This is a genomic window from Terriglobales bacterium, from assembly GCA_035487355.1.
GTDB lineage: Bacteria > Acidobacteriota > Terriglobia > Terriglobales > Acidobacteriaceae > QIAW01.
Genome location: DATHMF010000002.1, coordinates 1 through 57,671, shown reverse-complemented (window position 1 = coordinate 57,671; position 57,671 = coordinate 1). Strand labels below are relative to the sequence as shown.

Sequence of the window (57,671 nt, the reverse complement as noted above, 5' to 3'; positions counted from 1 at the left end):
ACCCTGTACGATCTGGTCTCTTACAATGGCAAACGAAACTGGGCCAACGGCCATGACAATCAGGATGGCGCCGATGAAAATTACAGTTGGAATTGCGGTCACGAAGGCGATGAAGGCGTGCCCGCAGATGTGCTGGCCTTGCGCCGCCGGCAGGTCAAAAATTTTTGCTCCCTGCTCATGCTCTCCAACGGCATCCCCATGTTCCGGGCAGGCGATGAGTTCTTAAACACTCAGTTGGGTAACAATAACCCCTACAACCAGGATAACGAGATTAGCTGGCTGAATTGGGACCAGTTACAAACAAACCAGGATATTTTTCGTTTCTTCAAAAAAATGATCGCCTTCCGCAAGGCGCACCCCTCGCTGTGCCGAAGCCGGTTCTGGCGCGAAGATATCTCGTGGTATGGAACCGGCCCGGCTGCCGACCTCTCCTACGATTCCCGCATCTTGGCATTCTGCCTTCATGGCATCTCACAAAACGATGATGATATTTACGTCATGATCAATGCCTATTGGGAAGAGCTGCCTTTTGTTGTTCAGGAGGGTACAGAAAAAGAGTGGCGACGAGTGGTGGATACAAGTTTAGCCAGTCCAGACGACTTTGCGGAAACCGGTGTACCGCTTCAGACGATGAAATATGTTGTGGCCCCTAGGTCGGTTGTTGTGTTAGTGCGAACGACCGGTTGATCGTAGTTGCATGTCCCTGTCATGTTGAGCGGAGCGCCACCATCCTGTCTCACACCGACAGAATCTGAAGCGCGGAGTCGAAACACCCCGAAGATGTCTCCTCCCGCCATACCACCTCAGGGAGTTCTCTCCATACCGCCGAGTACCCACACGTTGGCTGCGTGTGGCATTTGTGCTTCTCGTACATTTCCGCCCGGCAGCAGTGAAGGCTCTCTCCGTCAATCAATAGCGATAAAACCGCGATTGCACCGTTTGACCAGACTGCATCCTTACCCAATTCTTGCTCCCCTTTTTGCGAAAAACCCGCCGCGCATTAATATATGGGGTGAATTCCACGCTCATGCACCTTTATGGATAATCGCACCGAAGCGGACAAGGCTTGTGAAGCCGACAAAGAAGATCTGGAGCCGCCATCCTCTGTCCCCGAGGAACCACTCGAGCAAAATCCCGGCATCATAGCTGAAGGAACCTTTTCCCAAACGGCAACTGCACCATTCCCCAAACTATTTCCCATTCCCGCACTTATCATTACCGCGGCCGCATTCGCCGTGATCCTGCCAATGTTTTGGTTTGGCATTCCCTCCGGCCACGACTTTGAATTCCACATGAACTCGTGGATGGAGGTGCTGGGCCAGTGGAAGCAAGGGATCTTCTACCCACGATGGGCTTCGTTGGCGCACTACGGTTACGGCGAGGCACGCTTTATTTTTTATCCGCCGGCATCCTGGACGCTTGGGGCCTTATTGGGCGCGGCACTCCCCTGGAAGATTGTCCCGGGAGCTTACCTGTGGATTGTGCTGACGCTGGCAGGATTCTCCATGTTCCTGCTTGCGCGAAATTGGGTCTCGCGACGCGATGCTATCTTTGCTGCCGCACTGTATGCCGCGAACCCTTATCACATCGTAATCGTCTATTGGCGCAGTGCGTATGCCGAGCTTCTAGCCAGTGCTTTGCTGCCTTTGCTTGTGCTGTTGGTTGTGCGCGCTGAACAGAGGGCGTGGAAGAGCATTATTTCGCTTGCACTCATCGTGGCTGCTGCCTGGCTGACCAACGCACCTTCTGCGGTGATGGTGAACTATTCTCTCGCCTTGTTCGTGGTGATTGCGGCCATCGTTCAGCGTTCACCACGAATGCTTCTGCATGGGGCGGCCGGGGTGGTGTTAGGAGCTATGCTGGCCTGCTTTTATTTGCTTCCAGCCGTCTACGAAGAAAAGTGGGTAAACATCTGGCAGGTCCTCTCTCCGGGTCTAAATCCGCAGGAAAATTTTCTTTTCACAATGATCAACGACGCTGACCACAACCAGTTCAACCTTCTGGTTTCAACGGTGGCAGTAGCAGAGATTACCCTGCTCTTGGGAGCGTTCTTCTTTTCGCGCCGCAACCGTCGCGACAATCCAGAGCTTTGGTGGATCCTGGCTGCGTGGGGCAGCGCAGCAGCTCTTCTCATGCTTCCCTTCACCGTAATTTTCTGGCAATACCTGCCCAAATTGCGTTTTATACAGCTCCCCTGGCGATGGCTGCTATGCCTGAACGTGGCTTTTGTCTTGCTTATAACTTTGGGGTTACGTCGCTGGCTGCCAAGACTGCTGGTGTGTGCTCTCCTGCTGGGTACTCTGGCGGTAGTCTGGCACAAGCAGCCCCCATGGTGGGATAGGGCCGCTGACATTGCGGAAATGGTTGATAACCTGCAAACGGGCAAGGGTTACGAAGGCACGGACGAATACGTCCCGACCGATGCCGACCCTTATGAGATCAAACAAGACGCTCGCAAGGTCGCAGTCGAAGGCGGGGGGAAATTTCGACTTCATGTGCAGCAGTGGACTCCGGAATCAAAAATATTTACCGTCAGCGTCGCCCAGTCCGGCCATGCGGTCCTGCGCCTCTTTAACTATCCTGCGTGGAGCGTTGAGGTCAATGACCGGTTGACAGCCACTAAAACCCGCGAAGTCACGGGGCAAATGATGATTCCGCTTCAGCCTGGCGAAAACCACGTTCACATTGTTTTCATGCGGACGCGGGACCGAACCTTAGGAGCTGCAATATCAGGCGCGAGCCTTCTGTTGGTAATTTTATTAATCGTGTATGGAAAATGGCGGTCCTACAAGTCGGCCAAGAGCAGCGAGACTGGTGTGGCACAACGCGGCAAGCCGCAAGGAGGAGGAGCAGCGTTTTTGTAAAGCATCCACGCGCCATGTTCCTTCCCTCTGTCATGTTGAGCAGAGCGCCACGACTCCATGGGCAAGCTTACAGAATCTCAAGCGCGGAGTCGAAACACCCCGAGAAGGTTTCGGTCTACATTTCCGCATCAGGGAATTTTTCCGATGCCGCCGCCAGCGCAACGGGCTGGCGCGCGCAACCGCTTCCCGCCCTACATTCCAGGATTACGTGCAACGATCGCCGCGAGTGGAAGTCACAGCCTGACGTTGCGGGACACACTCTGGGGAGAATTCCCTACGGCAGCATTTCTTCCGTAAGCTTTGTCGGGTGTTTCGACTGCGCGCCCGTCGGTCTCAAGGCTACAGATTTTCTCCAGGCGCTCCGCTCAACATGACAATAAGGAGACGGTTTGGCAGGTACCTAAAAATTGTCGAAAGGCAAAGAATTTAAGACATAGTGGCACAACCGGGGTCCCGCCGCGCGCCGGTTTTGCGCGTGGTGGGGTGGAGGCGTCCCCGGCTGTGCCGTAGCGCGGCATGCCTCTCTTTCACCCCTGACCTCATGGTCCTATTGTGGTATCAAAATCTTCCCTTCTGACGAAACGCGGACTACCATCGTTTCCGGAAGTGTATCTGGCATTCTCAGGAATGCGGGCAAGAGGTTCTTTGAAAATTTGCAAAAGCAATACAGTACTCAGAAGCTGCCTGCGGATGATATCTACTCAGTAAACACTGAGTACTACCAGCAAGTGCCCCGCCTCGACAGCGACTTTCCCCAATAAATACGAGGTAATCAGGCTGTTTCAGCGAGGTTCAAACACTTGCTGCAAGTGGGTAATGTTCTGCCTGGAAGAGCAAAGCCGGAAATTTACTAAAGGGTAAAGTCGGCTCTAAGCTTTCCGCCGCTCTTCCAGCTCTTCAAGGGTTCGCGGCCAATCTTCGCGCAGCAAGCGGCTGAGGGCACGATCTGCGAGCAGCTTTCCTCCGGTCTGACAGTGCGCACAATAATTGGTCTCGTTGGATGCATAACGAATGCGCTGAATCTTCGTGCCGCATCGTGGACAGGGTTTGCCGTATCTGCCATGTACAGCCATTCGCTCCTGAAAGGCTGTGACCTTTTCGGGGAATTTCTCGCCCGCCTTGACGCGAAGGTTCTGGGTCCACTCCGCAAGCGTATGGCGGGTTGCTTCAAACAACCGGCTGATATCTTCCGGGGACATGCGCTGCGTCAGGGCAACCGGCGAAAGCTGGGCATGATAAAGGATCTCATCAGAATATGCGTTGCCGATTCCGCTGAATAATCGCGGATCGGTAAGCGCCCGCTTGAGTGTGTGATTTTCCGAGGTCAGGACCGCGCTGAACTGCTCTAGCGAAGCCGAGAAGACATCTATGCCTCCAGGATCAAGATTCGCCAGTCCAACTTCTCCCGCTACTACATGCAGCGACGCCCGCTTTCTGGTCCCGGCTTCGGTAAGAGTGAGCGTGCCGGAATCGAAATCAAGGGCCGCGAGCGTGCGCTTTCCGTCCGGCGTTTTTCGCTCCTGGCTCCAATGCAGCCGTCCGGCAATCATCAGATGGAACACCAGCCAGAGATCGTTGTCCAGGCCGATGGCGATCCGCTTTCCCACGCGGCGCAATGCAGTCACGCTGCGGCTGTGGGCCGCTTCAACCGGGGGCACAGCGGTCCGCAAAAGAAAAGGCCCGCGGACCTCGACCCGCTCGAGAACGTGCCCGAGGATGCGCTGTTCGAGGGCTTCAATATAAACTACGACGTCCGGCAGTTCGGGCACGCGACCAACATCCTTTCTCGTACTGCAGAGTGGAGTTTGATTATTATATGGCCCTCGGTAAAACATGTGTGGTCGTCATGGCAGGCCTGCCCGCTTCGGGAAAAAGCACGCTGTCGAGATTGCTTTCTGCTGAGCTGCACGGCGTGGTATTGGACAAAGACGTAATCCGAGCGGGTCTATTTCCCGAGCCCTGGATTGAATACTCGCAGGAGCAGGATGATTTCTGTTTAGAGATTCTTTTGCAGGCTGCAACTTATCTGATTAAGAAAGGCACACGACCGGCCTTTCTGTTCATCGATGGCCGGCCGTTCGCATTTCAATATCAAATTGAAAACGTTGTGAAGTGGGCAACCGGTCTGGGATGCGGAATAAAAATCATTCACACCACGTGCTCCGATGATAATGCCAGACGGAGACTCACGGACCCTCATCCCGCCAGGAACCGCAACTATGACTCTTATTTGAAGCTGAAAGCTGATTTCGAGGAGATCAGCCATCCCAAGCTGACGGTCAACACAGACGAGCCACTCAATTCCAGCCTGCAACAATGTTTATCGTATCTCAGCGGCGAGGCCAGTCAGTAACGCCCGATCATGATTATCGGGCGAGACGTGTCGGGGCTTCTGCTTCTCGATCCCTTATTTTGCAAACAGTTTCAGGTCAATCGTATCGCTCATGATTTGATAACCCTTATCGGCTGGGTGCAGATGGTCGCCGCTATCGGCGGTCGCAGAAAGACGTGAACGGTTTTGCGCATCGCGCGTGGCGGCATCGAAATCAATCACAGCATCAAATTTTCCACTGGTGCGAATCCATTGATTGATGACCTGGCGGTCGGCTTCACCATCAGGACTGAAGTAGAATGATGCTCCTTCATACGGCAGTATCGTTGCCCCATAAACGCGGATATTGTGGGCGTGGGCACGAAGAATGATCTGCTCATAGGCGCCAATCAATTCCTGTGCAGACGCGAACGGTTCGTTGCGCTTGCGGGCGGCGATGCGTGTCCCAATGTCGTTAATTCCCTCCAGCACAATCAGCCAACGCACGCCGGTTTGTGCAAGAACGTCGCGATCGAAGCGTGCCAGCGCGCTCTGACCCAGGCAATCATGCAACAGGCAATTGCCGCCAATCCCTTCATTCAATACTCCGACGCCTGCCGTGCTCTTGTTATTCTGCAAGCGGCGGGCCAGATCATCAGGCCAACGGCCGTTCTTGTTTGTCGTCGAATTTCTTCCATCAGTAATCGAGTCGCCAAGCGTAACCAGCGCTGCACCCGAACCTGCGGCCAGCACATCAACGCCGTTCAAAAAATACCAATGATCGGTCTGCGCGGCCGAAGGCAGATCCGCGGCGGAAACCGAATCACCCGCTTGTAAATATGACGTGGCCCTCGCGCCAGGGTGAGTTGTGATTTCATTCGGTACACCGTTCAAGTGAATTGTCACCGCAAGGTCAGAGAGAGCAGCCAGATCAAACTCAACAGGATCGGAGACTATCAGCGCCCTAGGCGAAATGGTCACTGATAACTGGCCGTGGAAGGTGACCGCCTTATCGCTTTCCGGCTTAATGGCGCTGCCACCGGCAGCCAAAGCCACATGGACTGAAGGAATGGTGAGCGCCGTAGAGCCAAAGGCATTGGAAAACCGTACGCGCAATCGTTTCCCGCCGATTGACACATGCACGATCTGCCGCAGCGTGCTATCTGTGAATCCCGGCGCTGGCGGAGCGTTGGCCGGGTCCCCAAGTTGAGGCGATGAGGCCCAGCTGCCCACCCAATGACCATCTTCGCTCGCCACTGTTGATTTGTTTTGCCTTGCAAATGCAAATCCCACGAATAGGTTGCTGAACACCCAGGCAACAACAATCCAATTCTTTCTCAAGAAGACCTCCGTTTACTGATTCACGCCGCTGGCCAGAAACCCACCATCCACGGCCAGTAGATGACCTGTCACGAAGCTGGCGGCATCAGAAGCCAGGAACACGGCAGCACCCACGAGCTCTTGAAGCTCTCCGAAGCGCCGCATTGGCGTCCGAAGAAGCACTTCCCGCGTTCGCGGCGTGCCATTGAGAAGTGTTGCATTCATATCTGTCTGAAAGACGCCAGGCACAATCGCGTTTACACATACGCCATGCGGGGCCCATTCGACGGCCAGAGATTTTGTTAGAGAAGCCACCGCCGCTTTGCTGGCCGAGTATGCGGCAACCTCGTAAAAGGCCACCAGCGAAGACAGAGACGCTATATTAATGATGCGTCCGTATTTCTGCTCCATCATCTTGCGCCCGAAGACCTGGCAGGCCCGCAATGTGCCACTGAGATTTGTATCGAGAATACTGTTCCAATTATCTTCAGAGACATCCACAGTTGCGCTGCGTTGGGTCGTACCGGCGCAGTTGACGAGAATCTCCACTCGGCCAAATTCCGCGCATGTTGCCTGAAGCAGCGTTTCAATACTTTTTCGGTCGGTTACATCGCAACTAACCGCCAGCGATCTGCGGCCGAACTTCCTGATTCTGTCTGCGGCAGATGCAACCAGCTCGGCACGCCGGCCGCTCGGCACTACATTAGCTCCCGCTAGTGCTAATCCTTCTGCGAGGGCCAAACCGATTCCCGAAGTGCCGCCGATCACTACAGCGGTCTTGGATGTAAGGTCAAACGCAGGATGGCCCATGAAACAGATTCTTCCTTGAAGATCAGGAAACGTTACATAACAAACAGCCGGCAGCAAGTCTTTGCTATACAACTCGCTGCCGGCCGGCCTGCTGCCTAATACAGAGACATTCCGAGGCTGGCTCGAGGACCCGCTTGTTAGAACGTCACGCGCGCCCCCATCCAGATTGTGCGGGCGCCGGAGTCCGGACCGAAGAAGCCGCCCGGTTGCAGAGTGCCGGTAATCACCCCGAAGTTGTTGTTGCTACCCGTGCTGCACAACTGTCCGCTGCCCGCAGCCGGACCAGCAATTGTCGCAGAGCCTGGGCATCCGGTGTTCGGGTTCGCAAAATGGGGTGTGTTGGTCAAGCTGAAAGCGTCGGCCCGCAGTTGCAGTGTGAACCGCTCCGTAAGTTTGAAGGCACGGCTCACGCTCAGGTCCATTTCGAAGTAGCCCGGACCGCGGAACTGATTGCGGCCGGTGTTTCCGTAATGAGCAGTGGCCGCGCTAGTAATCAACGGTGCCGCGAACGCGCTCGCGTCGAAGAAGTGGCACGTGGGATCGCTTTGAGCACAAGTCTGGCCGGTGGGCAGTGGCCTTCCGTTGGTCAGGTGAAATTGGCCAACAAGATCGGCTGTCTGGATGGAGCCATTCGCGTTCAGACTACCGCCCGAGGTCACTGTGAACGGCAGCCCGGTGAGGCGGCTGATGACAGGACTTATCTGCCAGCCTCCGAGTAGCCAATTGCCCACACCGCTCTGCGCCCACCGCTGTCCTTTGCCGAAGGGCGGCAGCAGCAGGCCGTAGATCTTGATGTTGTGGGTCCGGTCAAAATCTGCCACCGCGCGGTTCCTCCCCCAATACGTTGGGTAAGGGAACTTCAAAGCGGCAAGCTCCTCATTCCCCTGGTAGTCGGTCGTCTTCGACCACGTCCACACAAAGCCGGCCGTGGAGCCCTGTTTAAACCGGCGCGTGATCTTGGTCTGCATAGAGTCGTAATAGTTGTTCTTGAAAGGAACCTCCGCGTTGATGTTCCCCGTGTAATTTGCGCCTAACGCAACACTCAGCAGTCCGCCGGCGCTGCCGGTCCCCGGTGGTGACGCGTTGACATTCATGTTAACCAACGGCCGGATGGCGCGCGCACCGACGTAGCCGGTCTCGAGTACTAAGCCCTTCCACTCCTGCTGGACCATGAAATTGAAGGAGTTGATGTACCCACGCCGGAAGGGATTCCGAATGGTCGTCGTGCTGGCGTTGGTCGGTAGCGGGATGACGCCGCTGCTCAGGTCAGGAAGCGGCACCAGCACGATGCCGGTCGGGACGTTGTAGCTTCCGCTGCCCAGGCCGGCGCCGTTCAGGCCCGTCAGGCTGGCCACGGGGATGAAGTTGGCACTGTTCGCCACGGCGTTGTTCACAATGATATTTGCAGGATACGCGTTGCGGAAGTAGCGCCAGTTGTTGGGATCGGCGCTCTGCCCGTAGCCGGCACGAATCACCGTAGAAGATGTTAGACGATAGGCGATCCCGATCCGCGGCAAGAACTGCCCACTGCCCACATCCACACGGTCGTCGCGTGGAACGGTGCCGTATCCGCCGATCAGAACGTTACCGGTGTTCAAATCGAGATAGCGCAGACCCTTCCCGTTATCGGAATATCCGAACGGATAGCGCTCCCAGCGAACACCCAGAGTCAGCGTCAGCTTGGGAGTCACTTGCCATTGGTCACGCAGGTACCACGCCCATTGCGACCAGCGCAGCGCCGTCGGGTTGAACAGCGCAATCGATTTTCCGGTTGTGCTGGGCAGGCCGAGCAGAAAATCAGCCCAGGAGTTGAACCATGTGGGAGTCGTCCCCTGCAGAGCAGTAACATTGCCATTGAACTGGAACGCGCCTCGGGGTTCCTGAAATGTGCCGCCTTGCGGCTGGAAATGGTTCAGTTGACTATGATTCCACTCGATGCCGCCGCGCAAGGCATGCTTGCCCTTCATCCAGCTCAGGTTCGCGCCTGAGACAAACTGCTGGTCGCGGAACAGGAACGGGTTGGCGGGTTGCGCATTGCCAAAGCTCGCGCCGCCCGTGGGAAAGGAGAACCCAGGAAGACCGTAGTACAGGGATGGGTTACCAGGAGCGCCCGCGTTGTTGGTTCCAGGGATGTGCAAGTCGTTGAGTCCTTTGGGCGAGGTGAGGTCGAATGTCGAACCCAGCCGCTGGCGGGTGAAGCCGAAGTTCCAATCCAGCAACAAGCTAGGAGTGAACGTGTACGTAGCGCCGAGGCCGACGCTCTGAATCAGTCCGGGAGCGTCGCCGAGTTGGCCGCCGCCGGTGGCGTCGCCCACCGCAGCGCCCAGCAACGGCGGATCGAACACCAAAGTCTTGGAGAGGCTGTAGCGTCCGAATACGGTTGTTTTCGAGTCGGGCACGTAGTTGATCTTGACATCCGCAGTGTCGCGATTAAATAACGCGGTTGAGCTCCCGACGAAGTTGCTCAAGCCGTTAGCCGTCGAGAAAACCTGCGCGATCGACGGTTGCAGCAGCTTGATCATGGCTGCAGCCGCTGGATCAATGCGATTAGGACAGATCACATTCAACACGCCATTGCACGAAACCTGCGTTTTTCCCGCACCCTGCGCATTGCCGGTGGCCGGGTCGTAGATGATGGGATTGCCCGGCAAATTGCGGAAGTCGCCGCTCGCCATTGCCGCCGTCGGCAATGTCCGGGTATCAGGCCCAGCCTTTTGCCGCTGTGTTGTGCGTTCGTAATCAATGAAGAAGAACAGTTTATCTTTTTTGATCGGACCGCCGAAGGTCCCGCCAAACTGGTTCTGGTTGTTCCTGTTCTTTTTCGGGAAGATCGTGGGATTCGTCTGGAAGTAATTTCGTGCGGCGAAGTTCTGGTCGGTGTGGAACCAATCAGCGCTGCCGTGATACTGGTTCGTACCGGATTTGATCTGCACGTTGACGGCGGCGCCGCCAGCCATGCCCTGCTCGGCATCGAACGAGTTGGTCACGACATTGACCGTCTCAATCGCATCCGCCGGCGGGACATAGGCGACGTTCGCGGGCAGCCAGGGATACGCATCCTGCGCGCCGTCGATGCGGGTGTTGACCGTCTGATTGGACTGCCCGTTAACGTTGGCATTGATCGCCCGCTGTGGGTTGCCGGCGAGCGAGTTGGTCTCTGCCGTCAGCCCAACGCCGGGGACGAGGCGCAGCAGCGATTGGAAATTGCGCCCCTGAGAACCCATGGTCGGCAGATTCTCGACCTGTTGAGCCGTCAGGTCGGTATGCACATCGGCCTTGTCGGTCTGCAGCAACGCAGGGGCCGCAGTCACCTCGACGGTTTGCGTGGACGCCGCCACTTTGAGCTTGATATCCACGCGGCGCAATGTATTCACCTCCACGCGTACATTTTCAACTACAACTGTGGCGAAGTTCGATGCCGAAAATGAGATCTTGTAAACGCCGGGCACCAGCTCGGGAAAGCGGTAGATGCCATTGGAATCAGTCTCGGCATTCCGTATCACGCCCGTCCCCACACTGACCGCTTCCACTTTCGCTTGCGGCACGATGGCGCTGGTCTGATCGGTAACGTTACCGGTCAAGGAACCATAAAGAACTTGTGCGTGGACCGTAGTGCAGAACATCCATACCAGCAGCAGCATGAAACATACGATTGTGTGTTTGCAATTTGTACGTGCCTCAATTGCCCCATTTCTCTGAGTCTCTCTGAACATTGCAATTCCTCCTTTGTTTAGTTAACTTGGCCCGAATTACTGTCCCGGACCAGTTCCCCGTCTTGTCCTACCGCAGTACTAACGAACTACTCTTTGTCTTACCCAGGCTGGCCTCTCTTCTTCGACCGCATCAGCCGATGGACCGAAGTGCTTTTGCAGCACCAGCGCAACGGTTCCACGCAGACGTGCCATAACTCCTTCTGCCGGTCGCACGCGTGGCGGCTTTCCGACCAGGACCCCGGCTGCAACTTCGGCTTCGATCACGGGACCAAACCGTTGCCACTGACGCGTGAAATCGCCGACGAGCACGATCTCCTCCGGCGCCAGCCCGGCAACGATCATGCGCATCCCACTACCGATGGCGTGCGCCATCCGGTCCAGGGCCTTGATTGCCAGTGCGTCCCCCGCATCTGCGAGCGCCATCAAATCCTGAAAATTTGGGCCATCCGACGCTGAGCTTGATTCGTGGTAATACCGGAGCGCAGCCCGATTCGACGCATAGACCTCCCAGCAGCCTCGACCGCCGCAGGTGCACTGAGGGCCCTCTGGGTTCAGCGAGACATGGCCGAACTCACCCGCCATGCCGTTCAGGCCCCGCGTGAGTTGTCCATTCGTGAAGACCCCGGTGCCGAGACCTTCGGACACCGTCACCACGACCAGGTCACGAACCTTGCCCCCATGGCCAAACCAGACCTCCGCCAGAACACAAGCGTTGGCGGCGTTCTCAAGCTCGACCCGCATTTCCGTGGCCCGCTCGATGGAGGCTTTGAAGTCGAATTCGGGCCATTTTAGGTTCGGCGCGAAAATTACGCGCTGGGTCTTTTCGTCAAATCGTCCGGGCAGACTGATGCCAATCCCTTCAAAGATCCGGTCAGGATGCGCTTTCATCAAATAACGGAATTTCGCGACGAGATTTTCCGCCGTCGCTTGAGGATGAGAGGGTGTCTGCATTACCTCCTGGGAGAGGAAACGTCCGTTCACATCCGCAACGGCAACCGTTGTGCGATCAGGCCGGAGATCGGCCACAAGGATCGCCCGACCTTCATTCAGCCTTAGAAATGTTGGGCGCCTGCCACGGGGCAAGCGGCCTGTGGGTCCGTTAATAACCCACTTCTCGCGGATGAGCTGCTCGGTAATGAGCGAAACCGTGCTTCGCTGCAATCCGGATACGCGCGCCAGATCGGCCCGCGAGATGGGCTGCCGCCGCCGAATAAGGTTCAGCACGACACCGCGATTGATGTCCCGCGCGGTTTCACTCGATGCTACCTGCGTGTTGGTAAAATCAATTCTCTTCATGTTAGTTTGATGCTCGAACTATATATGAAAACAATCACTCAAAATGCCTTACGAGAAATATGATCCAGACGGATATTGCCGGATTTGTCTTGCAAACTGAGCTCTAGTGCATCTACATTAATTTGCGTCGTGAACTATATGTCGGGTGTGTCAGCTTGTCAAGCACGAAATTGTCTTAAATTTCAATAAATACGGAGATTCTGTTCAAACTCCCATACCAACTTTTATTTATTCGCCTGCGGATGAATCTCAACATAATCAAATGCCGCTCGCTCATCCAGGTCCGGAATTCCCTCAATGCGAACTTCATCTCCTGGGCGCAGCGCTATATTGACGATCCGATGCCGGGTAGAAGAGTCGCCGCCTACCTTTAGAGTAGGTAAATGATCATTGGCAACCCATTCATCCACTACCTGATCGCCTACCAGAACTCGGAACTTCGACTCTCCGTTGTTCTGATCGAAATATTGAACGTCTAAGTCGTACCATCCCGCTGCACCTTTGAATTGAAACACGGCAGAGCACATTTTTGCCGGCAACCTACACTCGACCGCTTTGCCGCCCGAGGCCGTTTCCTGTGGAGTTACATCCATCGGCTGGTAGCCTTGCAACTGCATGGCTTCGGCTTCAATGCGATCGGGATAATTTCCTACCCGCCCCTTTGCATCCGAAATACCTGAAACTCGCAGGAACCAATTGCAGATGGCATCACGCCAAACAATTGCGTGTCCTGCTTGATATTCCAGACGTGCCAGCGTTGCTGCATAGCGTTCTTCATCAATCCGGCCCTTCAGTGACTTCCACTGCTGAACGTACTGCTGGGCTCGTTCTGCTCCTTCATAGTGAGAATCGTAAATATGCTGGATTACTGTCTTTCCCGAATGCAACACATGTGTGTACGGCACATGATGGAAAAACAAAAGCAGTTCATCGGGAGTGCTCTCGACCGATTCATAGAGCCTGGCCACAGCCGGCGGATATTGCCCCACATAACCCGTACCTGTGCTTACCGTCCGGTCCATCCCGACACCTTCATGAGCCGCTCGATGCCACTGGCCCCAGCCGTTTCGCTCGGAGGAATCAACGCCCGGTCCGTAGTGGCTTCCGAGAATATCCGTCAACGTTCCACCACCCAGCGGTCCGGTATAGCTCTCATAAATATGCCAGGATACAAGTTGTATCGCCGTGATGGTTTGCACGATAACCGGATCATTACCAAAGGTGAGCTGTATCCACTCTTCTGCAATTGCGTTTGCGCTCACATCAGGGTTCCACGCCAGCCGGCCAAATGCATAGAGATTTGCCATAGCGAGCGGGTGTGCGAGCCAGTTTGCATCCAGTCCGACGTTCACGACACTAACAAAGCCGCCTGCAGGACGATGAAAGCTCTTGCCAGCCACCAGGTCTTTCACAGGAGTAGAGGTATCTCCCGCGTGCAGGTCGAAGTCGAGCACTTCTTTCCACATGGGTGCGAGGAAACATAGATGCCGCTGCTGGCCGGTATACTCCTGGGTCACCTGCAGCTCAATCGCTTCATTTGTGTTGTGTAAGCCGGCGAAAAGTGGAGACACGGGTTCACGCACCTGGAAATCTATCGGTCCGTACTTGATCTGGATGATGACGTTGTCGTCAAATTTGCCGTCGAGCGAGTGGAAGTTGTCGTAGGCAGCCTTGGCACGATCATTTTTCGGCTCACGCCAATCGAGATGACGGTCATAGACAAATGCCCTGTAGAAGACGATGCCACCGTGTGGCTTAAGCGCGCGAGCAATTACGTTGGCGGCATCGGCGGGCGTGCGGCCGTAGGTAGAGGGACCGAGCTGCCCTTCCGAATCCGCTTTGACGACGAACCCTCCGAAATCGGGAATCTGCCGGTAGATGTCGTCAACTTTTTTGCGCCACCATTCTTCAACTCGAGAATCCAACGGATCAAAGGTATCCAGGCCGCCCATCACTTTTGGGCTGCTTAGATTGATTGAAATCGCTAGCTGCACACCCCAGGGACGAAACGCATCGGCAACGCGAGCAAGCTGCGGAAGAAAACTATCTTCCAGCATTTTTGGATCGGCGTTCACGTTGTTGATGGTGCATCCGTTGATGCCGACGGAGGCCAGCAGCCGCGCGTAGTCTGAGGCCCGTGTCAAATCAGACCGGACACTTCCATTTTCAAAAAAGATGGAGCGCCCGGCGTATCCACGCTCAATGCGGCCGTCGAGGTTGTCCCATTGGTCCACCCAGCGTATCGGCGCATAGGGCTGCTGCACTTCGTTCAAGTTGGCTATGCTTTGGTTGCGTGCGATCTTGCTCAACAGCGCAAAGACCCCATACAACACACCTCGATCTGTGGTCGCTGTGATGATGAGGCAATCGAAGCCGTGCACCTGCCCTGTCGTCAGCCAAAAACCATCTGCGCTTGGTTCACTGTCGGAGTGTAATGCCGGATGCTCGGCGCGTATGGTTGCGATAGTTCCCAGCACAATGGCTCTCTCCCGAACTTCACTTCTACCAGCCCGCAGGGTTCTGCCCAGTATGCCCCTTAAGCCGCGAATGAGTTCTCTTTGCGCTGAATCGAGCACGACGGAATTTCCCAGCACAACTACACTCGCAGGCAACGATTCATATTTCGTACGGGCTGTCTCGTCAACCGGGGCATAGCGCAGCCAAGCTTCGTAACCCGTCTCTGCGCGCACGAGAACTGGTGTACTTCCTAACAACAGCGCTCCGAGAATTGCCATATAAAGGAAGCGCTTCACGAATTCACCTCACGCGGAGTAATCGTTGCGAGCGGAGTTACGTATGCCGGTTGCCTCATCTGACAATTCCCGCTGGTTTTGAACTGGCGGGCGCCGGCAGCCGTGAAGGCTCTACCACACCCCAATAGGCAGGCTTGGCCTGCAATTGCTCATCGAATAGTAGTGGCAGGTCAAGCCGTTGAATCGGGAACTTCTTCAACCAAGTGTGATCATCCGCCTCGCCCCAAAATGTAACTGCGCTGATTTTGCCTTTCAACTTGCGGAACGCCTGGAACAAGTCCCTATAGCGGTAGCCCTGCTGGACCAGAATTTCTTCCGGCACGTCTCTGTAGCTGCTGGTGGAATCTTTGTAAATGCTAATGTCCAGTTCTGTGATCTGGTTATCCATTCCCAATCCGGAAAACATGTTCACTGTTTCCACGATTGCATCGGCGGACGGATAACCTATATTGCTGTGCATCTGATGTCCGACGCCGTTGATGGGCACGCCCCGGCTTTTTAGATCGCGAACCAGGTTATAGAGAAATGTTCGCTTCGCCGGATCAGTCGTATCGTAGTCATTGATGTACAGCTTGGCATTGGGCGCAATCTTGTGGGCGGTACGGAATGCGGTATCAATGTAGTTGGTACCGGTGATCAGGAACCACCTGGTTCGACGAAAGCCATCGGGTTCTTTGGGATCAATGACCTCATTGACCACGTCCCAGGCATACACATCATCTTTGTAATGTGAAACTACGGCGCGGATGTGGTTCTCGAGACGTTTGAGCAGCAGCACCTTGTTCTCTGCTGTGGGCTGCATGTCGCGGCCGTTCGCATCCTTGAACAGCCAGGCAGGATTCTGCTTGTGCCACAACAATGTATGCCCTCTGATTCTCATGTGATCGGCCTTTGCGAAGGCAACCAGGGCATCGGCAGCCGCAAAGTCGAATGCGCCCTCGGCAGGCTCGATGGATTTCCATTTCATGTCGTTCTCGGTTGTGATGCTGTTGAAGTGCTTCTTCAACAAGTCGCTGTGCGGGCCGGTGATGTCACCGCGCCAGATGGCAGCACCAATGGGAAAGTAGTCTGTGAAAGTTTGATAGACCGATGGGATATTGTCCTGGATTTGAAGCGGTGTCAGTGCCGCTGTTTGACACGAACGTGACGGCAGCAGGAAACACATACAACCCATGAGCAGAGTCGACATCAAAATGCCCGGTTGGGCTGCGAAAACCAGGTTCGTCACACTCAAAAATCCTTTACCGTGTACGTTAACGGCGCTGGTATAGTACCACGGACCAGCCGGGTTGCAAATCTGCAGGCATGGAGAGCCACCAAAATAAATCGCGCGCACATTACGTGCGCGCGACCTCAAATCTGGATGCGATATTTCTCAGGTACTTTGTGTGACCTTATTTCTCCTCACCCCAGGCCCGCTGGGAATAGACAGCTAGAATACAAACCTCGCTCCAAACTGAAGCTGCCGCGGCCTGTTGGCCTGGGTGTTGATGATACCGAAGCTGGTGCTGGTCGCTTGCAGGTTCGGAGCACCAAACGTGGGATGGTTCAGGAGGTTGAAGGCCTCCAAGCGCAACTGTATGTATACCCGCTCGGTCATGGCGAATCTCTTGATAATCGAAGCATCCAGGTTGTTCGTTCCATCCTGCCTCAGATTACTGAAGGTTGTGGGCAAGGTACGGAGATGAAATTGGAACTGGTAGTTCGTCAGCGTCGCGAAATGAGACGTATCGAAGGCGGTCCCAACCGTTTGCCGGTTGTTCAGAAGTAAAGGAGCTGTAAAAAATGTGGCAGACGCTGGACAGCTCCCGACGGCAGTGACGGCTACGCTGCACAACGAATAGTCGCCCGGATTGGTGGTGCTGCCGTTCATGAAGACGATCGGCGCGCCCGTCTGGTAGGTGTAAATGCCGTTGATCCTCCAGCCGCCCAGGACCTTATCCATCCAACCGGAACCTAGATTCAACAATTTTCCGTTGCCGATCGGCAGGTCATAGTTCACCGCGGTGATGAAGCGGTGGCTGTGATCGAAGGGGGAAATCCGCCTCTCTGGCGCCGGGTCGGTGTTGTTAAGCCACTCGTCCCGCTCAATCAGCTTCGACCAGATATAAGTCGTTACCAATTGCAGTCCGTGTGACATCCGCTTTTCCACGCGCACGTTGAGACTATTGAAGGACGAACTGCCCAGACTGGCATTGTGCTCAACCACGCCTGAGCTGAAACTGGTTGAATCAGCGACGGGGTATTGTGGAAACGGGGCCAGCAACTGCCGCACTGCTATAGTCGCGCCATTGAAGCTCGCAACATTCGGGATCAATCCTGCAAACGGATTGGGGGTGTTTGCGGTCAACGAATTGATTAGCGCCTGGTCGCGGTATGGCAGTGTACTCAAGTAGGCGCGCGGAATGCCGTTGAGCTGCGTGAGTGCGATAGGAAGATGCACAGAGTGGTTGCCGATATAGGCAATCTCGAACAGCAGATTCGGCGTAACCGACTGTTGGATGCCAAATGTCCAACGCTCTGAATAGGGATTCTTAGCATTGGGGGCGAGAAAATCAATACTCTGGCCGTTGAAGGTCGCTAAGCCGGCCGCCGAACCCGCCGGCTGCACGATTACTGGAAACGGGTTGCTCAGCGTGGTAGTCGGCAACAAGAAGTTGCTGGGGACCGCTAGCTGTGTGGTTTGGCTGAAGCCCTCTTGCGTGAGAACCGGGCTGCTGGAGTAGGCGCCGGTGGGAGCCAGATTCGATAGGGCGATGGGCTGCACAAAGACTCCAAAACCGCCGCGAATAACAGTTTTTCCGTTAAATAAGTCTGGCGACCATGCGAAACCAACCCGAGGGCTCACCAGATGCGAGGTGTTGCTGTAGATCGAGCCATCGCTGGGACTGGCAAACGTTAACCCTCCCGGCACGTTGAAACTGCCCACTGGGATCTGAGGGATGGGCTTGCTGTTGTAAGCGGGAACAGCGGCGGCAGCAAGCGGGTTCGTCGCAGTGGAGGCAAAACCGTTTACTGTGCGCCCAAGCTTCTCCGAGTACGGGGTGTCATGATCGTAGCGCAGGCCTAAATTGATCGTCAGGTTCTTCCTGATACGCCAGTCATCTTGTACGAACAATCCATAATAGTAGCCGGTGTAAGTGCCCCGGCTGCTCAGGTTGTACGTGCCGCTGGTGGGCAAGCCCAGAAGGAACGCCGCGAAATCCTGGCCAAATCCCGGGGCCGTGGAAGCCGTGGGTCCGTTTGTCCATGAGTTCGTGGCACCTATCCCCGCGAAGCTGTAGCTTCCTGTGGCGGCGCCGAAACTCTGGGCATCCAGCTTGTACTGCCGGGCGTCAACCCCGAACCTCAGTGAATGCGAGCTCAACTGCTTCTGCACATCTCCAAACAATTGATAGGACTGTGAAGGTATCCGGTCTGAGCCGGTCCCGCTGAAACAGTCGAAGCTCGCTGCCTGCGTGGTATCGTTGCCGCAACTCGAGCCGAAGCTGATCGCCGGTAACTGCAGGTACTGGCTGGTGCTTGTAATGTTCGACGGGAAACCGAGTTTCGTCGGGTCGAAGCCGGCGCTGGGCGATGGATGGAACTCGTTCAACCGAGTGTAGTTCGCGCGCACATTCAGCACTGTGCTGGGATTAATAATGAAGACCTCGTCGGCGGTCGCGCCCCAGTTGTTGCGCTGCAGGTCGGAACCGGTCGTGTTGTTCAGAAAATAGTTGTTCTTCGATTGGAACTCGGAGTTGTGGCGGACGTTAAATGCCAGCCGGCTGCGCTCGCTCATGGTCCAATCCAAACGGCCCAACTCGTTGCTGTAATCGTCATTGGTGGTCGCGGTGTTAGCGTAATTCGAATACCCTGTCGCAGTTCCGGTAACATTGGGCTGCGGATAAAACTTCAGATACGCCAAAGCAACCGGGTTGAGCAGTTGCTGTGGGATCTTGTTGCATGGTATGCCACTGGCCTGTGTTCCGAAAGTCGGCCCCGGGGTCATATTAGGAGCTAATGGGTTACCACTCGCATCGCACATAAAGGGCTTGCGATTGACCTTTGTGCCGCTAAGCGTTCCACTGTACGGGTTGTAAATTTGAACGCTTTGGCTGCCGAGGGTCAGCAAAGATGAAAAGTCGCCTTGCCGCTCTGCGCTCGTCGGCACGGTCAGCAGCTTTGGGTTGGGCTGGCCGTCCTTGAGCACCTCCCACGCGAAAAACCAAAACAGCTTGTTGCGACCGTTGTACAGCTTGGGCACGATCACCGGGCCGCCGGCCGTCAGCCCATATTGATTGAAATTCGTGTTGGGCCGGGCGACGTTGTTTCGGTTATTAAAGAAACTGTTGGCTGATGCCCAGGAAGGCTGGGCAAATCCGTACGCCGAACCATGTAATTTGTTCGTGCCCGTCTTCATGACCTCATTGATGGTGCCGCTGCCGGTATGGCCAAAAGCGGCGTCAGTGTTGAAGGCCTTGACTTTCACTTCCTGCACCGCTTCCTGGGGCGGAGAGTAGGCGGCGCGATTGTCCCACGTGGCATTCGGCGCTCCATCCATAAGGATTTCAGCAGTCTGCGCAGGCGTTCCTCCCATGCTCCATCCCGAAGCTGCACCATTGTCGAATGGGTGCACCAGCGTAGGATTGCCGGTGGCGATGACGCCGATGGCCAGTTGTGTCACCATCATCGGGTTGCGGCCATTCAGCGGGAAATCTTCCACCTGCTGCGTGGTCATGCCCTGGCCAATCGAAGCATCGGCTGAATTGATCAGCGGGGTTTCCGCAGTTACGGTCACTGATTCGGTGTTGTTGCCAATCTGAAGCCGGATATCAATGACAGGATGGCTGCCCGATTCAATGTGCACTGCCCGGTGAACGAATTGCTTAAACCCCTGGGCCTCGGCGTTGATTTCATAATCGCCCGGGGGCAAAAAAGGAACGGTGTATTGCCCGGCATTGTCGGAAACCGTCGCCGTCTTCGTGCCGGTACGAATTTCTATGACGGTGATCTTTGCACCCACAACCGGCGCTGATGAAGGATCTGTTACCAGACCACTGAGTGTGGCACGCGTTTCCTGCGCGCTCGCTGCTCCTGTATACAGAATGACTGACAACAGGATGAAAAAGCTGATAAGTCTATTCACGATTAACCCTCCCCCACGTTGAAAAATACACACACCCGCCTCGAAGACCTCTCGCCCCCGAAGTTGCGGGCGCGGTCATGCGATCGCGGAAATTACTGCTCGGCTAGGACGGTAGGTTATTCGTTATGAACAGTCAATCCAGTAAAACTAAAGAAGTCGATTTAGTTTTTCTAAACGTTGCTCTACTCCCGTGTGTTGTCGCTCATCGTATTCCGGTGAGAATTTCGATTGTGAGTTGGTCGAGGTGTTCATAAGGCAATCGTTTCTTTGCCATTGCGTCTTTATCAAAATGATGTGCCAGCAAAGCTGCGGCCCCTTGCTTCGAGTAGCGCCCGGTCTGCGGAACGCTGTTGGGAGTGGTTGAGATCTCTTTCAGAATTGCTTGAATCTCCCGGTCCGCATTCCAGCGTGCGGCCTTCTCTTTCAAAATCAAGTAAGTGCGCATGCAGCCGCACGCAAAATCTTTTACTCCGGCGCTATCTTCTGTGCGATAGGCGTGAGCATCAAAGTGACGGGGTCCGTCATAACCGACGTCCTCCAGAAACTTGACCAGCCAGAACGAAGACTTGAGGTTGGCCGAGCCAAAACGCAAATCCTGATCGTAGCGGCCCGGCATCTGGTCGTTGAGATCAATGTGAAAAAGCTTGCCGGCTTCCCATGCCTGCGCAACGCCGTGCATGAAATTCAACCCTGCCATCTGTTCGTGCGCAACCTCAGGGTTGACGCCAACCATCTCGGGATGATCGAGCGTAGGAATAAAGCCCAGATAGTGGCCGGTGGTGGCCATATAAATGTCTGCGCGCGGCTCATTGGGTTTGGCTTCGAGCGCGAATTTGAATCCGTATCCACGATCAATGTTGTATTCGCAAAGATAGTTGATGGCTTCCCGCAGGTGTTGGATGGCCTCATCGGCACGACGGCAGGCATCGGTTTCTACGCCTTCACGGCCACCCCATAACACAAAGATCTTCGCGCCCAGTTCTGCTCCCAGGTCCATCGCGCGCATGGTTTTTTGTAAAGCATAGGCGCGCACTTCAGGATCATTTGCGGTAAAGGCCCCATCACGAAAAACCGGATGGAAAAATAGCGAGACCGTCGCCATGGGCACAACAATCCCATTTTCTTTACACGCCTTCTTAAATTCGCGCACGATGCGGTCGCGCTCTGCCGCGCTCGCATCAATCGGCACCAGATCGTTGTCGTGTAAATTCACCCCCCAAGCGCCCAATTCACTGAGCATGGCCACGATATCCACGGGAGAGATAGGGGGCCGCACAAAATCTCCGAAGGGATCTCGTCCGCGATTTCCTACAGTCCATAGCCCGAATGAAAATTTGTCTTCCGGTTTTGGTTGATACTGATCAGTGCTCATAGTCATCAAAATGCCTCTAGGAACTTAAAATAGATTTCATCGCCGGGTAGATTCGACGGTACGCTGCGTAGTTGGATTCCATCGCCGAAGCATGGGCCGCATTGGGCTGGACGCGGTTGGCAACCCGCACTACTGACTCGCATGCCTTGTCTACGGATGGCCATAGGCCTGCACCTACGCCAGCAAGAATGGCGGCTCCGTATGCCGCGCCCTCCTCGGCTTCGACGATTTCTGCCTCATCGCCGTACACGTCAGCCTGAATCTGCCGCCATAAGGAAGACCTTGCTCCTCCACCACCCAGCCGAATACGCTTCACCGGCAAGTTCATCTCGCTGAAAATTGTGAATGTGTCTTTCAAACTAAAAGCCACGCCTTCAAGAATGGCCCGTACGACGTGCGCGCGTGTGTGTGAAGCCGTCAGCCCCACCAGGACTCCGCGTGCGTTCGGATCAAGATGCGGTGTCCGTTCACCCATCAGATACGGAGCCCACAGAAGCCCATCTGCACCGGCCGGTGTCGTTGCGGCTTCCGCTGTGAGCCGTTCATATGGGTCTGCTCCATCTTGTGCCCACGCGCTCATGAAGGTGTCGCGAAACCATCGCAGGGAAAGTCCCGCGGCCTGGGTCACTCCCATCACATGCCATCGGCCTGGAATCGCGTGACAGAAGGTATGCAAACGGCCTGCCGGATCGAGCGCCGGACGATCCGTAGCCGCAAAAACAACCCCTGAGGTCCCAATCGTGGCACTCACTACGCCGGGAGCAACGATTCCCATACCTACAGCGCCCGCCGCCTGGTCTCCCGCTCCGGCCACCACCGGTGTGCCGGCGGCCAAGCCGGTTTCTTCAGCACCCTTGGCAGAAACTTTTCCACAAATCTCAGGTGATTCATACAAGTCAGGCAAAATTGCTCGATCAATTCCAACAGCATGTAAGACCTCTGCTGACCACTGACGCCGTGCCACATCGAGCATGAGAGTGCCGGAGGCATCGGCAACATCAATGGCCCGCTCTCCTGTAAGCCTGAAGCGGACGTAATCTTTCGGGAGCATGACCGAGCGCACTCTGCTCCAATTTTCCGGTTCATTCTCTCGCGTCCATAAAAACTTCGTGAGAGTGAAGTTCGCCAGAGGCGGATTGCAGGTGAGCTGAATGAGCCGCTCGAAACCAATTTGCTGGCTGAGCTCCTGGCATTGTTTCCCGGTGCGCACATCACACCAGATCAGCGCGGGCCTGACAACTTGATCAAAACTATCGAGCATAACGGCGCCATGCATCTGTCCCGAGAATCCAACACAAGCGATCTGTTCTTTCTGCAGCTTTCCCTGAGCAATCGCCTGGCGCACGGCAAGACGCGCAGCCCGCCACCAATCCTCTGGCTGCTGCTCGGCCCAGCCAATCTTCGGAGACGCGAAGGGTTCGTGTTCTGCCGTGGCAGAGGCGACGATGCTGCCGCGGTCATCCATAATCACAGCGCGTGTGCCGCCCGTGCCAATATCAATGCCGAGAACGTACATTGGCATACGTTCAGTCCTTCCGCCTTCCAAAAACATCTAAACCAACCGCAACCACCAGAATGGAACCCTTAACAATATCCTGGGTAAAATCGGGAACGTTCTTCAACGACATTCCGTTGTCGAGACTCGCCATGAATAAAGCACCTAAACATGCGCCTAAGACACTTCCCCTGCCTCCCATTAAGCTTGCACCTCCGATGACGCAAGCTGCGATCGCATCCAACTCAAGCAGCGTGCCTGCATCCGGTCCGGCGCTGCCGACACGCGCCGTATAAATGATTCCTGCGATTCCCGATAAAGCGCCGAGAATACAAAACGTCGCGAGCACATGTCCGCGCAGGTTGATGCCTGAGAATTTCGCCGCCTCTGGATTGCCTCCTACGGCATATAAGTACCGGCCGAATGTTGTGTTCTGGGTTGCGAAGGCCCCAACTAACGCCACAGTTACGAAAATGAGAACGGGGATCGGTACGCCTGCATATGCATTCAGCGCAACTACAAAACCGACGATGAGTGCGGAAGGCAGCAGGATGCGAACCGCCAGGCCGGTCGTCCATGGTTCCAGACCATGACGCTTGCGCATTGTGTTTCGGTGGAAGACAAGCGCGATGGTGGCAACAACGGCCAGCACCATCAAGACGATCCCCGACGTCTGGCTCAGATACGATTGGCCCAACGCCTTGAAGGAGTGCACCGCGATGGGATAAGTGTTGCCCCCACTGATGCCCTTCGCCACTCCGCGCCACACCAGCAATCCGCCTAAAGTTACGATGAACGAAGGCACTCGTGCATAGGCAGCGAGCCATCCTTGAAGAGCGCCAATGGCGAGGCCCACCATGATGCCAGTAAGCAAAGAAGGAACAAGGCCCCAACCCAGAGAGACTTGTACCAGCACAGCAGCCATACCTGAGAGCCCAACAATCGAGCCGACGGAAAGATCAATTTGACCGGTGATAATCACCATCACCATGCCGACAGAAAGAATGCCGGTGACCGCGGTTTGCCGGATCAAATTGGAAAAGTTGCGCGCCCCGAGAAAAATGCCATCCGTCACCACGGTAAAGATGATCCACAGAGCAATCAGCGCAAATACCATGCTGTACGCACGGACCTTGCCGGCATGAGCTTGCCAACGTAACTCTTTCGGCTCATCTGCCTTCGCCTGTCCGGTTGGTTGCGTCAACATCGTTTTTGTATTGCTATTCACATTCCTCTCTTTAATTGCGGCACGCTACCTGGCCAGTGGCACGGGACATTACATCTTCCGGCGTGGCTTCCTCTCGCGTGAATTCGCCTGTAATTCGTCCCTTGTACAACACCAGGATTCGGTCACACAGTCCGAGTACCTCAGGCAACTCCGAAGAAACCATTACGACCGCCAGTCCCGATTCCGCCAATTTGTTGATCATTGCGTAGATCTCTTGCTTGGCGCCCACGTCAATACCACGCGTCGGTTCATCAAGAAAAAGTACGCGAGTTTCATTCATCAGCCATTTTGCCAGCACCACTTTCTGCTGGTTCCCTCCGGAGAGGGTGCCAACCCCAGTGAACAGAGAATTTGCTTTGATGCGCAGATTTTGGAACAGCGGGTGGCTGGCGGCGATTTCCCGGGATTCATCCGTTAAAAAACGGCGCGAAAGGCGCGGCAATGATGCCAGCGTCATGTTCCAAAGAACCGTCTGCCCGAGCATGAGCCCTGATCCCTTGCGGTCTTCGGTTACAAAACCGATGCCGTGGGAGATTGCGTCTGCAGGTCGAGAGATCTTGACTTGCTGGCCTTGAATGAAAATATCTCCTGAGACTCTTCCTGGGAATGAACCAAAAATAGCGGTGAGAAGTTCGGTGCGCCCAGCGCCCATGAGTCCCGCGATTCCAAGCACCTCACCGCAGCGCACTGAGAAGCTCACATCTTCCACGGCCAACCTGCTGCTCGCTGCCGGGTCCTCGGCCCGGATGTGGCGCACCTCGAGAGCTGTCACTCCTGGAGTTCGCTTCGTCACAGGGAAAAGCTGAGAAACTTCCCTGCCCACCATCTTCGCAATCACCTGCTGCTGGTTTACATTTCCGGTAGCTTCTGTTCCAGCGGTCTTGCCGTCACGCAAAACGGTAATGCGATCACTCAGCCGGAAGACCTCTTCGAGGCGGTGCGAAATGTAAATAATGCCGATGCCTTGCGCGCGAAGGTCACACAAGATGGAAAACAGGTTTTCGGCTTCAACATCGGTCAGCGCTGCCGTAGGCTCATCGAGCACAAGAATGCTGGCTTTGCGGGATAGTGCTTTGGCAATTTCCACAAGCTGTTGGCGCCCTGTACCCAAGCGTTCCGTATTGGTACGAGGGTCAATATCGAGATCCAGATCACGCAGCAATCTCGCTGCCTCGGAATAAAGTTGTTCCCACTGCACAATGCCAAATCCGTTTGGCTCACGTCCTAAGAAAATGTTTTCTCCGACGGAGAGCTTTGGAACCAGCGACAACTCCTGAAACACAACCGCAACCCCGGCATCTCCTGACTCGTGCACGTTGCGGAAGCGGCGCAACTCACCTTGGATGCGTATTTCTCCCTCGTAGTGCGAGTAAACACCCGCGAGGATCTTCATCAGAGTTGATTTCCCTGCTCCGTTTTCCCCCACGAGTGCGTGTATCTCACCCGGATACAGATCGAAGCTCACGCCATCGAGCGCGCGCACCCCAGGAAAAGTCTTGACGATGTTCTGCATCTGAAGCAATGGCAGGCGGGTTGTGAGCACTTCGCTCATGGATGAATCGCTCAGCAATTAATGGCTTGCTATCTTCGGCCACTGGTCGCGGGGGATGTTGCGATAAACATCTTCGATCTTCACGAAACCATCTTTGACAACAGTTTGCGCCATGTTGCTCTTATCAACCGCAATCGGCGTGAGCAAAAAAGAAGGAACATCTTTGGACCCGTTGTTCACCTTTCCATTCGGTTCCACAGCGGAATGTCTGGCGAGAGCAATAGCAATTTCAGCAGCGTGGCTCGCCAAGGGAGCAATGGGTTTATATACCGTCATAGACTGCGTGCCGCCAACAATACGCTGGCAGGCTGTCAGATCGGCGTCTTGTCCTGAAACCAAAGCTTTGCCGGCAAGTTTCTGTTCCTCCAGCGCCTGGATGACCCCGCCGGCAGTGCTGTCATTGGAAGCAACCACAGCAACCACATTATTCCGGGCCTGTGTCAAAGCGTTTTCTGTGTGCCGAAGGGCCTCACTGGGCAGCCAGTCCTTGGCCCACTGGTCTGCAACAATCTTGATGTCACCTCGGTCAACCGCTGGCTTTAATACATTCATCTGCCCTTCCCGAAACAGGCGCGCGTTGTTGTCGGTGGGCGATCCTCCAATCAGAACGTAATTGCCCTTGGGAGCGCGGTCGAGCAGATATTGTGCCTGCAGCTCACCAACCTTGACGTTATCGAATGAAATATAGAAATCCACGTCGCTGTCGCGAATGATGCGATCGTAGGCAAGCACCGGAACATGTTGCCGCTTTGCGCTGTCAACAATGGATGCTGCAATCTCGCCATTGTGCGGAACAATCACCAGGACATCCACATCTTGTGTAAGCAGATTCTCGGCCTGCTGCACTTGAAGGGAATCATTACCGTCGGCAGACTGCACCAATACCTCAGCGCCAAGTTCTTTGGCCTTCTGCACGAAAAGATCGCGGTCACGTTGCCATCGTTCAAGCTGCAGAGAATCCATGGAGAACCCGATGCGAATCGGCCCATTTTTTCCCGTATTGGTTCCAGCGGTCTTGCATCCGGGAACAGTTAAAAACAGGCACGTCAGAACAGAAAAGAGCAGAATCCGTGCAAATCGCATAAGAAACCTCGTTGCGCGCTGGAAAGGCCAGTCCAATGGCACTCAAAAATCCCTTACCGTGTACGTTAACGGCGATGATATAGTACCACGGGCCAGGCGGATTGCAAATCGTCTGGCATGGAGATAACGGATGAAAACCAAGTCTCAAATCAGGGTTGCCGTGCACCGTGCACTTATGGGGATTGCCGGCCTTCTTATTCTCTGCCTTACTGCCCAAGCGCAAGATCTTCCCTACCGCAATCCTAATCTTCCGGTCGAGCAGCGGATAGCAGATTTGCTTTCACGAATGACGCTGGAAGAGAAAGTTGCTCAACTGGAAGGCGCATGGGAAGATCGGCGGTTTTTCAATGATCCACAGGCACTCTTTACTGATGACAAAGGCGCGTTTCTTCCCGAGCGTGCCGCCGTGTTGCTGAAAAACGGCCTGGGAGAGATGTCACGGCCGAGCGTGAATCACGGGCCGCGCACAATGGCTGAGTTCACCAATACCATCCAGAAATGGATGAAAGAGAACACTCGCCTAGGAATTCCTGTCCTCTTCCACGAGGAGTGCCTTCATGGACATGCCGCATTGAAAGGCACTTCCTATCCGCAGGCCATCGCGCTGGCATCCACCTGGGATCCAAACTTGGTTCATGACGTCTTTTCTGCGACGGCCGCTGAAGTTCGGGCGCGCGGCGCACAACAATGTCTGACTCCGGTGCTCGATCTGGCGCGCGATCCGCGCTGGGGCCGCACTGAAGAAACCTACGGCGAGGACCCTTATCTTGGATCGCGTATCGGCGTAGCTGCCATTCAAGGGTTTCAGGGAACCGGACCCTTCATTGATAAGTCGCATGTGATCGCTACCGCCAAACATTTCGCAGTGCACGGCCAACCGGAGGGTGGCACCAATGTGGCGCCGGGCAATTATTCCGAGCGAGTCGTCCGCGAATATTTTCTCAAGCCATTCGAGGTGGCCGTAAAAGAAGGGCACGTGCAAAGCGTCATGGCTTCTTACAACGAAATTGACGGCATTCCATCGCACAGTAACAAGCATCTGCTCGACGATATCCTGCGCCACGAATGGGGGTTCGATGGAGTTCTGGTTTCAGACTACTTCGGCATCACCGACTTGAAGAACCTTCACCACGTTGTTCCTTCCAATGAAGCCGCGGCCAAGCTGGCCCTGGAGTCAGGGGTTGATGTCGAATTGCCTTTCGCCAGCGCGTACCCCAGTCTGATGGATCAAGTGAAGCAGGGAAAGGTTGCCGAAGCCACCGTGGACCGCGCCGTCGTGCGCATGCTGCGCGTGAAATTCCTTACTGGGCTCTTCGATGACCCTTATGTGAATCCCGATGATGCCGAAAAGATCACCAACAGTGCTGAGCATCAGCAACTCGCGCTCAAAGCGGCGCATGAAGCAATCATTCTTCTGAAAAACGAAAATAATTTGCTTCCTTTGAATAAAGCGAAGTACAAGCGCATCGCCATAATTGGCCCTAATGCCGCTGACGTTCATCTCGGTGGATATAGCAGCGATCCCGGGCGCGGCGTGAGCGTTCTTCAGGGCATAAAAGACAAGATTGGCTCAGCCGCTGAAGTACTTTACGCTGAAGGTTGCAAGATAACGGAAACCCAACCTGACTGGGATGCCGATAAAGTTGTTTTAGGTGATCCGACCGAGAACGCTAAGCGCATCCAGGACGCGGTAAAGGTTGCGAAGAAAGCTGACATAGTGATCTTGGCGCTTGGCGGCAATGAACAGACATCGCGTGAAGCATGGGCGGCGAATCACCCTGGCGATCGCGATAACCTCGACCTGCTCGGCAATCAGGATGATTTAGTGAAAACCATTCTTGCCACCGGAAAGCCTGTAATTGTCTTCCTGCAGCATGGCCGTCCGAATTCCATTAACTATATTGCAGAGCATGTGCCGGCAATCCTCGAAGGCTGGTATCTGGGCCAGGAAGGTGGGACAGCGGTCGCTGACGTGCTCTTTGGTGACTACAATCCCGGTGGTAGGCTTCCCATAACGGTACCTCGATCCGTAGGACAGTTACCGGACTATTACTACCAGAAGCCCTCAGCAAAGCGCGAATATCTCGGCAGCACTACCCAACCTCTCTTCCCCTTTGGCTGGGGATTGAGCTATTCGACCTTCAAATATGCGAACCTCAAGGTAGCGCCGGAATCAATTGGCACAGAGGGTCAGACCAAAATATCTATTGATGTAACCAATACCGGCACGGTGCCTGGGGATGAAGTTGTGCAGCTTTATATCCACGATGAGGTGAGTTCGGTGACGCGGCCCATTAAAGAATTACGCGGCTTTCGCCGTATCACGCTCGCCCCAGGCGGCACGCAGACGGTTGAGTTTACGCTTGGCCCAGATGAGCTTTCATTTTGGAACCGTGAAATGCACCGCGTCGTTGAACCTGGTACATTCAAAATCATGGTCGGCGGCAATTCTGTTGATTGGATTGAAACCAAATTGAATGTGATCGCTCAGTAATCAGGCAAACCAATGAAGCGGACAGGCGTTCACAAAATTGCCGAACTCGCCAAAGTCTCGATTGGCACGGTAGACCGTGCTTTGCACAACCGGCCCGGAATCAGCGGAGCCACCAGAAAGAAGGTGCTTCGCATTGCCAAAAAGCTCGCCTACACGCCACATCCCGCGGCCCGCATCCTTTCGGTCGGAAGTGCCAATCTACGAATTGGAGTGTGCATCCCGGAGGAAATTCATTTCTTTTATGACCAGATGCGGGCAGGAATCTTCGATGAGGCTCGGCGAGTAAATGGTCTCGGCATAGAGATCGTATACAGTCCGGTCGCAAGCTTGGGCGAAGGCGAACCAGAACAAGTAAAAGCCCTGATGGCCCGCGGCGTCAACGCGCTTATCGTTACCCCTGGAAACCCGAAATCGGTGACGCCGCTCATCAACCGTGCGGAAAAACAAAATGTGCGCGTAATCTGCATCACGACGGATGCTCCTCGGAGCCGCCGCTCCAGCGTGGTTTGCGTTGACCCGGAACTCAATGGACGATTGGCCGCCGAGCTGATGGCTAAATTTGTGCCTCCTGGCTCTGAAGTAGCGATGATTACAGGCATGCTTACGACCGAAGAGCACCGCCTTAAAGCCAAGGGCTTCTGCGCCGGATTCAAGAAAGATTGCATGAATGGCAAGATCGCCGCAGTCCTGGAGGCACATGAATCGGAGAAGGAGAGCTATCGCAAGACCTGCGAATTGCTTGCCAGCCACCGAGGGCTGCGTGGCATCTATGTGAGCACCGTGAATTGCTTGCCTGTATGCCGGGCCCTACAGAGGTACGGACGCGCAGGCGAAACCCAGCTCATTACAACCGACCTTTTTCCCGAAATGGTACCTCATCTGCAACGTGGGACGATTCGGGCGTCCATTTATCAGGATCCGTATCTTCAGGGACAGCAAGCTGTTCGCCTGCTGTCTGACTACTTGCTAAACCGGATCACCATTCCACATGCCCACTACTTGAATCCCGGAATCGTGTTGAGGACAAATCTGCACTTGTTTCGCGAGGTACAACGCAAGGCCTCCCTGTCATCCGTCCGGCAAAGCAATTCCAGATAATCCCCGCCTCGATTCGATGTATAGAGAAGATCGATACTGTAGATGCCTGCGCGCTCAACTTCCACGGTCATGTTCAACCACTCTCCTGGTTCGGTCCAGCCGACATAGAGTTGCTTCTCTAGAGGTTGCACAAGTCATAAGGACCATTGTCGATCCGGTCATGGAATTTTGTGTAGGAGATGTCAACCCCCTCATCCATTCGGAACTGGTTCAAATACGAACCATCCGCCGGATTCAGGCCGCCACTAATCGGGCAACGTGGCTCCGCTGGTGATCGTGAATCGGGTCCGCACACCAGCGGTTTTAGGCAGGCCTGAGCGCACGCCATCCTGACCTCCCCCGACCCAAACTTCTACGACCCCACGCGCGATGCGGTGCTTGCCTGATTCGTCTACGATGCTCAGCTCCCGGTCCCGAAGTGGGAATGACACCGTTTTCCGCTGCCCGCGCTCCAGATGCACGCGCTTGAAACCCTGCAACGCGCGCAACGGAGCGCCCGCAACACCATGATGGGCGAGGTAAAGCTGCACAACTTCGTCACCTGCCATCGCACCGGTATTGGCGACTTCAACGGAAATCGTGACCGTTCCATCAGCGGCCGCTTTTGCCTTATCTACACGTGCATTGCTGTACTCAAATGATGTATAGCTTAGCCCGTATCCGAACGGATATAAAGGTTCGCCGCTAAAGTAACGGTAGGTGCGCTTGGCCATAGAGTAATCTTCAAAGGCCGGAAGCTGGTCAATGGATTTATAGAACGTAACGGGCAAGCGGCCTGCCGGACTGAAATCGCCGGCAAGCGCCTCGGCCACCGCGGTTCCGCCTTCCTCACCTGGATACCAGGCCTCCATGATCACCGGCAGCTTCTTGTCTGCCCAATTCACGGCAACCGCGCTTCCGCTCATTAGCACCAGCACCGTGGGCTTACCCAAGGCGTAAATACTCTCCAGAAGTTGCTCTTGCGGGGCGGGCAAATCAAGGCTGGTGCGGTCACCACCCGCGAATCCTTCAGCGTGCACATCCATCTCTTCGCCTTCGATGCGGGCAGACAGGCCCAACACCATGATGACGACGTCGGCACTGCGAGCCGCGTCGAGCGCATCGGGTCCTTGCCACCCTGGCATGCTCCACACCAGGTGTGCTTCGGCCGCACGCAGGGCGTGGAAGTACTCGATCTTGACCGCATAAGCATGATCTTTTTCAAGATGGATATTCTTCGTACGGGTCGAGGCAGGCCGGTGAGTCGTCCAGTCCTCGACCACGAGATCGCCATTAAGCCAGACGCGGTAGCCATCCCTGCCCGTGAATCCGACCAGGTAGTCACCGGTCTCGGGAGGCACAAGCACGCCAGTCCAACGCACGGAATAATGTTGTGACAACTCTCGCGAAATGCCGGAGGGGACCGAATCAAAATCAACCGTATCGTCGGTGCGACTCAGGAAAGGCGGTCCCTCAAGTTTGATATTGGAGAAGTACTCCGCCTTCATACCATGGTTCTTGTGCGAGTCGTCGGTATAGAGCACGCTGGCCTGGATGGCTCTGGTGGCCGGTCCAATCAATCCCGTACCGTCAACATAAATGATTTTGGATTGCGCAAAGCGCTGGCGAATGCCCTCCAGAACGGTCACGTATTTGGATGGCGTGCCGTGGTAGTTGCCTTCCAAGGCATCCAAGCTGTCGGCATTGGGGCCAATGACTGCAATCGTTCCGTATTTCTGTTTCAGAGGAAGAAGATTATCTTTGTTCTTCAGTAGAACAATGGATTCACGCGCGGCTTTGAGGGCGAGCTGGCGGTGTGCATCGGTATCGTTTTCTTCGGGCCTGATTTGGGAATACGGAACCGTGGCCGACGGATCGAACATGCCCAGCCGGAAGCGGGCGATGAACAGGCGATGCAAGGCGCGGTCAATATCTGCTTCTGCAAGCAAGCCCTGTTGCACGGCTTTCAAAATGGCGGTGCGCTCTTGCGGCCGGAGACCGCAAGTAAGATCAGTGCCGGTTTTTAACGCTGCACTGACTCCCTCTTCCACGGACTTGGTAAAGTGATGGCCCTGGAAAATGTCGGTTACGGCGCCGCAATCGGACACCACATAGCCCTGAAAGCCCCAATCACGCCGCAGATGCTCTTGCAGCAATGTTGCATTCGCGCAGGCGGGTTGGCCGTTAAGCGAGTTGTAGGCGCACATGACGGACTGCGCTTTGGCCTCCACTATGGCCGCCCGAAACGCGGGCAGGTACGTATCCTCCACGTCGTGACGCGACACTTGCAAATCAACGGAATGCCGGGTTGGCTCAGGCCCGCTGTGTACTGCGAAGTGCTTCGGCGTGGAAACGGTCTTCAGATACTTGGGGTCGTCCCCCTGCATACCGGTCACGTAGGCGACGGCCAGACGCGAAGTCAGGTAGGGGTCCTCTCCATAAGTTTCCTGGCCCCGTCCCCAACGCGGATCACGAAAGATGTTGATGTTGGGCGACCAGACATCGAGCCCATGGTACTGGTCGCTGGATCCGTCAGGGCGTACTTGAGCGGCATATTTGGCGCGGAACTCGGTGCTGATCACTTCGGCAACCTGATGTATCAAAGGCTGGTCGAAGCTGGCGGCCATTCCAATAGCCTGCGGAAATACGGTTGCGTATCGGCTGCCTATATCTCCGTGCAGGCCCTCGTTCCACCAGTGGTACGCGGGAATGCTGAGCCGGGGAATAGCATCTGACGCATCGCCTAGTTGCGAGATCTTCTCCTCAAGGGTCATGCGCGATACCAGGTCGTCAACGCGCTGCTCAATCGGGAGTCCTGGGTTCTTGTATGCGGGGTCTGCAGATGATTGTTGCGCGAATGATGTTGAACAAATAGCGATGCAGAAAAATGCACCCACGAATACGGCTGTCTTCTTTTTCATGTGCCTCATCATGCCACAACCAGAAGACAGTTTCGAGTTTCGGATTTCAAGTTTCAAAAGCAACCCGAAATTTTGCGGTTGTTCTTACTGACAACCGGCAACTGCTTTTGGCAAGACGGCATTCGAGAATGCCTGGGTTTCATGACCGGGCCGCCTTTCTGGCTGAGCTCAGAAAAAAGTGGCCAGAGCGTTCAACCGGTTAGGCACTCGACCCGCGGCAGATGCCAGAAGCTGGAAAGTAACGCCACCTGTCTGCACGATAGTACTATGCCCTATCGCCAGAAGGACCTGTACCAAAGACGGGCCGCATATATCGCACTATATATGGATACGGAGTTATAGTATCCGGGTCGAAAACCTCTTTCCCCGGAGAACTAGACATGGAACGCCACTTCCCGAACAGCCCACTTCCAAGCAACCAAATTCCAGACAGCCGATTTCCGGACCCCAATATCCAGCAACACACCACACGCAACCTTCTACCCCATAAGTTGTTGCAGAAGTACACCATGGGTTGGGAGTGTTCCGTGTGCGGACTCCGCTTTGACCTCAGCGAATCTGAGCGTCATGCAGACGATTACGACTGCGAAGTACCGCACCGTATCCGGCGCATGTTTGAAGCCCACAAATGCGGCAGCCACAGTGTGTGCTGGGTACGGCAGCGACCCAGCACCGCGGTCCCGCTGGATGAAGAGTGAGAAGCTGGAATTTGTATCAACCACCGCGCAGCGCGTGTGGGAAGCTTAGGCCGATGGCCCCGTCCGTCCAGATTTATCAGTGCCCCCCACCCCATTACTTGGAGTAGTCCATGGGGTATTAAGCCACTGACAATCAATGACATACATGAGGTTGGAAAGTAGTGGATCGCAGTATTCTTTGCTCTTACTCAAACCCATCCTTATATATGATATATGTCTTTATCGGGCAAAATACGGTAGTATCCCCCCACTTGCTAGCTTGTGTTTTGAAGTGCCCAAAATCGCGTCTGTCCCCCGTCATTACTGGCGAAAATCGATCTGAAGTGGGGGACTAGCTGGGTAGTTTAAGAACAGTTTCAGGTTTCAAGTTTCGAGTTTCAAAAAACAACCGCAAAAGCTTTCGCCGCAGATGGACGCAGATCGACGCGGATTTTCAGAGGATTTTGTGCGCCTCCCCACCCCACTTGCTAGCTTGTGTCTGAAGTGCCCAAAAAGGCGTCTGACCCGCGTCATTATTGGCCAAAATCAATTTGGGGCGGGGGACTTGCTGGTAGTTTAAAAACAGCTCCGGGTTGCAAAGGAACAGATCCTTCGGCTTCGCCTCAGGATTTCGCCTCGCGGCTCAGAAACCGCGAAAACGGCTCAAGTTGCAAGCTCCCACGGCCAGCCGGAGCAGGCCAAGTGCCAGGCTGCTTACGTCCGCTCAACCTTTTGAATCTACAGCAACAGAATTTTCAAAGACCTAAAGGACTACAAAAAGCCCAGCATTCTGGAATGCTTAACCTAAACACACGTCTAGCACAAGTATTGCCCGCAGTTTCTGAAGAAGCAATAATTTGATACCAGATTGATATCAGTCAGCGGCCAGCACTGGGCTTCGTGTGCCGGAGCTTGCTTTTCAATCCGGGTTAATCCGTGGCGAAAGTCTTTGCGGTTGCTTGACAGCTGCCAGCTACCAGAAAATCAGTCTTAGATTTCGAGCTTCAAATACCCCCGCCCTTCGCACCGCGAAAGGGCGGGGCCACCTGTCCCGTCCTCCGCCTGCATCACGGCTTCTTCGGCGGTGGCTGCTGCTGATCATCGGGTACTACGGTGATGCCAGGACCGGGTGGAAGATCTCGCGGGTCACAGTTACATTCGGCAGCGGCAATCGTGTGTCCCCATGCAACCAAAGTCATGTAGGTGACGTTGAAGAAGTTGGCGATCGCGCCGACCGGTTTCATGACCTTTCCAGCTGGGCCCGCCACGTCGGATGCTTTGTTCAGGTCATCTCCGACGCTGCGGTTGAAAAACGTTGCAGCAGCCTTTTGCAACACTGCAACCTCCGGGTCTCTTGGATTTAGCGGCTGCTTACCGGGTCCCGGTACGTTCTCGGCGGGACCCTGCGCTTGCCCATTCACAAAGTTCTGGACTGTGAAGTTCTGTTCCTGGGTCGCGGTACCGGGCATCAGGTTATTGTACGCATCGAACGTAGCCGAGTAGGTTGTGGTAGTGGTGATGACCTGGGTCTGCCAATTGCCATTCCCCAGAGAGACCGGCTTGGTTATTTCAGTAGTCTTAACCGTCTCTGTCGAGGTTTTTGAGCCGTCTGGATTAGTGGTGACCGTAGGATGGTCGCCTCCGGCGATGTCTTCATGGCCGTCGTCACGCATCACCGTGGGCCGGTTGCGCGAGATACTGTAAAGGTTGAGCGATTGCGGATCGCGGAACTCCGCATAGGGAACAGGAACCGGCTTCTCGGACCAATCTGCCGAGGTAAAGCGACCCAGCATGCTGGCGTAATAGCGGGGGCCGAAGTAATCCAACTGGGATTCGGTATCGGTTTCATTCCCCTCAAACTTGTAGCGATTGGCGCCGCTGGTAAGGGAGAATTCCGTCCCGAACCCAGAGTAATCCGATTCTTCCTCGATGGTTCCTGCCGCCGTCACCACTATGCTGGTGGATTTCAGGTGATCGGAGAGGTAGTAGTGCGCCGAGTTGTTGGCGAGATCGATTCGGGCCACAAGATCGCCGTCAAAGAATACATACTCTGAGCTGATGTTACCCGCGCCGTCGCCTTCTGCGAGGGTATGGCCGAACATCGACCAGTAGCGCTTGCTTGGCGTGCCGCCCTGGGACTTGAGCACGCGCTGCCCGTCTCCATCGTAGGTGTATGTGAATCCAGCCGTGCCCTGCAAGCGGTTCTCAGGATCGTAGGTGTATTGGGCAAACTGATAAGCGGAGAGATTGCCGGCAGCATCGTAAACCAGGCAGTTGGCCCGGTTGTTGGCGTCGCCGGCGCACTGGAAATTACCGCCATGGGCCTTTCCGGCCATGGGCGAAATCTGCAGGTTACCCCAGGCATCAATGGTGTAATTCTCGCCCCAGGAGGTGGGGCCAGTGCTGCTCTGCGACGAGCCTGATGTCAGCCGGTTCAAGGCATCGTAGGTGTAGATTTGTGTTCGGTTAGTGTCCTTGTTGTTGATGATAGACAGCACATCGCGGTTATTGTGCCCGTCGTTGTAGAAGTAGGTCTTGCTCATGTAGTAGCTGGTGACCTGCCCATTATCGGAGTAATACCCGGCAGTCTGAAGGCGTTTGTTGAGATCGGTGCGGAAGTAAATATTGGGCATCCACCGCTGGTATTCCGTACCGTTCGGATAAAACGTTGCGTTGCTCACATACTGCGTGCCGTTGGCATCGGTGGCGGTCAGCGGCTGTCTGGCTGAATTGTACGTGTAATTCACCACGCGACCACTGGGATAATGCACTGCCTTGATGGAGTCATCCAAGTTGTAATCGTAGCTGATGGCCTTGGTCACTCCCGCGATCGTACGCTGCTCACTGATCAACCGGCCCGGAGCATCGTAGCTGTACGTGGCCGTACCGGCCTGGTCGGTCATCGAACTGAGGTGTCCTATGGCGTTTGCGCCAGCGTCGTAGGTGTAGCTGATCACGGGCGATGTGAGCGGACAGGCCTGAGCCAAGTACGCTATTCCCGTAAGGCGGTGCAGTTGGTCATAGCAGTAGCTGATGGTCTGCGTGGCCGATCCCGTCTGGTTGGCTGCGGGTGAGGTCTTTTGCAGCACGTTGCCGTCAGCATCGTAGCTGTAGCTGACTGTTCCCGACTCGGGGTTGTAGGCGGTGAGCAGCCGCGAGAGCGAATCGTAAGTAGACAGCCGCGTGCGCCACTTGGTACTGTCGGAGGGCGCGGTGCCCTGCTGGTCCACACGCAGCAGGTTGCCCAAAGCGTCGTAGCTGTAAAGCGTCACGTAAGGATTCTGCAGGCTTGGCGGAACCGGATCCGCTCCCCCGCTGAGCGTGGCGCTGCCGCTAAAGGAGCCGCCGGGAAAAACGCCAGGCTGTGCCGGGCTGGAAACCACATTCACCGCGACGTTGCCGGCCAAGCCCACGTTCTTGAAGACCATGGAAATGCTGGAGCCGGAAACGGTGGGCGTCACCGGGGAGCCAGATACGCTAAGGCCCTGCCCCAGAACGCAGGCCACCTGGGAGGCCGTACTAGCTCCGGTGGCACAGCCGCTGACCGGAGCGCAACTTCCGCTCGGCCCATAGCAAGCGGTAACGCTGGTCGTGGATCCGATGCTTAGCGTGACCGTGCCTGAGTCCACGCTAGGCGGACCGGCGTTGGTCCCCCCGGCGAGACTGGAGCCGGAAGTGCTAGCGGCAAATGACCCCGTACTGAAATTTGCGGAATCGTGCGTGCAAGTCGCAGCGAGGGTATAGTTGCTGGCAGTCCCGCCAATCTTGGCGATTAAAGATTCGGTGGTTCCCGAAGCCGTGTCCGAAACCAGACTACCGCTGTTAACGATACCGGACAGCCTTGCCGCGATGGTGTTGGGGGTGTCCCATTGGCCAAAAGACGTGCTATAGAGCGTGCCGGCAATTGTGATGGAGCAGGCTCCGGAGTCATAGATCGTGGGACCGGCGTTAGCGCCGCCGGAAAGAGTGGCGCCGGAGGCAGATCCGCCAAAGGAGGCCGCGCTGAAGTCGGTTGGGTCGCCGGTTGAGGATGTTACAGAGAGCGCGTAGCTGTTACCCCCTGTCCCAGCGACTTTGGCAGTCAGCATGACGGTATTGCTTGTGACCGAAGCCGTCACCGGAGATGTCGTATCAGCATTGAAAGCGCTGGCTAGCGCAGCAGGGATGGAAGACTGCGTGCTGGACTGGTCATAGGAAACTGATTTCGTAAAGCCATTGACCGTGATGGATACTGTGCCCCAATCATAGGTGGTGGTAGGAGGATTGAATTCCCAATCCACGCAGTCGCCATTCTCGTTGTACACCGCGCAGTAGCGATCGCCGCCTGAAGTAACCGACTGATCCGAACCTGTAATCGTGACACTCCCGCTGGCTGGCTTAGCCGGTGTCGCAGCTTTGCTTTGCTCGCTGCCGGTCAAGGCTACCGAGCCCGTACCTGGCGTGGGCGTAGATCCCGACAAGTTCCGCAGGCTACCGCTTACGTTCAAGCTACCCGACGCTGGCGTCCCGGCGGTGCCGATTCCGGGCTCGTCCACCTCAATCAGCCGACGTAGAGCATCAGTGCAACTCCTGCGCTGCTTCCCTGCTTCATCCGTGGCCACAATGCAGTTGCCGCCGCTGTAGTCCACGGTCCTGATGCTGTTGTCCTGCTCGGTGGCGCTTGTGGCCCGGCCTGCGCCATCGTACACGGTCTGACTAACGCCGTAAGTCGCATCCCCAGTGGTGAGATAGGGATTGGTCGTGCTGATCACGTGATCCATACCGTCGTAGGCCACGTCTGCCAGGATCGTGCCGCTGGGTGTCACGTGTTCTGTACGCGTGGCGTGACCAAAACCATCAAAGTGCGTGGTCAGGCTGTCATTCATGCTGGTGGTGATCGCCTTGAGCTGCTCAATGGTGCTCACTTCGGGATACGCGAAGGTCGATGTCGGCTGATTGCCGTTCAGGTCAGCCGGCTGCACGTTTGAGGTCAGCCGCTTGAGAGCATCGTAACTGAAGGAAGTTGTGTGGGCCGGATCGCCGGGAGTGGTTCCGATAGCCGGGTAGCCGGCGTTGACGTCGGTACTACTAGTGAGCAGGCCGGTGTTGACATCATACGTCGAGCTGCTGCACTGGTTCCTAGCGTTGCAGATCTTCGTTGGCAGCATCCCTTTATATGCCAGGTCATAGCTGTACGTGGTGGTGTGCCCGCCGGGATCGGTGGATTGATACACCTCTCCTGTGTCATACCAATTGGTGTGGCTGGCGACGGAGCCACCGGTGTTGAGCCACTTGCTCACTGTGGTGGGATTGCCGCGCACGGGATTCGGCGCCGCCACGTGACTGCCTGCAGGCAGGGCACCGACCGTGCCTTCATAATTGGTCAGGTAGGCCGGTTCATCGTAGATGGAGTCGGTTTCTGCCATGCAAGCTTTGAGTGTGCCGGCGCCGTCTACCGGGCAGCTGCTCTTGATATTGTTGGCCGCGATCGGGCTGACGACGATTGTTGATGCCGGCAGGTCGAGCATGTTGGCTGTCAAATAGCGGCTGTCCTTTTGCCACTGATAGACGGTATCCTGCTCCCGCAGCAGCGCGCCGGGGGCACCTTGACCCCAGTCATACGTCTTTTGCGACGTTACCAGATTGAGAAAGGGTAAGCTGGGAGCGTAGTCGGTGTGAACCAAGCTCACTTTCTGACTAGGGAACAACGTGGTCTTCACATCGCTTGGCACGCCGTAGGCGCCGCCGAAACGGCTGTTTAACCAGGTCGTATCCACCTGCTTCAGGGGCGTTCGGCTCCCTCCGCTCCCCTGGTAAGACACGGTGCGGGTCTCGCGAAAATCGCATGATGGCGTAATCCACGTGGCGGTAAGATCGACGAAGGTATGAACTGCGTCATTGCCTGAGGGATCGGTCATAGTGTGGCTCAAAGTCCCGTCACCGGCTTGCGGACTCCATTGGTAGTTCGAGGTAAAAACGTGTCCGTTAACATCGGTCATGGTCCGCGACTGTACGGCGCGGCTGACCTTGGTGATGTCGTTCCCAGCCACATTGCAAGCGGGGAAGGTTCCTTCTCCCCAGCCGTATTGGATCGTGGCTCCGGTGGGGGTCGAGAGCGACGTGACTTCCCCATAGCTGTCATAGCTGATCGCCCACTGTGTATTATCGGGTAAAATGACGTTGCTCAAATAGACGGGCTGGCGCCAGGGGCCGGGAAAGGGATGCCCTGAATAGGCATCCTGAAACTGGTGGACACCCGCCTGAGAAAAACTAGTGGCCAGTTGCGGATACGTAGCAAAACATAACTTGATCTGGTTGGTTTGGCCATTGGGGGCGGGGTAGTTGAAATAAGACACCCAAATCGGGCCGGCAACACTCGTGCAGCCTGCCGACTCAGAGCCTGCGGCAAGATGAGCGGCAATCATGGTTCCTCCCTGGGGGCCTATGCCGGGAATAGCTATGGGCGGGTTGAGAACGTTTCCATTGACGTCTGTGACACTGCTGAGGCTCCATTGTTGTATACAGGTAGTGGTTTGAGTTGAGCCGGGCAGCCCGTTGCCAGGATCCGTCGTACACTCACCTATACCACCAGTAGGAAACTGGCCGCTATACTGAGTGCCATTGCGATCGATAATGGTGGCAGTGGTGTAGACGCCAGTACCATCATCTCCGCTTACTTGTATGGTGTAGCCGCTGCTGTCTCCACCGATGGGGTGTACGGCGCCGTCCCAGGTGACCAGCGTGTCAGGGGTACCGGCCGAGTAGCTGGGGAACTGGCCGTCGGGCCAAACTTTCTGCCAAACCCTAGTCATTGAAAAGCTGGCTGTGCTTACGAACAATGAGTCCTGCCCGCACGGCCCCGTACTGAACGGTGGCGTACTCCCGGTTTGGCATATGGATGTGGGCTGCCACTGTCCCGGGCTGGGGGTGTCGTACGCTTTCCAAGTCTTCGAGTTTAGGACCATGTAATACTTGATCCCCAGCTTGCCCCGCTGCGGGTAGTCAACCGGCAATGGAATATGCAGCGTAAGATTTCCGTTCATGAGGTTGACGGTATCCACGCTGCTGCTGTCATATGATCCTTGCGGTGGAATTCCGTTTGACAAGTTGGGCTGGCCTTGACCCATCATGAAAATGCTTTGCGCCAGAATGATTGCAGATACGAGCACCAGCTTGACTGATTTCATTTTTCCTCCACGCAGCTCTAACCTAGGAATGAAGCAATGTTTTCAACTTGCACCACCGCCAGGACTCTTAGGAATGGGGTTGGCGCAGTTACAGCTCTGACTCCCGATCATTTCTTCCGATCTTCCGATCGGTCGAAAACGGATCTGATTCAAGTTGCTGCTCACCCTACCATGACGAAAACCGGCAAAATGTTACAGAACTTTTTTCGCCCAGCCCTGCGCGACCTCCGCATGCATCACGGGCATGGCAAACAGAACCAGGGCCAGAAATAAACCGGCTCTCCTGGCTTTGCAGAAAAGGAGTGAACTACAAGCAGCAACTGCACACAAGATTGAAAACGCACGGTGATGCATATTATGTCCTCCGCAACTCGCTGGGTTTTAAGAATCAATAATGGAAACGCATATTTTGGCTTAGACCCCGATAACGTTCCTAAGGTTCCCGTTCGCCAGTTAGCATTCAAAGCGGCGCCCGTTGAGAACTTCGGCTTTCTGCCCTCACGGGTGATATGGCGCCAGCGGCGAAAATGTTACAGAAACTTTTTTTCGTCCAACCCGAGTGACCCTTGTGCTACGCAAAAACTCTCCAGGTCTATGAAATCAATGATTTGCAGCCGACCTATTCCACAGTTATTTGACCGTCGGAGCCGAATAGAATTTTTGCGTACTATAAGCGTGGGATTCTGATTGTGAATGTCACTATTCCAGGCGTTTTTCCGAATCCTTGTATATATGCACGGACCTGTTGAGTGTGGCACTGCGGTTGGAAATCGCCAGGCGGAAGGCCAGGATTGCCGAAAGACATCGGCGACTGAAGCGGTTAGAGAAACAATAGAAAACAACCTCTGGTAGAGGATAGAGGCCGTGTTGTGTCAGAAGATTGTCATCGCAGCCAGGAAGACTGAACCTGAGCCGAGGCGATGTGCCCTCGCCTGATCAGGTACACAATACTGGAATCAAAAGGCCGCCCACGAGGTTTGAGATACAATCTCGCGGGCGGCCTTTCCGTACATCGGTTTGTGAGTCGACAGTTATTAGAAGAAGAAGCGCGCGGATACTTGCATAGTACGTGCACCTTGCGCGCCCGTGATCCTGCCAAAGTTTTGCGACTGGTTGAGTGAAGCCACACCTCCGACCGTAGTCACCGTAAGCCCAGTGTTGGGCCCAAAAAAGTTTGTATGGTTGAAGACGTTGAACGCGTCCATGCGGAACTGGAATTTCAGGCCTTCAGACAGCTTGAAGTCCTTTGAGACTGAGGCGTCCACGTTCACTTCGCCGGGCGCCCGCAAAGCGTCGCGTGGAACATTGCCGAAGCCGGTTGGAACAATGCGCGTTCGAACGCCACCAATGGTAGCGTAAACCGGCCCGGAGGGCGTTAGTGGAAAGTTCGGGTCGGTTGCAGGGATGAGGTATTGTACAAATGTCGATCCTGGCAATCCAAAGTTCATGATCGGATTCGCCAGCTTGAGGTGGCTGGGGTCTCCGTTCGGGCGCTGATTGTTGACGCCTGGAATCTCGTTGGTTTGGGTGATGTTTATGGGTAGCCCGGTGTGTCCTACAAATACGGATGATATGTGCCAGTCGCGCAGCCACCACGGACCGGAAGTTGTGTAGGTGAACGCGACATTCATGGTGTGCTTTACATCGATGCTGCTGACGGCCCTGTCGGCCGCGCGATGTGAAGCGTCCACAGTGTATTGCGCGTTCGCCGATCCGTTGGGAGCGGAGAAGTTGTAGATGGTGCTACCGTCATCGAGACTCTTGGCAAACGTGTAGTTGGCGGTAATGGCGAGATGCTTGTTGAATCGGCGACGAAGCGAGGCCTGCAGGGAATCGTAGCTTGAGCGTCCGACGTCGGTATTGGTTGCGAAAGTGCCCAAGTTAGGAAACGGCCTTGCCAACTGGGTTGTCAGGTTGGTGTTGGCCAGGGTTACGGCATCCACCTGCGAGAGCGGCACGTTGTTTTGCCCAATACCATAAGGAAGGTGGCGTGCGAAATTCCCAATGTAGTTGACCTCCAGCGTAAGAGCGAACGGCAACTCGCGTTGGATACCGACGTTCCATTGCTGCACAAGCGGAATGTGGCTGAGATCGCCAAACGATGTACCCGCTCCGGTGAATGGATTTGCAGGCGACGCCCCCACGAGGGCGGCAAAGGGATTGCTCAAATTTTGCACCGCTATGAGCGGGAGACCCTGCGAGAGCGAGAACGGCTGAGCGATTGCTGTTCCCAAGTTGGGGAAGCTGCCGGTCACATCATATCCGGGATAGGCGATTTGACCACCCAGGTTCTGGAAGATGGTTCCATAGAATGTACCGTACGCGGCACGAAGGACGGTCTTCTCAGTGATGGCGAAGGCCATGCCGATACGCGGGGAGAAGTCGAGCTTCGGTGTATTGATGTTCAGCGAACGCGACGTCCCATTGATGTTCGCCGCCAGCAAGTTGCCGGTAGCGGGGTCAAAACGGCTATAAACGTTGTTTGCGATCACCATCGGCGACTCGTACTCGTAGCGTGCTCCCAAATTGAGGGTCAACCTCGGCGTAACTTTCCAGTCATCCTGGAAGAAGACGCCGATGTTGAAGTTTCGCCGACCGGTTTCGGGCATGGGCAACTGATAATTGGCGGTCTTGATCTTGCCGAGGAGAAAATCGGCAATTCCTGTGTTGGCATTGCCAGCGTTGCCATGGTTCGTGGTAGAGCCGTCGAAAGACATAGTCCCTTCAGGATTAGCGGAGGGATTGAAGGAGTTGAACTGATTCTTGCGAAGTGACGCACCCATCTTGAAAGTATGAGGACCAACCGTCTTGGTGACGGTGCCAAACTCAGTGAACGTATTCGTGATATTCACCTGATCCGTGTTGGTATCCGCTCCAATGTTGCTGAAACCAGGGCTGGTCATTTGGGGCGTCTGATCCAGGGGCAGCGAGGCAATTCCAAGCTGCTGGGCTGCATTCATGCCGACGCCAGGCGGGTTGCGGAGCACGACGTTGCGAGTAAAGCCAAAGTTCACATCCATGACCAGGGTCGGGCTCCACACCCGGGTGTAGTTGATGGAGGGCAGCCATGCATTGTTGCAGGTGCAATCCCATGTGGTGTTGAGCAAAGGATTGTTCCAGGAGACTGCATTTGGCGTCTCGGTTGTGAAGCGGTAGACGTTAATGCTCAGCCGGTCATTGGTTGTAAGTTGCTCATCAAAACGACCTACAACCCTGAGGCGATGGCCTGTGTTGTTTTGCTGCGAGACCCAGTTGCCGGTAAAGCGATTGTTCACCGGATCGTATGTTCCGGGAGCGTTCGGCAGTGGCAGCAGGGCGAGTATTTTCGCGGCTGCGGGATCAATGGGGCCAACCTGGTTATTCACGAACGCCGGCGAAGTCTTTCCAGTGGGCTGAAAGATCTTCTGCGGAGTACGTGGCTGGCCGTTGATATCCAACGGAGCAAGAGCGGCGGAGAGGTCACCCGCGCGCTGCGCGGCAGTAGGAACGGTAAACGCGAGAACCGCGGAGCTGGGCTGGACCGTGCGGTCGTAGTTGAAGAAGAAGAAGGTCTTTTTACGGCCGTCGTAGTGAGGAAATCTGACCGGACCTCCAATGGCCCCTCCTTCCTGGAAAAAGCGGTCTCTGTTGCGCGGGAGGAATGTCGCGAGGTTCGCGGGGTTGGGGGTGCGCTTGTTAAAGAATGTGTTGGCGTCGAGGGCCTCATTGCGCATCAGAAAGTAACCGCTGCCATGATAGGCATTCGTGCCGGAGATGGTATTTACCGAGATCACGGCCCCTGAAGTGCGGCCGTACTCGGCCGGCGAATTGGTGGTGAGGGCGCGGAATGAGTCGACCCCATCCGGCGATGGCAGAGTGATTGGAGTTCCCGTCGAGGCAATGATGGTAGAAACGCCGTTCAGCAGAACTTCTGTGTTCAGTGTACGGCTGCCGTTGATCGAGAGCTGAGAGGTGGATGGTGTATTGGCCGCGCCGCCGTACGCGGCGCCAGGAACGAATGCCAGCAGGTTTTCAGTGTCGCGTCTTTGCAATGGCAAATCCTGAACTTCGCTCGGCGTGACCAGAGTCGAGACGTTTGATGTGCCGCGGTCCAACTCCTCACCCCTGGACTCGACCGTCACCGTCTGGTTGCTCTCGCCGATCTGCATAGTGATGTTTACCTGCGTAACCTCCGCAACGCTGGCGACGAGATTGTTGACGACCGCCTGTTTGAGCCCCTTCGCAGTGACCGTAATTCGGTAGGTACCAGGAATCACCTGCGGCGCCACGAACGAACCGCCCGAGTCACTCTTGCCGTTGAAGACGGTCACACCGGTGTCTTGATTAACGATGAAGATCTGAGCATCGGGCACAAGGGCTCCTAACGGATCCAACACCTGGCCACGAATGCTTGCGTTGGTGTTTTGCGCGTATACCGCGTCCACACCTGTGAACAAAGCCAACAGAATGCACCATCCGGCTAGACCGACGATCATTGTCGTCCGGTTCCGCCGAATGCCTCTGACTGGATATAACACCCCAAATACTTGAGTGAAATTCATGAGAAAAGCCCTCCTGTAGAAACTGCAAAAGTTGTAGTTTCGTGCACTGTACTTCCATAAATGGGAAGTGTCAAGCATAAATTCGCTAGACAAACGATTGTTTACTAGACTTTAGAAGGAGACCTCGCGCGGCGACGCGAGGTCTCCTGGTTTTGCAACTATCCAGAACAGCCGAAGCTGTTATGGCGCGTGCACGATTTTCAACGAGTAGAACGAGACTCTTGCGGCCTTAGGACTCTGGCCGTAATCGCCGGCCTTGAAGTATCCTCCGATGCCGAGCAGCGGAGTACTGAGCGAATGTGCCGGGCCGCCGTTGATGCTGACCGTGAGCTTGTTGTGGCTGTAGGAGATCACGTAGCTGAACCGCGTACCCGGGTTAACGTGGCCGACCGTGGTCCTGGTTTCGCAGCCCCCGGCCGTGCACTGCTCGACGCCTGCCACCAGATCGCCGCCTGAGGTGTAGAACAGCTCGATCAGGGGGCGAACCGATACGGATTCGTCGAGGTGGATCTGTCCGACCACCGGGGCGCCAGCGGCCTGCGTGACGGTTAGCGTCGCGCTAAGCGTGTTGGTGCCACGCGAGGACCAGACAGAGGGGTTCACTTCACGCAGCTCCGACCGGCAGTGTTTGGAGTTGGCGGTCGTGACGCAGTTGACTCCGGGGTCGAAGAAGGCCATCGCCCCGTCGCTGCCGGTGAAGAAAAACTGGTCGGTGAAGCCGCTTTGGAGCTGGCTGCTTGAGATGGTCGTCGGGTGTCCGGGCGAGCCGGTCGGCAGTTGCAGCGACCAGATCGACAGGTTGAAGTTGCATCCCGGAGTCGCGTTCGGATTGAGTGGGCCGTTTCCGTGAGCGCACGGGGCTTTCTGTGCGTTCACAAATCCGGCAGAGATGGCATCGATGTGGCTGTTCGCTTGCACTCTAGTAACATTCAACTGCGCGACAACAAGCTGGATTGCGATTGCGATCAAAACCAGTGCGAGCACAACCCACAGAAGTGAATGCTGCTTCGTTGATTCTTTTCGCGTGGACAGCTGCTTTCCGCTGGTTATATTGAAATCTCCTGGACCGACCTCGAAAACTTCGGCCCTCCTAGACTTATTCCGTGTTGGTTCCATGCTGTTGACTCCTTGATTTTGTTACTGCGTCCCAAAGTGCTTTGCTTTGGGATCCGGTTGCACCTTGTGGATGGGGAAAGATGAAGGTGGGTGGAAGGTGAACATAACCGCCAAGCGCTTGCCTGTGATCGCCTTTGAACAGCATCTGAAGACTTACCATCCGTTATTCTCCTCGCGGCTAACGTCAGAGATTGATGAGGGTCTAAGTCGTATTGTTACTGGTCAAGCTGAGAGAACTGCACGTCGCGTACCGTTACCCTTCAGCCGTTACCCAGCCCCTTTCACAACAAAACGTTGCAAACTCTAATTGGTTTTTCCCAGTTCGGCAACTGAGAGTCTCCGTGTTTAACGGAGATTCTCGTCTCCTGCAGTCAATGGCTATACTCGTCGACGGCAATCGTAGAGAGTTTTACAATGTTTTGATTGTGAGTCAGAAGCGTTTCACTGAGTTTCCATCAGATTTGGTCAAGTTCTTGTCGTCCTGGTGAACTTCCTCCAAGTGATTGCGTGACTGGTTGCTATTCTTGTACATACCCATTCCGTCGGCGTATCGTTCGACTCACAAAGAAAAAGGCAGCTCTTGAGAGAGCTGCCCCCTGCAAGTTTGCTACGTTTTGCTTAAGGCTGTTGTACGAGCTTCCAAGCCTGAGCGCTGCTACCGTTACAGTCGAAGATCTCTAGCCGCACTCCGTTTGCAGTGGAAGCGCCCGGTACATCCAGGCAGCGGCCGCTGCCGCGCCCGACGAACTTGAAGAAGCCGTTGCCGAGAGAGACAGGCTGCCATTGCTGGTTGCTGCCTCCGCCAAAATTCCAAAGCTGAATCAGGCTGCCGTTGGCTGTGCCGACGTTGGTGACATCCCAGGCTTCTGCAGGTGCATTACGGTTGATAACTTTAAAGAAGCCGCTGTCGGTGGGTTGGAACTGCCATTCCTGGTTGGATTGCGCGTTGCCACAGGCCCATTGCTGAACGGCGGTGCCATTGCTGGTGCCACGTCCGGTCGCATCCACGCAGGCTGCGCTATTTTGATTGACGACGTTGTACCAGGCACTGCTGTTGATGGTGCCGCCACCACCACCTCCTCCTCCGCCATTCACGCCCCCGACCAGAGCGGGTGCAAGCGTTGGGTTAATGGTAAAGGCGTTTGTCGTCGTCCACTGCGACCAATCATTAGCGATTGTCGTCGCCGAATCCGATTGGATATTGGGAATTGGAGGCTTGTTGCTTTTCGTTTCATAGAGTCCCCAGTTTCCCTTGGTCGATTTATAAGCCCATACCGTCCAACTTATGTTGTTGTTGTTGTATTGGTTCATTGTGAATTGCCAGACCGATGTGGGATTACCGAAGTCATTAAATTCGCCGATATAGTCTGGAACGTTAAAGGATTGATGGCTTTTGAATTGGTTGACTTGATTGACTGCTCCGTTTTCTACAGCGCTGGCGGTCCCACTCCACTGGTACTCATGCATTTCATAGATTACGTTGGTCCAGCCAAAGGTGGATGGAGAAGGAAGCATGCTCCAATTCCAGCTGCCAAACGTTCCTTCAAAAATGCAAATATGCGTCGGATCCTGGCTACGTACGTCATTGTAGAGATTGTTCTGCGCAGTCACAGGCGCTTGATTATTGGGCGCACTCATCGGTTCATTCATTAAGTCATAAGCTGCCACGTTCGGATTGCCGTTGTAGTGGGCCGCTATATCCATCATCAGTTGATCCGTTGCCGACTGGTCCGCACTGCTGTTCCAGTATGTATTCGTATTTTGCCGTCCGGTGTCCTGGCTGGTGGATTGGCCACCCACTACGCCGTGCATGTCGATGATGGTGTAAATGCCGCGGGCGGCTGCTGCACTGACCACCCAGTCGAGCATGGTAAAAGCGTCTGGGCGCGATTGACCATTGAGGGTTTGGAAATTTCCCCACCATACCGGCACGCGTATGACGTTCATCCCCTCGGCTCTGATATTGTCCAGGTCAGCCGTTGTTATCCAGCTCTGCTCGTATGTTTTGATGAGGGTCTGCTCCGTAGCTACCCCAAAACGGTTATCCAGGGTCTTAATGATGCTGTAGTTGTCAGGCAAACCAGAAGAGTCTGCGGGGGTCATCCAGGTTTCGATGGTCAGCCACCCGCCAAGGTTCACACCGCGCAACGATACCTTGTTGCCGTTGGCGTCCACAATATTTACTCCACTGGAGTGGAGCATGCTAAGAGACTGTGCTGCGGCGAATTTAGCACTGCAGTTCAAGAACGCTAACAAACTTATTGCTGCCACAATATGACGGCGCAGCATTCTTGGAAATCGGCATGCATCGTGAGAATCTGCTTTCATTGTTTCCTCCGTGTAATGTATTTACCGGAGGGCTTCGTATCACCCGCCGGTTCTCATATTGCGGTACTGACCTCGCAATAGCACCGGAAGTCTATACAAAAGACAAACGTTTGTCTATTCAATTTGTGGCTGAAAATCGATCCGCTTGTGATTCCTCACAATTTGAGAAAAGACGGACGGTGGTTCTCATACCTTAACGTAGGGCTTTTTCTTTTGGGGGTCGGTCAACTGAGATTACAGCGACCTCGTTTTGTCAGTGTGTTTTTTCGGCAAGTTGATACACTTCTGACCCGGCAAGCAAATAAGCGCCGACTCCGAAGACATAACTGGATGTGGCGGTGTACTGGCCAGGGGCTGCGCCTATAGGTTGAATGCAGCCGAGTCTCCCATCGGCGTAGACGTGAGATACCAACCCTTTCCATGCTTTTTTCACGACTGGGAGATACTTGCGCCGGTCAAGAAGATGGTTATTGATACCGTAGGCCAGAGCATAGGTGTAAAAAGCTGAACCCGAGTTTTCTGGGAGGGGGTAAGCATTGGGGTTGAGAAGTCCTGGCCTCCATAACCCATCCTTCCCCTGCAAGGCGGCGATCGCGGCTGCCATCTCCCTGAACTGGGCAACGTACTTGTCACGCGAAGGATAATCTGCGGGCATGTAAGTAAGGACGCGCGCAAGTCCTGCCAGCACCCAACCATTCCCACGCGACCAAAACACCGGCTCGCCATTCGACTCGTGTTTCCCGATGTAACCGGCGTCGCGGAAGAATAAATGATTCTCAGGAGAGTAAAGCTTGGCGGAGGTAATCCACCATTCATGGTCCATGAAATCAAGATAGGCACGATCGCCCGTGGCCTTATAGAGTTCAGCCAATACTGGTGGCGCCATAAAGAGCGCATCGCACCACCACCAGAGAGGTTTCTCGGGATTGTCGGGTAGGTGCATCACTGTATCCATGCGCTGGCGAATCGGCGCAAGCATTGCAGGATCGTGGTCTTTGAAATAGAGCTGCAAATAAGTCTGGCCTATAGCGTGGTCATCTGCATGTTCTACGCGAGGACCCGGTTGCCACGCAAAGTTCTTCGCCATAGACAGCATGGCGTCCTGATACCGCTCGCCATCCACGTCATGCGGCACAGCCATGAAACCCGCATAGAGCGCTGCATACGTCCAATCCTGACTAAAATTCGGTTCTGCCCGTTTTAGCTGCCAATCCGCTACTTTGCGCATTGCTGCGCCCACGTCTCGCTGGGTCAGCTTTGCCGAGAGGTTTGCCGGTTCGGTCACTTCTGTGTTTGCATCGCCGGCCACCGCTACCCTGTCAACCTGCTTCGGGCTTTGCGCGAAAGCAACAGGAAGGCCTGCCTGGAAACACACTGAAACAGACAAAACGGCAACACCGAAACCTGCAACAAGTCCTATCCGGCGTATCAAATGACAAGTTTGGGTTAAAGGTGCTCGCCAAGAAATCCGCACAGCGTTCATGGAACTATCGATCTTAGAACTATCGGCTGCGATTCTCTCTGTCATGTAAACCCTGCATGCGGAAAATAGTCCGGACTCAATGAGCTTCGCTCGCCTTAGCTCGTCAAAATCCATACTAGGACAAACGTTTATGTAAGGTAGCATAATCGGGCGATTCGTAAGTTGGAGCAGCTGGTGCCGGAGCCTTGAGTTCGGGTAAAAGCATCGGGCTCGTCAACCCGCAAGGCCAATCGCGCTCAATTCGCTGCGTGCGTGGAAATGGGCTTGCCATCACTCGATCGGTTTTTCTGTTTTGCGGTTCCTGTAGATTCCCGAACCACCAGTTCGGGTTCCACAACGATCTCTGCCTGGAATTTTTCCAAGCCCCGAAGGCGGTTCAAAACAGATTGTGCCGCAAGTTTCCCCATCTCTGCCAACGGTTGGCGAATGGTGGTAAGCCTGGGGGTGCTGAATGCTGCTGCCTTGATGTCGTCGAACCCAATTACGGAGATATCTTCAGGCACGCGCAGCCCAAAGTCCTGAAACGCACGAATCGCACCGATGGCGGCAATGTCATTAAAGGAAACCAGCGCCGTGAACTTCTTCTTGTTGCAGAGAAGGTGTTGTACCACGGGGTACCCCAACTCGGGAGATTGCATGTCGAGATTGAGCTGAACGATCAAGTCAGATTTGACGGGAATGCCCATTTCACGCGCCACCTGAACCAGGTTGCGCCACCGTTCATCAGAATCTGAACTGAAGCTTTGACCGCGCATGAACGCGAGGTTCCGATGTCCGAGAGAATAGAGGTGGGTTAACGTTAGTTCGGCGGCCCGACGGTGGTTAAGCAGGACGTTGGTTACACCTTCGATGGCACGGTGCCCGGCGATGGCGACAACCGGCACCGGAAACGGATGCTCCAGAGCGGAATCGATGGCAATGAGAGCTTCAGCTCCACGACCCAGGAGCATTTGACTGTATTCTTCGATCAGATTCTTTCGATGCCGATGATGCGCCGTGAAATAAAAATATCCCGCGTTCATCAACTGATTCCCGACTCCGCTCATCATCTGGGTGTGATACCCGTCGCCAAGTTCAGGCACCAGGATTCCGATCGTCGAAGTTTGCCGGTTGCGCAGAGAGCGCGCGAGAAGGCTGGGCTGGTAATTCAATTTCTTGGCTGCGGCCTTAATGCGGTCGCGCGTCGCTTGGGGGATGGATCGTCCCGGAACATCTCGTAGTACCACGGAAACTGTCGCAGGAGACACGCCCAGATGATCAGCCAATTTCTTTAAACTAATGGGCTCATGCGCAACACGCGGCTTTTGTTTCATGCGATGCTCTCTTTTCTACAGGGACCGATGACGCACCTTGTGGATAGACATATGTCCCACACGCAATGGAGAGCGGACTCTCGCATCTCTCCCCTCTATATTAATCCATATATTCTACAGCACGAAAGAAAACGGTTTCATTAGGTGAGATAGACGCACTGGCTCTCTTGAGATGGTTCTGGACGTCACTGACCTGCCATCAAAGCGTTTCTTGATACGAAACTCGCCAGCTACTACCGAGGCGATCAAGGATTATCATCGTGCCAAGCGCAAATACCGGGACCAATAGGCCGACCCGCAACGAGCCACTATGAACAGAAAGTTCTCCAGTCATCCACGGGAGAGCTGCTCCGCCCAGCCCCGCGATGACGAAGATCCATTTTGATTGTGGCGAATCGTGCGTGAGCGCGAGAACGTTGGCCAGACAGAGAGGAAAAATCGGCGCAAGCATCAAGCCGGCCAATATGGCACTGAAGACAATGGCAAGCGGTGCACGGCTGACAAGTAGCAGCAGGGTGCCAATGAACGCGATGGTCAGTGATGACGTAAGAAGCTGCACCTCTGACAACCATCGTACGATCGCGGGTACAAGCATCCGGCCACAGAGAAGCGCGACCCAGAAACAGGATGCGGCGATCGGAGCCCATGCTTTGCTTGAAATCGGCAGACGACCAACGTAGGTCATCATCCAGCCGCTGACAGATACCTCCGTCCCAACATATAAAAAGGTAATGACCGCAAAAATTGAGACGAGCTTTAGCTGCCTGTGCCCATTCACGCTCTGAACGGCATTCCTCCCGCCGCCAACAAAGGCTGCGCGGTTCTTACCAATGAGAAGAAACGTCACCATCAGCGCCGCGGCTAAGAGAAGAAACAGGTAGGTAGGCGGCCAGCGCCCAACCCAAAGCGATGCGATTACCGGAGAAAGGGCGGCGCCAAGCCCCCAAAAAGCATTCAGAACTGAGAGCGCTGCTCCGCGATTCTCTAAAAATGTGCTGCCGATCAACATGCTTGTGGCCGTCATCGTCAAGCCCAAGCCCAGCCCGAAAGCGAGGAAGAACAGCACCTCGACCGAACCGGTAAAGAATGTGACCAGGATCGCGCCGGCTATCAGCAGGAAATATCCACTCACGAGACTGCGAAAGAAATCATTCCGCACTAAAAGCGCACCCAATGTAGAGCCAGTGAATTGGGCCGCGAAGAGAATGCCGGCACGTCGGTCGTCCAGATGCCAATTTACGTTAAGGGTAGGGAGAATACAGCCGAGCAGGGTGGTTCCGATTCCGGTGAGAGCAAATCCCACGTGCAACCATGTGACTGGCTGCGCCCGACTTCTAAGCTCGCCAGGCATCAATGACTGTGCCACCTACCTTGCGGGCTGTCCTCCGCGTCTTGTGACTCTCCGATCGTTCCGAAGATCTGGCCGCTTGAGTAGATCCGCGTACAATCAGCCCAGGTTCTATCGTAATTTGTTCTCGGAAAACTTCCGGTGCATGAAGCCGGTCCAGAACGCATTGTGCCGCAATCCTTCCCATCTGCGCCAAGGGTTGGCGGATCGTAGTGAGTCTCGGATTGTTAAACGCAGCGGCGTTGATATCGTCGAAGCCAATCACAGAGACATCGAGTGGCACGCGTAGTCCAAAATCTTGAAGTGCCCGTATCGCACCAATGGCCGACATATCGTTAAACGCGACCACGGCCGTGAACCACGTCCGAGCGGCAAGGAGAGGCTGCATCTCGGGATAGCCCAACTCGGGTGAGTTAATGTCGCGCTCGAGTTGTACAACGAGTTTTGGGTCGATGGGAACGCTCATCTCACGCGCCACCTGAACGATACTGCGCCAGCGATCATCGGAATCTGAACTGAACGGTTGGCCGCGCATGAATACGATGCGCCTATGACCCAGGGAATAAAGGTGCGTTAGGAGATGTTTCGCCGCGAGTCGGTGATCCAGCACAACATTTGTAACTCCGCGAATGGGACGATGTCCAGCAACTGCAGCCACTGGCACAGGAAGCGGATGCTCGAGCGCCGTGTCGACGGTAATCAGCGCTTCCGAACCCCGGCTGAGAAGCAGCTCACTGTATCGTTCAACCAGATCCTTGCGATGCCTGTGCTGCACAGTGAAGTAGAAGTATCCCGCCTCCATCAATTGATCGCCAATACCGCTCATCACTTGCGAGTGATAACCATTGCCGAGTTCGGGCACCATGATTCCCACGGTCTGAGTACGGTGGGTGCGAAGGGAACGAGCCGGGAAACTTGGCTCACCATTGAATGCTTTCGCCTCGTCTTGGATGCGATCGCGTGTGGCTTTCATGCTTCCTCAGCTTCTTCCTAAAATCATCATCTGTCGCTGCTCACTGCGAAATACAGACGTCTTCCCCAATAAATCCAAGGCGCCGGAATCAATCACCACGCTAACGTTGTAATGGAGTCTGGTTCTACCATCAAATCCAGTGCCCGCTCGCCAAGGCGGCATTCCAGCCTTTGTTGTTCGCCTCGATTCGTGACCACGAGCACATGGCTGCCATTGGGATTTTCAACGGCGACGTGATCAATACCGTCCAATTCTCCGTGAGATGCAATCACGCGGGCGCCCCGCTCGATCATCTTAGAGTAGTGCGCGAATGCCCAATATTGTCCGCTGCGGGTTATGCTCCCGGTCTTGGAGTCTATGGTAACGACTCCGCCGCACGGAAAAGGTCCAATGTTCGGCATTCCCTTCTCATCCAGTAAGAGGTTCCATCCAACGATGCATTGTGCCCAGTTCCGCAGGATGCCCGCGAAATTGTGTGACCATTTAACCCAATCGGTTGCATAGTCCGGGCTGCTAATGTCAGGTCCACCTTCCGTCCAGTAGTTGTGCTTCGTGGGAAAAGCGTCGTGCACGCGCGTCATGGCGTCAGGAGTGCCGCCATATCCGTGCCATGCAATCCCGTCGACGCGTTGGTTGACGCCCGGATCGCTGAGCTCGTCGATCGCTCGTCCCCAAAGGTTGTAGTTGTGGTCCAGGATCCAGATTTTTGTGTCGAGAGAAGCGCGCTCTAATGCGGGCCCAAGATGTCTCTTGACGAACTCGATCTCATATTCCTGCCCCCACAACGCAGCCGGCATTCTTCCGTCTTGATCGGTATCGACTTCATTTTGCACGGTAATGGCATTGATCTTCACTCCTTCAGCCGAATAACCTTGCAGAAATTTCACGAAATACTCGGCGTACGGAGCGAAGTATTTCTTGCGCATCGATCCACCCAGCATTGATCCCCCCGACTTCATCCAGCCTGGAGGACTCCACGGTGAAGAGAACAGGAATAGATCTGGATTAGCCTGACGCGCGGAACGCAGTGAAGGAAGGATATATGCGCGGTCGTGCTCTATGCTGAACCGGGTTAGTTCCGGATCCGGCTCCGAACTATCGTCAAAGCTGTAAGCGCTCGTGGAGTAATCACTTGCTCCAATGCACGTGCGTCCTACGGAGAGTCGGAGCCCGGTTGGCCCGAACAGTTCGGCCAGGAGAGCCTCTCGAGCCCCGGAGTTCATCCGCTGGAATAAGTAGCATGAGGCGTCGGTAAAGGCCGCGCCAAAACCAAGAATTTCCTGATAGCGCTGACCGGGATCGATGCGGATTCCTGTGAAAGAACCGGCGCGCGCGTCCCGCCATTGCGGAGCTTCCATCTGTTCCGACCGTCTGTTCTTTGAAGTAACCCAGCCTCTTACGCCGGAGGCGGCGCTGCCCCAAAGCAGCGAGCTCCTTCGGCTGGCAAGGTAAGCGACTACAGCACTGCAAGTTGTAAGGAAAGTGCGACGATTGCTCTGCATCAGAAATCTCCCATCTCCTCAGGCAAATAACGTTCGTTCTAATGTCGCCACCAACACCGCGAATTAAACAAACCGTTTTCTGGAGGGTACACAATCTTTGAGAGATTGACAATCTAACCCAGGGCAAAGAGCAGAGAATTACGGCAGGAACATCTAAAACCCAATTAGACAAACGATTATCGCGACAATGAAGCCGGATTTTTGTCAGATTTTTTTGTCTGTTTTGTCTTGACAGTGAGAGCGAATTAAGATTACCATGGTCGCCTTCAAAATCTATAAGACAATCGTTTGTTTACTATCTTATGAATGGAACAGGGGCGGGTTTTACTCAACACGCTCCGAGACGTCGGCAGATTCCGGACTCGCAGGGAAATCGGACCAATTCGCAGTCCTTAGACGTCACAACTCAAGCAACATCGATTTCGGCGGAAGCCGAGCATATTCAAACGGAGAGGCAGCGACGCCATGAAGAAAATGACACAAACGCGCAAGTGTGTGCAGTTATTGAGTTTGGCAATTCTGTTGCTTGCGAATATATGGGCATCAGCGCAGGTGAGCGTTTTAACCCAGCACAATGATAACCAGAGGACCGGCGCCAATTTGAGTGAGACCACGCTGAATACGTCCAACGTAAACACAAACCAGTTTGGTCTGCTATTCAGGATGCCAGTGGATGACCAAGTGTATGCCTCGCCTCTGTACGTTGCCAACCTCACCATCGCCGGCGCACAGCGTAACGTGGTGTATGTGGCCACGGTGAACAACACGATATACGCTTTCGATGCTGATAAGGGCGGCACGGCGCTCTGGTCGCGCAACTTTAACAACGGTGGCCGTCCCACCAGCCATACCGAAGTTGGCACTGGCGGACTGTGCACTACGTACACCGACTACACCGGGAACATCGGAATCGTCGGCACGCCGGTGATTGATTCCTCCACGAATACCATGTACTTCGTGGCCCGCACGGTTGAGAGCGGTGGCACGTTTCAGAGGCTGCGGGCGATTGATATCACGACTGGCAACGACCGCGCGTCAGCGTCTTCGGTCGCCATTGGGGCGAACGGATTTGATGTTGTCAGTCAAAACCAGCGACCGGCACTGACCCTCTCACAGGGCATTGTTTATATTGCGTGGTCATCCTTCTGCGATTTCGGGCCGTATCACGGTTTCGTGATGGGTTATGACGCCTCGACATTCCAGCAGGTCCATGTTTTCAACGACACCCCCAGCGGCACCCAGGCAGGAATTTGGCAGGCCGGGCAGGGCGCCAACGTGGATTCTAATGGCGATCTCTATTTCATGACCGGCAACGGCACCTTCGACGGAGGTTCCAATTTCGGTGAAAGTTTTCTCAAGTTGAACCCAAGCACCGGCTTAGGACTTCAGGATTGGTTTACGCCCTCTGATTTTAGCAACATGAACGCCGGCGACCGCGACTTAGGTTCTGCCGGAGCGCTGCTGATTCCGAACACCAGCCTCATCGTGGGCGGAGGCAAAGACGGCATCTTCTATCTTCTGAATACCAATGGCATGGGCCACGAGGTGGCCAACGATACGCAGATTGTGCAGAAGTTTCAGGCGACGTTTGTACACAACGGATGCGCAACGCTGCACATTCACGGATCTCCGGTGTATTGGGACAGCAACAGCAACGGTCCGGTGATCTATGTGTGGGGAGAAAACGACTTCCTGCGGCAGTTCCAGTTCAACGGCTCAACCTTCAACACATCGGCGATTCATACCAGCACCATGACGGCGGCCACGTGCGGCATGCCGGGTTGCATGCTCTCGGTTTCGGCCAATG

The 57,671-nt window shown here is 55.1% G+C and carries 30 protein-coding genes (1 of these 30 running past the window's edge); 7 read left to right on the top strand and 23 right to left on the bottom strand.

Features of this window, described 5'->3' with window-relative positions; translation table 11 throughout:
* Together VK738_00180 and VK738_00175 are read left to right on the top strand one after the other, a co-directional pair.
* A protein-coding gene (locus VK738_00180; protein HTD21049.1) for an isoamylase crosses the window boundary here: on the top strand, positions 1–687 show its end. It extends 1,440 nt beyond the left edge of the window; the window shows 687 of its 2,127 coding nt (coding positions 1,441–2,127); the start codon falls outside the window, past its left edge; its stop codon occupies positions 685–687.
* Between the two features lie 350 nt (positions 688–1,037).
* Complete coding sequence (locus VK738_00175; GenBank protein HTD21048.1) at positions 1,038–2,864, top strand: 6-pyruvoyl-tetrahydropterin synthase-related protein; 1,827 nt, start codon at positions 1,038–1,040, stop codon at positions 2,862–2,864.
* Positions 2,865–3,733: 869 nt separating this feature from the next.
* Here VK738_00175 and VK738_00170 read toward each other — a convergent pair.
* Entirely contained in the window at positions 3,734–4,633 is a 900-nt protein-coding gene (locus VK738_00170; protein HTD21047.1) for a DNA-formamidopyrimidine glycosylase family protein, read from the bottom strand.
* A gap of 47 nt (positions 4,634–4,680) precedes the next feature.
* On the opposite strand from VK738_00170, the gene VK738_00165 reads away from it, so the two are divergent.
* Entirely contained in the window at positions 4,681–5,217 is a 537-nt protein-coding gene (locus VK738_00165) for an ATP-binding protein (GenBank protein HTD21046.1), read from the top strand.
* A gap of 54 nt (positions 5,218–5,271) precedes the next feature.
* Here VK738_00165 and VK738_00160 read toward each other — a convergent pair whose 3' ends face one another.
* The 12 genes from VK738_00160 to xylF form a co-directional block, all read right to left on the bottom strand.
* A complete protein-coding gene (locus VK738_00160; GenBank protein ID HTD21045.1) occupies positions 5,272–6,516 on the bottom strand; it encodes an SGNH/GDSL hydrolase family protein in 1,245 nt (414 codons plus the stop codon).
* 12 nt (positions 6,517–6,528) lie between these two features.
* Positions 6,529–7,305, bottom strand: a complete 777-nt coding sequence (locus tag VK738_00155) for a glucose 1-dehydrogenase (protein HTD21044.1) — start codon at positions 7,303–7,305, stop codon at positions 6,529–6,531.
* A gap of 137 nt (positions 7,306–7,442) precedes the next feature.
* A complete protein-coding gene (locus VK738_00150) occupies positions 7,443–11,018 on the bottom strand; it encodes a TonB-dependent receptor (protein HTD21043.1) in 3,576 nt (1,191 codons plus the stop codon).
* A gap of 78 nt (positions 11,019–11,096) precedes the next feature.
* On the bottom strand, positions 11,097–12,314 hold the full coding sequence (locus tag VK738_00145; protein ID HTD21042.1) for an ROK family transcriptional regulator: 1,218 nt from the start codon (positions 12,312–12,314) through the stop codon (positions 11,097–11,099).
* A gap of 224 nt (positions 12,315–12,538) precedes the next feature.
* Positions 12,539–15,067 carry an alpha-glucuronidase family glycosyl hydrolase gene (locus VK738_00140; protein HTD21041.1) on the bottom strand — a complete coding sequence of 843 codons (2,529 nt, stop codon included), beginning with the start codon at positions 15,065–15,067 and terminating at the stop codon, positions 12,539–12,541.
* A gap of 55 nt (positions 15,068–15,122) precedes the next feature.
* Complete coding sequence (locus VK738_00135) at positions 15,123–16,424, bottom strand: endo-1,4-beta-xylanase (protein ID HTD21040.1); 1,302 nt, start codon at positions 16,422–16,424, stop codon at positions 15,123–15,125.
* A gap of 75 nt (positions 16,425–16,499) precedes the next feature.
* Entirely contained in the window at positions 16,500–20,195 is a 3,696-nt protein-coding gene (locus VK738_00130) for a carboxypeptidase regulatory-like domain-containing protein (protein ID HTD21039.1), read from the bottom strand.
* Between the two features lie 202 nt (positions 20,196–20,397).
* On the bottom strand, positions 20,398–21,567 hold the full coding sequence (xylA, locus tag VK738_00125) for a xylose isomerase (protein HTD21038.1): 1,170 nt from the start codon (positions 21,565–21,567) through the stop codon (positions 20,398–20,400).
* Between the two features lie 16 nt (positions 21,568–21,583).
* The gene (gene xylB, locus VK738_00120) at positions 21,584–23,089 is read right to left on the bottom strand and encodes a xylulokinase (GenBank protein HTD21037.1); all 1,506 of its coding nucleotides are present in this window, start codon (positions 23,087–23,089) and stop codon (positions 21,584–21,586) included.
* A gap of 4 nt (positions 23,090–23,093) precedes the next feature.
* Positions 23,094–24,290: a sugar ABC transporter permease gene (locus VK738_00115; protein ID HTD21036.1), complete on the bottom strand. Its 1,197-nt coding sequence runs from the start codon at positions 24,288–24,290 to the stop codon at positions 23,094–23,096.
* A gap of 10 nt (positions 24,291–24,300) precedes the next feature.
* On the bottom strand, positions 24,301–25,842 hold the full coding sequence (locus VK738_00110; GenBank protein ID HTD21035.1) for a sugar ABC transporter ATP-binding protein: 1,542 nt from the start codon (positions 25,840–25,842) through the stop codon (positions 24,301–24,303).
* An 18-nt stretch (positions 25,843–25,860) separates the two neighbouring features.
* Positions 25,861–26,925 (bottom strand): D-xylose ABC transporter substrate-binding protein, encoded by a 1,065-nt coding sequence (gene xylF / locus VK738_00105; GenBank protein HTD21034.1) that lies wholly within the window; start codon positions 26,923–26,925, stop codon positions 25,861–25,863.
* A 130-nt stretch (positions 26,926–27,055) separates the two neighbouring features.
* Here xylF and VK738_00100 point away from each other — a divergent pair, with 130 nt between their 5' ends.
* A complete protein-coding gene (locus VK738_00100) occupies positions 27,056–29,419 on the top strand; it encodes a glycoside hydrolase family 3 N-terminal domain-containing protein (GenBank protein HTD21033.1) in 2,364 nt (787 codons plus the stop codon).
* Between the two features lie 12 nt (positions 29,420–29,431).
* Positions 29,432–30,517 carry a substrate-binding domain-containing protein gene (locus VK738_00095; protein ID HTD21032.1) on the top strand — a complete coding sequence of 362 codons (1,086 nt, stop codon included), beginning with the start codon at positions 29,432–29,434 and terminating at the stop codon, positions 30,515–30,517.
* 245 nt (positions 30,518–30,762) lie between these two features.
* Here VK738_00095 and VK738_00090 read toward each other — a convergent pair whose 3' ends face one another.
* Positions 30,763–33,417 (bottom strand): glycoside hydrolase family 3 C-terminal domain-containing protein, encoded by a 2,655-nt coding sequence (locus VK738_00090; GenBank protein HTD21031.1) that lies wholly within the window; start codon positions 33,415–33,417, stop codon positions 30,763–30,765.
* A 380-nt stretch (positions 33,418–33,797) separates the two neighbouring features.
* Between VK738_00090 and VK738_00085 the strand changes: the two genes are divergently transcribed.
* A complete protein-coding gene (locus VK738_00085) occupies positions 33,798–34,115 on the top strand; it encodes a hypothetical protein (protein HTD21030.1) in 318 nt (105 codons plus the stop codon).
* A 1,046-nt stretch (positions 34,116–35,161) separates the two neighbouring features.
* On the opposite strand, the gene VK738_00080 is transcribed toward VK738_00085, so the two are convergent.
* The 9 genes from VK738_00080 to VK738_00040 all read right to left on the bottom strand — a co-directional run bounded on the left by VK738_00080 (position 35,162) and on the right by VK738_00040 (position 55,864).
* Positions 35,162–41,260 carry an RHS repeat-associated core domain-containing protein gene (locus tag VK738_00080; GenBank protein ID HTD21029.1) on the bottom strand — a complete coding sequence of 2,033 codons (6,099 nt, stop codon included), beginning with the start codon at positions 41,258–41,260 and terminating at the stop codon, positions 35,162–35,164.
* 1,034 nt (positions 41,261–42,294) lie between these two features.
* Complete coding sequence (locus VK738_00075; protein ID HTD21028.1) at positions 42,295–45,735, bottom strand: TonB-dependent receptor; 3,441 nt, start codon at positions 45,733–45,735, stop codon at positions 42,295–42,297.
* 246 nt (positions 45,736–45,981) lie between these two features.
* Positions 45,982–46,917, bottom strand: coding sequence for a polysaccharide lyase family 7 protein (locus tag VK738_00070; protein ID HTD21027.1), 936 nt, complete (start codon positions 46,915–46,917; stop codon positions 45,982–45,984).
* Positions 46,918–47,535: 618 nt separating this feature from the next.
* Positions 47,536–49,119 carry a ricin-type beta-trefoil lectin domain protein gene (locus VK738_00065; GenBank protein HTD21026.1) on the bottom strand — a complete coding sequence of 528 codons (1,584 nt, stop codon included), beginning with the start codon at positions 49,117–49,119 and terminating at the stop codon, positions 47,536–47,538.
* 379 nt (positions 49,120–49,498) lie between these two features.
* On the bottom strand, positions 49,499–50,554 hold the full coding sequence (locus VK738_00060) for a glycoside hydrolase family 88 protein (protein ID HTD21025.1): 1,056 nt from the start codon (positions 50,552–50,554) through the stop codon (positions 49,499–49,501).
* Positions 50,555–50,964: 410 nt separating this feature from the next.
* The gene (locus VK738_00055; GenBank protein ID HTD21024.1) at positions 50,965–52,041 is read right to left on the bottom strand and encodes a LacI family DNA-binding transcriptional regulator; all 1,077 of its coding nucleotides are present in this window, start codon (positions 52,039–52,041) and stop codon (positions 50,965–50,967) included.
* 199 nt (positions 52,042–52,240) lie between these two features.
* Entirely contained in the window at positions 52,241–53,344 is a 1,104-nt protein-coding gene (locus VK738_00050) for an MFS transporter (protein ID HTD21023.1), read from the bottom strand.
* A gap of 31 nt (positions 53,345–53,375) precedes the next feature.
* Positions 53,376–54,362 (bottom strand): LacI family DNA-binding transcriptional regulator, encoded by a 987-nt coding sequence (locus VK738_00045; protein HTD21022.1) that lies wholly within the window; start codon positions 54,360–54,362, stop codon positions 53,376–53,378.
* Between the two features lie 92 nt (positions 54,363–54,454).
* The gene (locus VK738_00040; GenBank protein HTD21021.1) at positions 54,455–55,864 is read right to left on the bottom strand and encodes a glycoside hydrolase family 30 beta sandwich domain-containing protein; all 1,410 of its coding nucleotides are present in this window, start codon (positions 55,862–55,864) and stop codon (positions 54,455–54,457) included.
* Positions 55,865–56,329: 465 nt separating this feature from the next.
* Here VK738_00040 and VK738_00035 point away from each other — a divergent pair.
* Positions 56,330–57,671 (top strand): hypothetical protein (locus VK738_00035; protein ID HTD21020.1); only part of this gene is annotated, 1,342 nt, incomplete at its 3' end.

What these genes read in the sequence shown, in the direction of transcription:
- VK738_00175 (HTD21048.1), top strand. Translation starts at nt 1,038, where the DNA reads ATGGATAATCGCACCGAAGCGGACAAGGCTTGTGAAGCCGACAAAGAA.
- VK738_00165 (HTD21046.1), top strand. Translation starts at nt 4,681, where the DNA reads ATGGCCCTCGGTAAAACATGTGTGGTCGTCATGGCAGGCCTGCCCGCT.
- VK738_00155 (HTD21044.1), bottom strand. Translation starts at nt 7,305, where the DNA reads ATGGGCCATCCTGCGTTTGACCTTACATCCAAGACCGCTGTAGTGATC.
- VK738_00150 (HTD21043.1), bottom strand. Translation starts at nt 11,018, where the DNA reads ATGTTCAGAGAGACTCAGAGAAATGGGGCAATTGAGGCACGTACAAAT.
- VK738_00145 (HTD21042.1), bottom strand. Translation starts at nt 12,314, where the DNA reads ATGAAGAGAATTGATTTTACCAACACGCAGGTAGCATCGAGTGAAACC.
- xylA (HTD21038.1), bottom strand. Translation starts at nt 21,567, where the DNA reads ATGAGCACTGATCAGTATCAACCAAAACCGGAAGACAAATTTTCATTC.
- xylB (HTD21037.1), bottom strand. Translation starts at nt 23,089, where the DNA reads ATGCCAATGTACGTTCTCGGCATTGATATTGGCACGGGCGGCACACGC.
- VK738_00110 (HTD21035.1), bottom strand. Translation starts at nt 25,842, where the DNA reads ATGAGCGAAGTGCTCACAACCCGCCTGCCATTGCTTCAGATGCAGAAC.
- xylF (HTD21034.1), bottom strand. Translation starts at nt 26,925, where the DNA reads ATGCGATTTGCACGGATTCTGCTCTTTTCTGTTCTGACGTGCCTGTTT.
- VK738_00100 (HTD21033.1), top strand. Translation starts at nt 27,056, where the DNA reads ATGAAAACCAAGTCTCAAATCAGGGTTGCCGTGCACCGTGCACTTATG.
- VK738_00095 (HTD21032.1), top strand. Translation starts at nt 29,432, where the DNA reads ATGAAGCGGACAGGCGTTCACAAAATTGCCGAACTCGCCAAAGTCTCG.
- VK738_00090 (HTD21031.1), bottom strand. Translation starts at nt 33,417, where the DNA reads ATGAAAAAGAAGACAGCCGTATTCGTGGGTGCATTTTTCTGCATCGCT.
- VK738_00085 (HTD21030.1), top strand. Translation starts at nt 33,798, where the DNA reads ATGGAACGCCACTTCCCGAACAGCCCACTTCCAAGCAACCAAATTCCA.
- VK738_00080 (HTD21029.1), bottom strand. Translation starts at nt 41,260, where the DNA reads ATGAAATCAGTCAAGCTGGTGCTCGTATCTGCAATCATTCTGGCGCAA.
- VK738_00075 (HTD21028.1), bottom strand. Translation starts at nt 45,735, where the DNA reads ATGATCGTCGGTCTAGCCGGATGGTGCATTCTGTTGGCTTTGTTCACA.
- VK738_00070 (HTD21027.1), bottom strand. Translation starts at nt 46,917, where the DNA reads ATGGAACCAACACGGAATAAGTCTAGGAGGGCCGAAGTTTTCGAGGTC.
- VK738_00065 (HTD21026.1), bottom strand. Translation starts at nt 49,119, where the DNA reads ATGCTCCACTCCAGTGGAGTAAATATTGTGGACGCCAACGGCAACAAG.
- VK738_00055 (HTD21024.1), bottom strand. Translation starts at nt 52,041, where the DNA reads ATGAAACAAAAGCCGCGTGTTGCGCATGAGCCCATTAGTTTAAAGAAA.
- VK738_00045 (HTD21022.1), bottom strand. Translation starts at nt 54,362, where the DNA reads ATGAAAGCCACACGCGATCGCATCCAAGACGAGGCGAAAGCATTCAAT.
- VK738_00040 (HTD21021.1), bottom strand. Translation starts at nt 55,864, where the DNA reads ATGCAGAGCAATCGTCGCACTTTCCTTACAACTTGCAGTGCTGTAGTC.